55 protein-coding genes (2 of these 55 running past the window's edge) are annotated in these 56970 nt (G+C 71.6%); 36 read left to right on the top strand and 19 right to left on the bottom strand.

What is annotated here, in order from left to right:
* Positions 1-1123, top strand: the end of a protein-coding gene (gene pheT, locus BLT44_RS12695; RefSeq protein ID WP_074690258.1) for a phenylalanine--tRNA ligase subunit beta. The gene continues 1511 nt to the left of window position 1, outside the view; only the last 1123 of its 2634 coding nucleotides appear in the window; its start codon lies off the left edge, out of view; it ends in the stop codon at positions 1121-1123.
* A 70-nt stretch (positions 1124-1193) separates the two neighbouring features.
* Complete coding sequence (locus BLT44_RS12690) at positions 1194-1604, top strand: VOC family protein (RefSeq protein WP_010156672.1); 411 nt, start codon at positions 1194-1196, stop codon at positions 1602-1604.
* Here BLT44_RS12690 and BLT44_RS12685 read toward each other — a convergent pair.
* Positions 1577-2020 (bottom strand): VOC family protein, encoded by a 444-nt coding sequence (locus BLT44_RS12685; protein WP_010156673.1) that lies wholly within the window; start codon positions 2018-2020, stop codon positions 1577-1579. The two genes, BLT44_RS12690 and BLT44_RS12685, sit on opposite strands and share 28 nt — an antisense overlap.
* Positions 2021-2217: 197 nt before the next feature.
* Here BLT44_RS12685 and BLT44_RS12680 point away from each other — a divergent pair, with 197 nt between their 5' ends.
* The 8 genes from BLT44_RS12680 to BLT44_RS12645 all read left to right on the top strand — a co-directional run bounded on the left by BLT44_RS12680 (position 2218) and on the right by BLT44_RS12645 (position 11025).
* A complete protein-coding gene (locus BLT44_RS12680; RefSeq protein WP_010156674.1) occupies positions 2218-3123 on the top strand; it encodes a VOC family protein in 906 nt (301 codons plus the stop codon).
* Positions 3124-3281: 158 nt separating this feature from the next.
* Positions 3282-3905, top strand: a complete 624-nt coding sequence (locus tag BLT44_RS12675) for a P-loop NTPase family protein (RefSeq protein WP_176783289.1) — start codon at positions 3282-3284, stop codon at positions 3903-3905.
* Positions 3902-5797 carry a YhgE/Pip domain-containing protein gene (locus tag BLT44_RS12670; protein WP_010156677.1) on the top strand — a complete coding sequence of 632 codons (1896 nt, stop codon included), beginning with the start codon at positions 3902-3904 and terminating at the stop codon, positions 5795-5797. Before BLT44_RS12675 ends, BLT44_RS12670 begins: the two co-directional genes overlap by 4 nt.
* A gap of 73 nt (positions 5798-5870) precedes the next feature.
* Positions 5871-6551: a GntR family transcriptional regulator gene (locus BLT44_RS12665; protein WP_010156679.1), complete on the top strand. Its 681-nt coding sequence runs from the start codon at positions 5871-5873 to the stop codon at positions 6549-6551.
* The gene (locus BLT44_RS12660; RefSeq protein WP_010156680.1) at positions 6548-8086 is read left to right on the top strand and encodes an MmgE/PrpD family protein; all 1539 of its coding nucleotides are present in this window, start codon (positions 6548-6550) and stop codon (positions 8084-8086) included. The genes BLT44_RS12665 and BLT44_RS12660 overlap by 4 nt, the downstream gene beginning before the upstream one ends.
* On the top strand, positions 8086-8985 hold the full coding sequence (gene prpB, locus BLT44_RS12655; protein WP_010156681.1) for a methylisocitrate lyase: 900 nt from the start codon (positions 8086-8088) through the stop codon (positions 8983-8985). The genes BLT44_RS12660 and prpB overlap by 1 nt, the downstream gene beginning before the upstream one ends.
* Before the next feature lie 127 nt (positions 8986-9112).
* Positions 9113-10252 carry a bifunctional 2-methylcitrate synthase/citrate synthase gene (locus BLT44_RS12650; protein WP_010156682.1) on the top strand — a complete coding sequence of 380 codons (1140 nt, stop codon included), beginning with the start codon at positions 9113-9115 and terminating at the stop codon, positions 10250-10252.
* Positions 10249-11025 carry an enoyl-CoA hydratase gene (locus tag BLT44_RS12645; protein ID WP_010156683.1) on the top strand — a complete coding sequence of 259 codons (777 nt, stop codon included), beginning with the start codon at positions 10249-10251 and terminating at the stop codon, positions 11023-11025. The genes BLT44_RS12650 and BLT44_RS12645 overlap by 4 nt, the downstream gene beginning before the upstream one ends.
* 51 nt (positions 11026-11076) lie before the next feature.
* Here BLT44_RS12645 and BLT44_RS12640 read toward each other — a convergent pair whose 3' ends face one another.
* Both BLT44_RS12640 and BLT44_RS12635 read right to left on the bottom strand, forming a co-directional pair.
* Positions 11077-11415, bottom strand: a complete 339-nt coding sequence (locus BLT44_RS12640) for a putative quinol monooxygenase (protein ID WP_010156684.1) — start codon at positions 11413-11415, stop codon at positions 11077-11079.
* Positions 11416-11442: 27 nt separating this feature from the next.
* On the bottom strand, positions 11443-12321 hold the full coding sequence (locus BLT44_RS12635) for a PhzF family phenazine biosynthesis protein (RefSeq protein ID WP_074690256.1): 879 nt from the start codon (positions 12319-12321) through the stop codon (positions 11443-11445).
* A 156-nt stretch (positions 12322-12477) separates the two neighbouring features.
* On the opposite strand from BLT44_RS12635, the gene argC reads away from it, so the two are divergent.
* From argC to BLT44_RS12565, 14 genes are all read left to right on the top strand, one after another.
* The gene (gene argC, locus BLT44_RS12630) at positions 12478-13539 is read left to right on the top strand and encodes an N-acetyl-gamma-glutamyl-phosphate reductase (protein ID WP_029608265.1); all 1062 of its coding nucleotides are present in this window, start codon (positions 12478-12480) and stop codon (positions 13537-13539) included.
* The gene (argJ, locus tag BLT44_RS12625) at positions 13536-14693 is read left to right on the top strand and encodes a bifunctional glutamate N-acetyltransferase/amino-acid acetyltransferase ArgJ (protein WP_010156687.1); all 1158 of its coding nucleotides are present in this window, start codon (positions 13536-13538) and stop codon (positions 14691-14693) included. The genes argC and argJ overlap by 4 nt, the downstream gene beginning before the upstream one ends.
* Before the next feature lie 7 nt (positions 14694-14700).
* Entirely contained in the window at positions 14701-15603 is a 903-nt protein-coding gene (argB, locus tag BLT44_RS12620) for an acetylglutamate kinase (RefSeq protein ID WP_010156688.1), read from the top strand.
* A 77-nt stretch (positions 15604-15680) separates the two neighbouring features.
* A complete protein-coding gene (locus tag BLT44_RS12615) occupies positions 15681-16253 on the top strand; it encodes an A24 family peptidase (protein WP_010156689.1) in 573 nt (190 codons plus the stop codon).
* Positions 16254-16402: 149 nt separating this feature from the next.
* On the top strand, positions 16403-17737 hold the full coding sequence (locus BLT44_RS12610) for an ABC transporter substrate-binding protein (protein WP_010156690.1): 1335 nt from the start codon (positions 16403-16405) through the stop codon (positions 17735-17737).
* 6 nt (positions 17738-17743) lie between these two features.
* On the top strand, positions 17744-19093 hold the full coding sequence (locus BLT44_RS12605) for a carbohydrate ABC transporter permease (RefSeq protein ID WP_010156691.1): 1350 nt from the start codon (positions 17744-17746) through the stop codon (positions 19091-19093).
* Complete coding sequence (locus BLT44_RS12600) at positions 19090-20028, top strand: carbohydrate ABC transporter permease (protein ID WP_010156692.1); 939 nt, start codon at positions 19090-19092, stop codon at positions 20026-20028. Before BLT44_RS12605 ends, BLT44_RS12600 begins: the two co-directional genes overlap by 4 nt.
* Before the next feature lie 20 nt (positions 20029-20048).
* Positions 20049-20753, top strand: a complete 705-nt coding sequence (locus BLT44_RS12595) for an HAD family hydrolase (protein ID WP_074690254.1) — start codon at positions 20049-20051, stop codon at positions 20751-20753.
* Positions 20750-23308 carry a glycoside hydrolase family 65 protein gene (locus BLT44_RS12590; protein WP_010156696.1) on the top strand — a complete coding sequence of 853 codons (2559 nt, stop codon included), beginning with the start codon at positions 20750-20752 and terminating at the stop codon, positions 23306-23308. The genes BLT44_RS12595 and BLT44_RS12590 overlap by 4 nt, the downstream gene beginning before the upstream one ends.
* A gap of 114 nt (positions 23309-23422) precedes the next feature.
* Entirely contained in the window at positions 23423-23743 is a 321-nt protein-coding gene (fdxA, locus tag BLT44_RS12585) for a ferredoxin (RefSeq protein ID WP_010156697.1), read from the top strand.
* Positions 23744-23750: 7 nt separating this feature from the next.
* A complete protein-coding gene (gene dapC, locus BLT44_RS12580; protein ID WP_010156698.1) occupies positions 23751-24866 on the top strand; it encodes a succinyldiaminopimelate transaminase in 1116 nt (371 codons plus the stop codon).
* Positions 24867-25027: 161 nt separating this feature from the next.
* Complete coding sequence (locus BLT44_RS12575; RefSeq protein ID WP_010156699.1) at positions 25028-26320, top strand: citrate synthase; 1293 nt, start codon at positions 25028-25030, stop codon at positions 26318-26320.
* A gap of 42 nt (positions 26321-26362) precedes the next feature.
* On the top strand, positions 26363-27133 hold the full coding sequence (locus BLT44_RS12570; protein WP_029608267.1) for an ABC transporter ATP-binding protein: 771 nt from the start codon (positions 26363-26365) through the stop codon (positions 27131-27133).
* Positions 27115-28749: a hypothetical protein gene (locus BLT44_RS12565; RefSeq protein WP_083351994.1), complete on the top strand. Its 1635-nt coding sequence runs from the start codon at positions 27115-27117 to the stop codon at positions 28747-28749. The genes BLT44_RS12570 and BLT44_RS12565 overlap by 19 nt, the downstream gene beginning before the upstream one ends.
* Positions 28750-28789: 40 nt before the next feature.
* Here the strand turns inward: BLT44_RS12565 and BLT44_RS12560 are convergent, their stop codons facing one another.
* Both BLT44_RS12560 and dapD read right to left on the bottom strand, forming a co-directional pair.
* A complete protein-coding gene (locus BLT44_RS12560; protein WP_050803116.1) occupies positions 28790-30025 on the bottom strand; it encodes an MFS transporter in 1236 nt (411 codons plus the stop codon).
* 215 nt (positions 30026-30240) lie between these two features.
* The gene (dapD, locus tag BLT44_RS12555) at positions 30241-31197 is read right to left on the bottom strand and encodes a 2,3,4,5-tetrahydropyridine-2,6-dicarboxylate N-succinyltransferase (protein ID WP_010156704.1); all 957 of its coding nucleotides are present in this window, start codon (positions 31195-31197) and stop codon (positions 30241-30243) included.
* A 68-nt stretch (positions 31198-31265) separates the two neighbouring features.
* Here dapD and dapE point away from each other — a divergent pair, with 68 nt between their 5' ends.
* Positions 31266-32408: a succinyl-diaminopimelate desuccinylase gene (gene dapE, locus BLT44_RS12550; RefSeq protein WP_414531133.1), complete on the top strand. Its 1143-nt coding sequence runs from the start codon at positions 31266-31268 to the stop codon at positions 32406-32408.
* Between the two features lie 108 nt (positions 32409-32516).
* Entirely contained in the window at positions 32517-32687 is a 171-nt protein-coding gene (locus BLT44_RS12545; RefSeq protein WP_010156706.1) for a DUF3117 domain-containing protein, read from the top strand.
* A gap of 50 nt (positions 32688-32737) precedes the next feature.
* Here the strand turns inward: BLT44_RS12545 and BLT44_RS12540 are convergent, their stop codons facing one another.
* The gene (locus BLT44_RS12540; protein WP_010156707.1) at positions 32738-33403 is read right to left on the bottom strand and encodes an O-methyltransferase; all 666 of its coding nucleotides are present in this window, start codon (positions 33401-33403) and stop codon (positions 32738-32740) included.
* A gap of 185 nt (positions 33404-33588) precedes the next feature.
* On the opposite strand from BLT44_RS12540, the gene BLT44_RS12535 reads away from it, so the two are divergent.
* Both BLT44_RS12535 and BLT44_RS12530 read left to right on the top strand, forming a co-directional pair.
* Positions 33589-33963, top strand: a complete 375-nt coding sequence (locus BLT44_RS12535; RefSeq protein WP_010156708.1) for a twin-arginine translocase TatA/TatE family subunit — start codon at positions 33589-33591, stop codon at positions 33961-33963.
* Positions 33964-33979: 16 nt separating this feature from the next.
* The gene (locus BLT44_RS12530) at positions 33980-35815 is read left to right on the top strand and encodes a putative bifunctional diguanylate cyclase/phosphodiesterase (RefSeq protein ID WP_010156709.1); all 1836 of its coding nucleotides are present in this window, start codon (positions 33980-33982) and stop codon (positions 35813-35815) included.
* Here the strand turns inward: BLT44_RS12530 and BLT44_RS12525 are convergent.
* Genes BLT44_RS12525 through BLT44_RS12515 form a run of 3 tightly spaced genes read right to left on the bottom strand, consistent with a single transcriptional unit; the run spans position 35796 to position 38834 of the window.
* Positions 35796-36965 carry an Mrp/NBP35 family ATP-binding protein gene (locus BLT44_RS12525; protein WP_029608269.1) on the bottom strand — a complete coding sequence of 390 codons (1170 nt, stop codon included), beginning with the start codon at positions 36963-36965 and terminating at the stop codon, positions 35796-35798. The two genes, BLT44_RS12530 and BLT44_RS12525, sit on opposite strands and share 20 nt — an antisense overlap.
* Entirely contained in the window at positions 36958-37548 is a 591-nt protein-coding gene (locus BLT44_RS12520; RefSeq protein ID WP_010156711.1) for a DUF1003 domain-containing protein, read from the bottom strand. Before BLT44_RS12520 ends, BLT44_RS12525 begins: the two co-directional genes overlap by 8 nt.
* On the bottom strand, positions 37545-38834 hold the full coding sequence (locus BLT44_RS12515; RefSeq protein WP_010156712.1) for a magnesium transporter MgtE N-terminal domain-containing protein: 1290 nt from the start codon (positions 38832-38834) through the stop codon (positions 37545-37547). The genes BLT44_RS12520 and BLT44_RS12515 overlap by 4 nt, the downstream gene beginning before the upstream one ends.
* A gap of 43 nt (positions 38835-38877) precedes the next feature.
* Between BLT44_RS12515 and BLT44_RS12510 the strand changes: the two genes are divergently transcribed.
* Complete coding sequence (locus BLT44_RS12510) at positions 38878-40128, top strand: YncE family protein (RefSeq protein ID WP_010156714.1); 1251 nt, start codon at positions 38878-38880, stop codon at positions 40126-40128.
* A gap of 62 nt (positions 40129-40190) precedes the next feature.
* On the top strand, positions 40191-40709 hold the full coding sequence (locus tag BLT44_RS12505; protein ID WP_231291540.1) for a YflT domain-containing protein: 519 nt from the start codon (positions 40191-40193) through the stop codon (positions 40707-40709).
* Positions 40710-40821: 112 nt separating this feature from the next.
* On the opposite strand, the gene BLT44_RS12500 is transcribed toward BLT44_RS12505, so the two are convergent.
* Entirely contained in the window at positions 40822-41181 is a 360-nt protein-coding gene (locus tag BLT44_RS12500; protein ID WP_010156716.1) for a hypothetical protein, read from the bottom strand.
* A gap of 179 nt (positions 41182-41360) precedes the next feature.
* Complete coding sequence (hrpA, locus tag BLT44_RS12495) at positions 41361-45314, bottom strand: ATP-dependent RNA helicase HrpA (protein WP_010156717.1); 3954 nt, start codon at positions 45312-45314, stop codon at positions 41361-41363.
* A 101-nt stretch (positions 45315-45415) separates the two neighbouring features.
* Here hrpA and BLT44_RS12490 point away from each other — a divergent pair, with 101 nt between their 5' ends.
* From BLT44_RS12490 to argG, 3 genes are read left to right on the top strand one after another with little or no spacing between them, the layout of a single operon-like run.
* On the top strand, positions 45416-46255 hold the full coding sequence (locus BLT44_RS12490) for an aldo/keto reductase (protein WP_010156718.1): 840 nt from the start codon (positions 45416-45418) through the stop codon (positions 46253-46255).
* 10 nt (positions 46256-46265) lie between these two features.
* A complete protein-coding gene (locus tag BLT44_RS12485) occupies positions 46266-47264 on the top strand; it encodes a malate dehydrogenase (RefSeq protein WP_010156719.1) in 999 nt (332 codons plus the stop codon).
* Between the two features lie 39 nt (positions 47265-47303).
* Positions 47304-48725 carry an argininosuccinate synthase gene (argG, locus tag BLT44_RS12480; RefSeq protein WP_010156720.1) on the top strand — a complete coding sequence of 474 codons (1422 nt, stop codon included), beginning with the start codon at positions 47304-47306 and terminating at the stop codon, positions 48723-48725.
* Positions 48726-49079: 354 nt separating this feature from the next.
* On the opposite strand, the gene BLT44_RS12475 is transcribed toward argG, so the two are convergent.
* Entirely contained in the window at positions 49080-49328 is a 249-nt protein-coding gene (locus BLT44_RS12475; protein WP_010156721.1) for a WhiB family transcriptional regulator, read from the bottom strand.
* 190 nt (positions 49329-49518) lie between these two features.
* Between BLT44_RS12475 and BLT44_RS12470 the strand changes: the two genes are divergently transcribed.
* Complete coding sequence (locus BLT44_RS12470; RefSeq protein ID WP_050803117.1) at positions 49519-49941, top strand: hypothetical protein; 423 nt, start codon at positions 49519-49521, stop codon at positions 49939-49941.
* Positions 49942-50046: 105 nt separating this feature from the next.
* Here BLT44_RS12470 and bcp read toward each other — a convergent pair whose 3' ends face one another.
* The 3 genes from bcp to aroA form a co-directional block, all read right to left on the bottom strand.
* A complete protein-coding gene (bcp, locus tag BLT44_RS12465) occupies positions 50047-50520 on the bottom strand; it encodes a thioredoxin-dependent thiol peroxidase (RefSeq protein ID WP_010156723.1) in 474 nt (157 codons plus the stop codon).
* 107 nt (positions 50521-50627) lie between these two features.
* Positions 50628-51686 (bottom strand): ribosome small subunit-dependent GTPase A, encoded by a 1059-nt coding sequence (gene rsgA, locus BLT44_RS12460; RefSeq protein ID WP_029608270.1) that lies wholly within the window; start codon positions 51684-51686, stop codon positions 50628-50630.
* Between the two features lie 4 nt (positions 51687-51690).
* Complete coding sequence (aroA, locus tag BLT44_RS12455; RefSeq protein ID WP_010156725.1) at positions 51691-53163, bottom strand: 3-phosphoshikimate 1-carboxyvinyltransferase; 1473 nt, start codon at positions 53161-53163, stop codon at positions 51691-51693.
* 44 nt (positions 53164-53207) lie between these two features.
* On the opposite strand from aroA, the gene BLT44_RS12450 reads away from it, so the two are divergent.
* Positions 53208-53822, top strand: coding sequence for a sigma-70 family RNA polymerase sigma factor (locus tag BLT44_RS12450; RefSeq protein WP_010156726.1), 615 nt, complete (start codon positions 53208-53210; stop codon positions 53820-53822).
* Positions 53819-54076, top strand: a complete 258-nt coding sequence (locus BLT44_RS12445; protein WP_010156727.1) for a zf-HC2 domain-containing protein — start codon at positions 53819-53821, stop codon at positions 54074-54076. Before BLT44_RS12450 ends, BLT44_RS12445 begins: the two co-directional genes overlap by 4 nt.
* Positions 54077-54112: 36 nt before the next feature.
* On the opposite strand, the gene BLT44_RS12440 is transcribed toward BLT44_RS12445, so the two are convergent.
* The 4 genes from BLT44_RS12440 to BLT44_RS12425 all read right to left on the bottom strand — a co-directional run.
* Positions 54113-55054, bottom strand: a complete 942-nt coding sequence (locus BLT44_RS12440; RefSeq protein WP_010156728.1) for an alpha/beta fold hydrolase — start codon at positions 55052-55054, stop codon at positions 54113-54115.
* Positions 55051-55446 carry a hypothetical protein gene (locus tag BLT44_RS12435; RefSeq protein ID WP_050803118.1) on the bottom strand — a complete coding sequence of 132 codons (396 nt, stop codon included), beginning with the start codon at positions 55444-55446 and terminating at the stop codon, positions 55051-55053. The genes BLT44_RS12440 and BLT44_RS12435 overlap by 4 nt, the downstream gene beginning before the upstream one ends.
* The gene (locus BLT44_RS12430) at positions 55443-56300 is read right to left on the bottom strand and encodes an arginase family protein (RefSeq protein WP_029608272.1); all 858 of its coding nucleotides are present in this window, start codon (positions 56298-56300) and stop codon (positions 55443-55445) included. Before BLT44_RS12430 ends, BLT44_RS12435 begins: the two co-directional genes overlap by 4 nt.
* Positions 56301-56462: 162 nt before the next feature.
* Positions 56463-56970: the 3' portion of a DUF3097 family protein gene (locus tag BLT44_RS12425; RefSeq protein ID WP_010156731.1), read on the bottom strand. The gene runs 329 nt beyond the window's last position; 508 of the gene's 837 nt are visible here — the last part of the coding sequence; the start codon falls outside the window, past its right edge — the gene reads right to left on this strand; the stop codon is at positions 56463-56465.

Genomic DNA, 56970 nt, shown 5'->3' with positions numbered 1-56970 from the left:
CGGCCTGACGCGCAGCCAGCGGCTGCGTCGCCGCGTCGCCGACGTGGTGACCGCTGCCGGACTCGACGAGGTGCAGAGCTACCCGTTCGTGTCGCGGGCGCAGCTGGATGCCTTCGGCGCGGGCGCCGAGCAGTCGGGGCCCGACGCGGCGGAGGCCGACGCCGCCGCAGCTGCGGCTGGTGCGGTGCGCGGGGCGGCGCCCGTCGAGGCCGTCGCCCTCGCGAACGCCCTCGACGCGCAATCGCCGTTCCTGCGCCGGTCGCTGCTGCCGGGGCTGGTGGTCGCGGCGCAGCGCAACGTGTCGCGCGGTCTCACCGACCTCGCGCTCCTGGAGCTCGGCCTCGTGTTCGAGCCCCGCGCCGACGGTGTGCGGATCGGCACCGAGACGGTGCCCCCGCTCGCCGAGCGGCCCGACGACGCGGTGCTCGCGCAGCTCAACGCGTCGATCCCGCGCCAGCCGCGCCGCATCGCCGGGCTGCTGCTCGGAGACGCCGTGGCGAAGCAGGTCGGCGAGCCGGCTCGCGCCGCCGACTGGGCGGATGCGCTGGACGCCGCGCGCACCGTCGCCGGCGCCGTCTCGGCCGAGCTGGTCGTCTCGCAGGGCTCCCACCGCGCCTTCCACCCGGGCCGCACCGCCGAACTCGCGATCCGCGTCGGCGGAGCGGGCGCGGACGCCGACGGTGACGAGGGCGGACTCGTGGTGGTGGGGGTGGCCGGCGAGCTGCTCCCCGAGCTGGTCGCCGAGCACCACCTGCCGGGCCGAGCGGCCGCGTTCGAGCTCGACCTGGATCGTCTGATCGAGCTCGCCCCGCGGCAGCCGGAGACCGCGCAGCTCTCCACCTACCCCGCCGCGACGCAGGACCTCACCCTCGTCGTCGCCGACGACGTGCCCGCGGGCGACCTGCTCGCCGTGGTCGTGGCCGGCGCGGGCGAGCTGCTCGAGGCCGCGAGGATCGTTGACGACTACCGCGGGGCGGGCATCGAGCCGGGCACGAAGGCGCTCACGTTCGCGTTGCGATTCCGCGCCGTCGATCGCACGCTGACCGCCGAGGAGGCGAGCGCCGCGAAGCTCGACGGGGTCTCGGCGGCGGCACTCGCCTTCGCAGCCCGACTGCGCGACTGAACCTGCGGAACGGCGCGCCGACGGAACAGCGCTCCGACGGAACACCGAACCGACGAAAGGGAGCCCGCCGATGACCGGAATCACGCCCTATCTCCTCTTCCCCGGAACCGCGGGAGAGGCGCTGGAGTTCTACAGATCCGTGTTCGGGGGCGCGATTGAGCTGCACACGTTCGGCGAATTCGGTCGCGCCGACGGGCCCGCGGACGCGATCGCCCACGGCACGCTCGTGGGGCCGGTCGCTATCTACGGGGCTGACGCGGGTGCCGACGAGGACGCGCTGCACATGGGCGGCATGTTCTTCTCGCTGCTCGGGGCGGCCGCGCCGGCGACGCTGCACCGCTGGTTCGACGCCCTCGCGGTCGCGGGCCGCGTGCTGCAGCCGCTCGAGCGCCGCGAGTGGGAGGCGAGCGACGGGCAGGTCGTCGATCGGTACGGGGTGCGCTGGCTCATCGGCTACGAGGGCGAATCCGCGCCCGCCTGAGGCGCGAGGCTGAACATCCACGGCACCCCGAACCGGTCGGCCAGCATGCCGAACGTGTCGCCCCAGGGGGCGGTCTCGAACGGCTCCCGGATCTGCGCGCCCTGCGAGAGCCCCTCCCACAGCGCGCGGATGCGGTCGGCGTCGTCACCCGAGACGCACACCGAGTGCCCGGAGGCGGCCGCATCCGGCGCATCGGCCATCGACGACGGATAGTCCGCGGCCATGATGGTGAGCCTGTCGGGGGTATCGATCTGCCCGTGCATGATCTTCTCCGCCTCGGCGGGGTCGCCCATCATCCCGGGAATCGAGTCGTACTGCATGAGGCGGATCTCGCCGCCGAGCACGGAGTGGTAGAACTCGAGCGCGTCGCTCGCCGTGCCGTGGAAGTTGAGGTAGGGGTTCAGGCTGATCGACATGAGGTCTCCTCGGAGCTCGCGGGGCCCCGGCAGACCCCTCTGCTCACATTGTGCCCCCGATCGGCGAGATTGTCACCGATCCGGGTCTTGCCGCCGCCGAGCCCGCGGCGGATACTGAGAGCGGGCCGCGCGGGTGGCCGCATCCGGCATTCGCGCCCCCGGCATCGACGCCTCGCCCGCCTGTGAAAGGAACGGCCATGACCCACCAGTACATCGTGCCCAACATCTGGTGCCGGGGAAACGCGGAGGAGGTCGGCCGCTTCTACGCGAGCGTGCTCCCCGACACCACGGCGACGGTCGAGTCCCGGTACCCCGAGACCGGCCTCCTCGACTTCCAGCAGCCGCTGGCCGGGGCGCCGCTGACGGTCGCCGTCAGCGTGTCGGGCTACCGGATCACGCTGATCAACGCGGGCGAGGAGTTCGCACCGAATCCGTCGATCTCGATGTTCCTCATGTTCACGGGCGCGCGGTTCGGCGGAGGCGACGCGGCGCGCGAGGCCCTCGACCGGGTGTGGGAGGGGCTGCAGGACGGGGGCACGGTGCTGATGCCGCTCGACGCGTACCCCTTCAGCCCGCGCTACGGCTGGGTGCAGGATCGCTACGGCATGACCTGGCAGCTCAGCGTGAACGACGGCGGAGACCCGGACGCCCCGTTCGTGATGCCGTCGCTCATGTTCGGCGGAGCCGCGCAGAACCGCGCGGCCGCGGCGCGCGACCGATACATCGAGGTGTTCGACGACGCCTCGCTCGTCGGATCCTTCCCCTACGGCGAGCCGACCGGGCCGGCGACGGCCGATGCACTCATGTACAGCGACTTCCGCATCCGCGACCAGATGTTCGCCGTGATGGATTCGGGCGTGGAGCAGGATTTCACGTTCAGCTCGGGGGTGTCGCTCGAGGTGCACTGCGCGGACCAGGCGGAGATCGACCGGTTGTGGGCCGCGCTCTCGGCCGTGCCGGAGGCGGAGCAGTGCGGCTGGCTGGTCGACGAGTTCGGGGTGAGCTGGCAGATCGTGCCCGCCGACATGGGGAGGCTCATGGAGCGCCCGCACGCCTTCGAGCACCTGCTCGGCATGCACAAAATCGTCATCGACGACCTCTGACGTCGAACGCCCGTTCACCTGCCCGCGCACTCAGGGAGCGGAGGACTACACTCGCAGGGTTGGAGAACGAGTAGGGCGGGGATGGACTCATGCGGGTGCGGGCGACGGCGGTCAGCAAAGGACCGGGCGGGCGGGCGCTCCCGCCGATCGACGTGTCGATGCACTCGGGAACCGCGGTGTTCGTCGAGGCGGAGACCGCGCAGCGGCCCACCGTTCTCGGGCTCATCGTGTCGGGCCGCATGAAGCCCGACTCCGGCGAGGTCGCGATCGACGATGCCCCCGATGCGCGGGCGCTGCGCCGCCGCGTCGCGCTCGTCGACGCCCCCGACGTGAGCGAGCCGCACGGCGACGTGCTGCTCGCCGACGTCGTCGCGGAGGAGCTGATGTTCGCGGGACGGTTCGGCGGGCCCGTGGCCGTGCGCCAGGAGCTCGAGCGCCTGGGGCTGCGGGAGTTCGCGCGGATGCCGATCGGCAATCTCGCGCCCGAGGCCCGGGTGCGCGCGCTCTGCGAGCTCGCGCTGCAGCGGCCCGGCGTCGAGGGACTGGTGCTGGTCTCGCCGGACCGGCACGGCGGCGCGCCCGAGGGCTGGTGGCGGATCGCCTGCGAACTCGCGGACGACGGGGCCGCCGTGCTCGTCATCGCGGGCCAGGCGGCGCGAGCGGCGATCGCCGCCCACCCGGAGGGGTGGGGGACCGGTGAGGTCATGCCGCTGCGCGAGTGGCCCGGTGAACAGTCGCCGGGAGTCGCCGGCGCGAACGATGCGGAGGAGGAGCGCGCATGAAGATCCCGCAGATGATCCGCGCCGAGTTCGCCCGTCTCTGGGCGACCAAGATGGCACGACTCGCGTTCGTCGCGCTCATGTGCGTGCCGCTGCTCTACGGCGGCCTGTACCTGTGGGCGAACCAGGATCCGTACGCCCGGCTCGACCAGGTGCCCGTCGCACTCGTGGTCGCCGACACCGGCGTGGACGAGGGAGACGACGTGCGGGTGATCGGCGACGAGGTCGCCGAGAATCTGATCGAGGACGGCAGCTTCGACTGGCACCGGGTGAGTGCGGCGGATGCCGAGCGCGGCATCGCGAACGGCGTCTACGACTTCACGGTGACGCTGCCCGAGGACTTCTCCGAAGCCCTGCAGTCGTCGCAGACCGACGACCCGCACCGCGCAGACGTGGTGCTCACGACGAACGATGCGAACAGCTACCTCGCGACCACGATCGGCGAGCAGGCGGTGCAGCGCATCCAGAAGCAGGTCGTGCAATCGGTGAACCGCGAGGCCGCGAAGTCGCTGCTCGACGGCATATCGCAGGTGCGCGGCTCCCTCGTCGAGGCGACCGACGGCGCGAGTGCACTGACCGACGGCTCCGCGACGGCGCGCGACGGTGCGGGGAAGCTGCACGCCGGGTCCCAGCAGGCCGCCGAGGGCTCGGGGCGGCTGGCCTCCGGGCTCGGCGAGCTGCGCGACGCGACCGCCGGGCTGCCGCAGAGCACCGAGACGCTGGCCGACGGGGCGTCGCAGGTCGCCGCGGGCAACGCGACGGTGGCGCAGTACGGCAGGGAGGCCGCGGGCGCGAGCCAGCGCGCCCTCGACGCGCTCGCGCAGGACCGCGCGGCGATCCTGGAGGATCTCGCGAGCGCGCACGTGGACCAGGCCGTGATCGACCGGGTGAGCGCGGCGATGGACCGCGCGGGGGGCGACCTCTCGGCCGTGAACGGGCAGGTGCAGGACGCCAGTGCGCAGCTCGACACGCTCGCGAGCGGCTCCCAGCAGGTGGCCGACGGGTCGCGGCGACTCGCGGACGCGACGCCGCAGCTCGCGAACGGCATCGCGACGGCGGCGGACGGCGCCCGCGCACTCGACGACGGACTGGCGCAGCTCGTCGACGGATCGGGCAGCCTGCAGAGCGGCCTCGGCGACCTCACCACCGGGGCGGGGCAGCTGCGCGACGGCCTCGCCGACGGCGTCGCGCAGCTCCCCGACAGCTCCGACGAGCTGCGCGCGGCGCAGGCCGACAACATCGCGAGCCCCGTCGACGTGCAGACGAGCCGCGTCACCTCCGCGGGCAGCTACGGCGCCGGGCTGGCGCCGTTCTTCATGAGCCTCGCCGCGTGGATCGGCATCTACGCGCTCTTCCTCATCTTGAAGCCCGTCTCGCGCCGCGCCGTGACCGCGCTGCACACGCCGTTGCGCGTGACGCTCGCCGGCTGGGCGACTCCGGCGCTGCTCGGGGCGACGCAGATGCTGGGGCTCTTCGCCATCGTCGCATTCGCGCTCAGATTCGACTTCGCGCATCCCGTCGCCGCATACGGCACGATCGCGCTCGCGTCGGCGACGTTCGCCGCCATCATCCTCGCCCTGAACGTCTGGCTGGGCAGTGTGGGGCAGTTCCTCGGCCTCGTGCTCATGGTGGTGCAGCTCGTCACCGCCGGAGGCACGTTCCCCTGGCAGACGCTGCCGCCGTCGCTCGCGACGCTGCACCACTACCTGCCGATGTCGTTCGCGGTCGACGGCCTGCGCCAGCTCATGTACGGCGGCGACCTCGCCGATGCCGCGAGCGAGGCGCTCAAGCTCGCGCTCGTGCTCGTCATCGCCGTGCTGGTCGCGGCGCTCGGCGTCGCGAAGACGATGCGGTCGCGCACCCTGAAGGATCTGCAGCCGAGCCTGATCGGGTAGCCGTTCGTATACGCAGTGAGCGGTTTTCGCGGCTCCCCTTGCGCTTTCGGAGGTCAGTGGATACGTTAGCCCCATGGCGACGGCGACAGCGGCGAAGAGCGAGCGCACGGGCGAACGCGTCTACCGGGCGCTGCTCGAGCAGATTCAGACGGGTGCGCTCGCGCCCGGCACCGCCATCGGCGAGGTGGAGCAGTCGCTGCGCTGGGGCGTCAGCCGCACGCCGATGCGGGAAGCGATCGGGCGCCTCGTCGCAGACGGGCTGATCACGCAGCAATCCGCCCGCGTGCTCGTCGTCTCCGGCTTCGACGTCGCAGACGTGCGCGCGCTGTTCGAGACGCGCCGAGCCCTCGAGGAGACGGCGGCGCGCCTCGCTGCCGAGCGCGGCGACCGGCAGACCTTCGCGGAGATCGCGTCCGCGTTCGAGACGGCGCACCCCGACCCCACCGCATCGAGCGCCGACGCGTACTACGCCCTCATCGCGCGCTTCGACGAGGCGATCGACGTCGCCGTCGCGAACCCCTACCTCGTGCAGGCCCTCCGTCCCGTCCGCACCCACCTGGCCCGCGCCCGCGCCCTCGCGCGCGACCACCACGAGCGCCTCGTCGCCTCAGTCGGCGAGCACGCCCTGATCGCCCGAGCCATCGCCGACGGCGACCCCGAGCTCGCCGCGCACGCCACCCACGTCCATCTGCATCGCGCGCTCGCGTCGATCCTCGCCGCCATCGCCGACACCGAAGAGAGAGCCTCCGCATGACCGTCACCCACCACGTCCGAGTGCACCGCAGCGAGGAGTCGCTGCCGCGCGAGCAGCAGCTCGCCTGGAAGATCGCCGAGGTCGCGGCGGACCCGGTCGGGGTCGACCCCGACGTGGTCGACATGATCGTCAACCGCATCATCGACAACGCGTCCGTCGCCGCGGCATCGCTCACGCGAGCGCCGATCGTCGCGGCTCGCGCGCAGGCGCTCGCGCACCCCGTGTCGCGCGGAGGCCGGGGGAGCGCGATCCTCGGGCTCCCGTCGAGAGGCGACGACGCGCTCCGATCGAGCCCCGAATGGGCGGCCTGGGCGAACGGCGTCGCCGTGCGCGAGCTCGATTACCACGACACGTTCCTGGCGGCCGAGTACTCGCACCCCGGCGACAACATCCCGCCGATCCTCGCCGTCGCCCAGCACGTCGGCGCCGACGGCCGGGCGCTGGTGCGCGGCATCGCCACGGGGTACGAGATCCAGATGGACCTCGTGCGCGCGATCTGCCTGCACCGCCACAAGATCGACCACGTCGCGCACCTCGGCCCCTCCGCGGCCGCGGGCATCGGCACCCTGCTCGGCCTCGACGCCGCGACCATCGCGCAGGCCGTCGCGCAGGCGCTGCACACGACGACGGCGACGCGTCAGAGCCGCAAGGGCGAGATCTCGACGTGGAAGGCCCACGCCCCGGCGTTCGCCGGCAAGATGGCCGTCGAGGCCGTCGACCGGGCGATGCGCGGCCAGACCGCGCCGGCGCCCATCTACGAGGGCGAGGACGGCGTGGTCGCCTGGATGCTCGACGGCCCCTCCGCCGCCTACGAGGTGCCGCTGCCCGCCGCGGGGGAGCCGAAGCGCGCCATCCTCGACAGCTACACGAAGGAGCACTCGGCCGAGTACCAGGCGCAGGCGTGGATCGACCTCGCTCGTCGCCTCCACCATGCGCACCCCGAACTCGCGGACCCCGAGCGGATCGCGCGCATCGTGCTCCACTCCAGCCACCACACCCACACCGTGATCGGCTCGGGCGCGAACGATCCTCAGAAGTACGATCCGACCGCGTCGCGGGAGACCCTCGACCACTCCATCCCGTACATCTTCGCCGTCGCCCTGCAGGACGGCGGCTGGCACCACGTCGACTCGTACACCCCCGAGCGCGCCGGCCGCGCCGACACGGTCGCGCTCTGGCAGAAGGTGACCACGGCGGAGGATGCGGAGTGGACGCGGCGGTACCACTCCGAAGACCCCGACGAGAAGGCCTTCGGCGGGCGCGTCGAGATCGAGCTCGTCGACGGCGGCACCATCGTCGAGGAGATCGCGGTCGCCGACGCCCACCCGCTCGGCGCCCGGCCCTTCGCGCGCGAGCAGTACATCGCGAAGTTCCGGCTGCTCGCCGAGCCCGTGCTCGAACCGCACGAGATCGAGCGCTTCCTCGACCTCGTGCAGCGACTCCCCGAACTCACCGCCGACGAGGTCGCCGACCTCAACCTCACGGCCCGCCCCGGCGTCATCGCACTCGACGCCGCACCGAAGGGACTCTTCTGATGCTGTACGCCCAGACCCCTGCCCACGAGAAGCGACGCCGGTTCCGGGAGCGGCTCGCGACCGGCGAGCTGCTGCGGTTCCCGGGAGCCTTCAACCCGCTCTCGGCGCGACTCATCGAGCGGAAAGGCTTCGACGGCGCGTACATCTCGGGCGCGGTGCTCGCAGCCGACCTCGGGCTGCCCGACATCGGCCTGACCACGCTCACCGAGGTCGCCGGTCGCGCGCAGCAGATCGCGCGCATGACCGAGCTGCCCGCGATCGTCGACGCCGACACCGGATTCGGCGAGCCGATGAACGTCGCGCGCACCATCCAGACGCTCGAAGACGCCGGCCTCGCCGGTGCGCACATCGAGGATCAGGTGAACCCCAAGCGCTGCGGGCACCTCGACGGCAAATCGGTCGTCGACGAGGGGAGCGCGGTGCAGCGCATCCGCGCAGCTGCGGACGCGCGGCGCGATCCGAACTTCCTCATCATGGCGCGCACCGACATCCGCGCGGTCGACGGTCTCGACGCGGCCATCGACCGCGCCCGGGCGCTCATGGACGCGGGCGCCGACGCCGTCTTCCCGGAGGCGATGCGCACGCTCGAGGAGTTCGCCGCGATGCGGTCCGCTCTCGACGTACCGATCCTCGCGAACATGACCGAGTTCGGCAAGAGCGAACTCTTTTCCGTGCAGCAGCTCGCCGACGTCGGCGTGAACATCGTCATCTGGCCGGTCTCCATGCTGCGGATCGCGATGGGCGCGACCGGCCGCGCCCTCGACGAGCTGCATCAGGCCGGGCACCTCCGCGGCAAGCTCGACGAGATGCAGCACCGGGCCGACCTGTACGACCTCGTCGACTACGAGGGGTACACCCGCTTCGACGCGAGCGTGTTCGACTTCACCGTCGAGCGGTAGACCCGCCGCCGTGCGTGCATCGCGGCCGCACCGCATCGCCGCACCGCATCGCCGCACCGCATCACCCCACCTCACCACCGCATCACCGCACATCATCACCGCAGGTCATCGCAAAGGAGCGCACCACGTGAACCAGGAGATCAAGAAGGGGCTCGCGGGCGTCGTCGTCGACACGACGGCGATCTCGAAGGTCAACCCCGAGACCAACAGCCTCCTGTACCGGGGCTACCCCGTGCAGGAGCTCGCCGAATCGCAGCCGTTCGAGGCGGTCGCGCATCTGCTCTGGCGCGGCGAGCTGCCGAGCGCCGCCGAGCTGGCGCAGCTGCGGCGCACGGAGCGCGAGCACCGACCGCTCGCCGCGTCCGTCCGCGCCGCGATCGACCTGCTGCCGCTCGACGCGCACCCGATGGACGAGGTGCGCACGGCGGTGAGCGCGCTCGGAGCGATCGACCTCGCGGGGTCGGGATCCGTGCTCGACGCCTCGGGGGATGCGGAGGAGAATCTCGCGCGATCCATCCGGCTGTTCGCCGCGCTTCCGGCGATCGTCGCCTACGGGCAGCGCCGGCGGCGGGGCGCGCCGATCGTGGAGCCCCGCGACGACCTCGACTACGCCGCGAACTTCCTCTGGATGACGTTCGGCGAGGAGCCCCACGGGATCGTCGCGGAGGCGTTCAACCGCTCGATGATTCTGTACGCCGAGCACTCCTTCAACGCCTCGACCTTCACCGCCCGCGTGATCACCTCGACCCTCTCCGACCTGTATTCGGCGGTGGTGGGCGCCATCGGAGCCCTCAAGGGGCCGCTCCACGGCGGCGCGAACGAGGCGGTGATGCACGTCTTCGACGAGATCGGCTCCGCCGACCGCGTCGAGGAGTGGCTCGACGCCGCCCTCGCCGAGAAGCGCAAGGTGATGGGATTCGGCCATCGCGTCTATAAGAACGGCGACTCGCGCGTGCCCACCATGCGGGCCGCGCTCGAATCGCTGATCGCGCACTACGACCGCCCCGAGCTCGGGCGACTCTCGGAGACCCTCGAGCGCGCCTTCACGGAGCGCACCGGCATCTACCCCAACCTCGACTACCCGTCGGGCCCCGCCTATCACCTCATGGGCTTCGATACGCCGATCTTCACGCCGCTCTTCGTGGCCGCCCGCGTCACGGGGTGGACCGCCCACATCATGGAGCAGGCGGCGGCGAACACACTGATCCGGCCGCTCTCGGCGTACGACGGCCCCGACGAGCGACACGTGACAGACTGGACGGCATGAGCGACTACACGACGATCATCGCCGAGACGCAGGGACGCGTCGCCACGATCACCCTCAACCGGCCCGACGCGCTGAACGCACTGAACGGCGCGCTCGTGCGCGAGCTCATCGACGCGGTGCAGCGCTTCGACGACGACCCCGGCATCGGAGCGATCGTGCTCACCGGGTCGGCGAAGGCGTTCGCCGCGGGGGCCGACATCAAGGAGATGGCGGAACTCGGCTACGCCGACATGTACCTCGACGGCCCGTTCCCCGGCTGGGGCGGATTCGAGCGCACCCGCACCCCGCTCATCGCGGCGGTCGGCGGTTTCGCCCTCGGCGGCGGCTGCGAGCTCGCCATGATGTGCGATCTCATCATCGCCGCCGACACCGCGAAGTTCGGTCAGCCGGAGATCACGCTCGGGATCCTGCCCGGCTTCGGAGGCTCGCAGCGCCTGCCGCGCGCCATCGGCAAGGCCAAGGCCGCCGATCTCGTGCTCACCGGGCGCATGATGGACGCCGACGAGGCCGAGCGCTCGGGGCTCGTCTCCCGCGTGGTGCCCGCCGCCGATCTGCTCGCCGAGGCCGCGAAGGTCGCGGAGACGATCGCGTCGAAGTCGCTGCCCGCGGTGTACGCCGCGAAGGACGCGCTGCAGGCCGCGCAGGAGATGCCGCTCGCCGAGGGGCTTCGGTTCGAGCGCCAGGCGTTCGCCGCCGCGTTCGCCACCGACGACCAGAAGGAGGGGATGCGCGCGTTCGCCGAGAAGCGCGCTCCCGAATTCCGCCACCGCTAGGTCGGGCGCCGCGCGTTCGCGGTCGGCGCCGCGCCGGCGCAGCCCGCGCCCTCACTCGTGAGCGGCGTCTCCCGCGATCTTGAGCTCGCCCATCTCCTCCCACCCGTCGCCGTCGACCCGACGCGACACGATCTTCGGGGTGGCCACGAGATGCGGCCGCATCGACTCGAGGCCCGCGGCGAAGTGCGCCGAGGTGACGTGGGGTTCGGCTCCCGCGTCGGTGAAGGCCTCGACCAGTACGAACTCGTTCGGATCCTCGAGGCTCCGCGACCACTCGAAGCAGAGGTTACCCGCCTCTGCGCGGGTCGCCTCGGTGAACTCGCGCACGATCTCGGGCCACTGGGCGACGCTCTCGGGCTTGACGGGGAACTTGACGACGATGAAGTACATGCGTTCGAGCCTATCGGCAGGCCCGGGTCAGGCCCGTACTGCGCCCCCGAGCCACACGCCGCGCGGCTCGCGCCAGCGGATGCGGATCTCGGAGGGGCGCCCCATGGCGCGCCCCTGCTGCACGCGGATCGGCGCGGCGGTCGCGGCGTCCGCGGCGGCGCCGAGGCCGTCGGCGGGGCCGTCGACCAGTCCGTCGGCGAGCAACCCGTAGGCGAGCGCTGCGGCGGCGACGCCGGTCGCGGCGTCCTCGGGGTAGCCGGAGGAGCGGGGGAACTGCCGGGCCTCGAACAGGCGCGCGCCCCGGTCGCGCACGACCCAGGGGTAGAGTCCGGTCGACTCGGCGAGGGCGCAGACCGCCGCGACGCGTGGCGGATCCGGCGCCAGCGCATCGAGCACGTCGGGCGATGCGAGGGGGATCAGCGTCTTGGTGCGGCTGGTCGATGCGTTGCGGATCGGAAGGCCCGCGAGATCCTCGGCCGTGAGGCCCAGTGCCGCGACGACCTCCGCGGCCAGGGAGGAGTCGAGGCACTCGAGGGCGCCCGCCGGCTGGGCGATCTCGACCTCGCCGTCGCCGCTGACGCGCGCCCGGACGACTCCGCTCGCCGTGCCGATGCGGAGGTCGCGAGATCGGAGCAATCCGAGCCGGTGCATCAGCCAGACGGTGCCGACGGTCACGTGTCCGCACATGGACACCTCTTGGCTGGGCATCCATAAGCGGAGACGGAAGTCCACGTCGTCGTCGTCGTCGGACGGAACGACGAAGCCGCTCTCGTGACCGTGCTGCTGCGCCACCCGCTGCATCTCGGCGGCGGTCATATCGCTCGCGTCGAGCACGATCGGCGCCGGGTTGCCGCCGCCTGGTCCGTCGGTGAACACGTGCACCGTATGCACTGGGGGTCGTGTCATGGCCGGGCGTCTCTCGGTTTCTGCTCGCTCACAGTCGATCCTAGCCCCGCAGTCTCCCCAGATCGGTGTCGTCACCGCGGCCCTGGCGAGCGGGCGCGCCCCCGGGTGGTTGAATAGTGGTACGCGCGCGGGCCGCCCGCGGGGAAGAGGGAGATGATGACTTACAGCGTCGCTGTTGCGGGAGCCAGCGGATACGCGGGGGGCGAGCTGCTCCGCCTCCTCAGCCAGCATCCGCAGTTCGAGATCCGCACCGTCACGGGCCACTCCACGGCGGGTCAACCGCTCGTGCAGTCGCAGCCGCACCTCCGCGCGCTCGCGCATCTCACGCTGCAGGCCACGACTCCCGAGGTGCTCGACGGGCACGACATCGTGTTCTTCGCCCTGCCCCACGGCGCATCGGGGGCCCTCACGGAGCAGCTCGCGAATGTGCGGCTCGCGGTCGACTGCGGTGCCGACCATCGTTTGACGAGCGCAGCGGACTGGGCGTCCTTCTACGGCGGCGAGCACCACGAGGCGTGGACCTACGGGGTGCCCGAACTCATCGCGGTGCGGGAGGACGGCACGAGCGGCCGTCAGCGCGAGGCGCTCGTCGGGGCGACGCGGATCGCGGCTCCGGGCTGCAACGCCTCCACTGTCGCGCTGTCGCTCGCTCCCGGCGTCGCCGCCGGAGTGATCGAGGCGCGAGACATCGTCTCGGTGCTCGCCGTCGGGCCGTCGGGCGCGGGCAAGGCCGCCAAGACGCATCTGCTCGGCGCTGAGCTGATGGGCACCGCCAATCCGTACGCGGTCGGCGGCTCGCATCGCCACATCCCAGAGATCAGGCAGGCGCTCCGCGGCGCCGGCGCGCGCGATGAGCCGACCATCAGTTTCACCCCGGTGCTCGTGCCGATGAGTCGCGGCATCCTGGCCACGACCACCGCACGCATCGCGGAGGGCGTGAGCGCCGCAGAAGTGCGCGAGGCCTGGGAGCGCGCGTACGCCGACGAGCCCTTCGTGCAGCTGCTCCCCGACGGCGTTCTGCCGCGCACCGCCGACACGCTCGGAGCCAACACCTGCCTGATGAGCATCGCGATCGACGAGAGCGCCGGTCGCGCCGTGATCGTCGCCGCGCTCGACAACCTCGCCAAGGGCACCGCAGGGGCGGCCATCCAGTCCGCCAACATCGCCCTAGGCCTGCCCGAGACCACCGGCCTTCCCGTGAATGGAGTCGCACCGTGACCGTAACCGCACCGAAGGGCTTCCGCTCCGCGAGCATCCCCGTCGGCCTGAAGAGCACCGGCAAACCCGACCTCGCGCTCGTCGTGAACGACGGGCCCGAGCGCGCGAGCGCCGCGGTGTTCACCTCGAACCGGGCGCAGGCGAACCCCATCCTCTGGAGTCGCTCCGCGATCGCCGGCGGGGCCGCGCACGCGATCGTGCTGAACTCGGGCGGAGCGAATTGCTTCACGGGAGACTTCGGGTACGCGACCACGCGGCTCACCGCGGAGGCGGTCGCCCGCGAGATCGGTTCTGACGACGCCGCACGCATCCTCGTCTGCTCGACCGGGCTCATCGGCACGGGCGACCAGACGTTCCGCGACAAGATCGTCGGAGGCGTTCCCGCGCTCGTCGCCGCGCTCGCCGCCGACGACCGCACGGCGGCGAGCGCGATCCTCACCACGGACTCCGTGGAGAAGACCGTGGTGCACCACGGCGACGGGTGGACGATCGGCGCGATCGCGAAGGGCGCGGGCATGCTCGCGCCCGGCCTGGCGACGATGCTCGTCGTGATCACCACCGACGCGCGGCTCGACGACGCAGCGCTCGACCGCTCGCTGCGCGCCGCGACCTCCGCGAGCTTCGACCGACTCGACTCCGACGGCTGCATGTCGACGAACGACCAGGTGACCCTGCTCGCGAGCGGCGCGTCGGGGGTCGCCCCCGAAGAAGCCGACTTCGCGGCGGCGCTTGCAGCGGTCTGCGACAGCCTCGCCGCTCAGCTGCAGGCGGACGCCGAGGGATCGAGCCACGACATCGACATCGAGGTGCGCGGCGCGGCATCGGTCGCCGACGCCCTCGAGGTCGGCCGATCGGTGGCGCGCAACAATCTCTTCAAGGCCGCCATCTTCGGCAACGACCCGAATTGGGGCCGGGTGCTCGCCGCCATCGGCACCACGGAGGCGGCGTTCGACCCGTACTCGGTCGACGTGGCGTTCAACGGGGTGCGCCTGTGCCACGCGGGTGCGCCGGACCGGCCGGTCGAGGAGTGCGACCTCACGCCGCGCCGCACGCACGTCGAGATCGACCTCTTCGCGGGGAATGAGACGGCGACCATCCGCACCAACGACCTCACGCACGAGTACGTGCACGAGAACAGCGCGTACTCGAGCTAGGAGCCCGATGTCCACCACTGAGAAGCCGCTCGACCACGAGCACGCGGCCGCGCGTGCCGAAGTGCTCATCGATTCGCTGCCCTGGCTGAAGAAGTTCCGCGGCGCGATCATGGTGATCAAGTTCGGAGGGAACGCCATGATCGACGATCAGCTGATGGAGGCGTTCGCCGAAGACATCGTCTATCTGCGCCACACCGGCATCCGCCCGGTCGTGGTGCACGGCGGCGGACCGCAGATCAACGCGATGCTCGCCCGTCTCGGCATCGAGAGCGAGTTCCGCGGCGGCTACCGCGTCACGACCCCCGAGACGATGGACGTCGTGCGCATGGTGCTCACCGGCAAGGTGAACCCCGAGCTCGTCGACCAGATCAATGCGCACGGACCGCTCGCCGCGGGAACGACGGGGGAGGACGCCGGGCTCTTCGTCGGCCGACGCCGCCCGCCGATCGAAGTCGACGGCGAACTGATCGACCTGGGGCTCGTGGGAGACGTGATCGACGTGCGCACCGAGCCCGTGCTCGCGCTGCTCGACGCCGGCCTCATCCCGGTGGTGTCGTCGATCGCGCCCGACGTCGACCGGCCCGGCGACTCGCTCAACGTGAACGCCGACGCTGCGGCGAGCGCGCTCGCCGGCGCCCTCGGGGCCGAGAAGCTCGTCATCCTCACCGATGTCGCGGGGCTCTACGCCGACTGGCCCGACCGGGACTCGCTGGTCTCGTCGATCACGGCGTCCGAGCTCGAAGAACTGCTGCCGAGCCTCGAATCGGGCATGATCCCCAAGATGCACGCCTGCCTCGACGCCGTGCGCGCGGGGGTCTCGAAAGCGGCGATCATCGACGGCCGCGAGCCCCATTCGGTGCTGCTGGAAATATTCACCGAGCGCGGCATCGGAACGGAAGTCACGCCCTAGGGCGCACCGGGCGGGCACCGCAAACCGGCAGCGGAAACCGGCAGCGGGAACGAGCAGCGGGAACAGGCGGTGAGACGATGCACGGGCCGCCGCTCGCCGCCGCCCTCGCGAGTGCCGCGTTCGCGCTGTTCGCGGTGTGGACCCCGGTGCTCTCCGCCGTCGACATCCGCGAGCGACGCCTTCCGAACCTCCTGCTGCTGCTCTCCACGAGCACGACCCTGCCGGTGCTGCTCGCCAGCGCGGCTGCGAGTGCGCTCGCCCCGGCCTCCGCGGGCGGAGCGGCGGCAGCGGCATCGACGGCGGGGGCGCCCGGCGAACGATCCGCGATCCGGCTGATCCTCGACACGCTGGGCCCCGGTGCCGCCGCCGGCGTGCTGCTGGCCGCTCTCTGGTGGTGGGCACCCGCCGGCATCGGCGGCGGCGACGTGAAGCTCGCGCCCCTCATCGGCGCGGTGACCGGGTTCGCGGCGGGGTGGGTTGGCGCGGCGCTCGCGCTGACCGCGGCGTTCGGGTTCGCAGCACTGTCGGGCGCCCTGCTGCGGCTCCGCCGATCGCGGGCGCGCAGAGCCGACGACCGTGGCGTGCCGTTCGCGCCGTGCCTCTTCGCGGGGGCCTGGGCGGTCGTGTGGCCCGCCGTCGCATGCGTCTAGTCCCTGCGACCGCGGCGGCGCAAGGCCTTTCGACCGGCGGGGCGAATCGATAGGTTCAGACTGGAGGCTCCGACGCGCCAGGCGCAGCGGCGCGCTCCTCGGAACGGGAGGTGCCCGCTCCGGCTTCGGATCGGTTGGATGGAGTATTCATGCACACCACACGATTCGCGCGGTCTCGGATCACCCGCGCGACGACCGGACTCGCCGCAGCAGCACTGCTGCTGACGGCGTGCGCAGGCGGCGGCTCAGGCGACGGCGGCGACGGAAGCAGCGAAGCTCCGGCCGGCGACGAGTTCGCCGGCGAATCGCTCACGGTGGCGGCCGCATGGTCGGGTGCCGAGCAGGAGAACTTCGAGGCCGTGCTCGACGAGTTCGAGCGGCGCACCGGCGCGTCGGTCTCGTACACGAGCTTCGGCGACAACGGGCCCACCTACATCAGCGGTCAGCTCGAGGGCGGTTCGCCGCCCAACGTCGCAGTGCTGGGCCAGCCCGCACTCATGGAGTCGCTCGCGACCAACGGCGATATCATGCCGGTCGCCGAAGACGTGCAGCAGACGGTGAGCGACAACTACTCCGAGGACTGGGTCGACCTCGGTACGGTCGACGGCGAGCTCTACGGCGTGTGGTTCAAGGCGGCGAATAAGTCGACCGTCTGGTACAACGCCGACATCTACGACGAGGCGGGAGCCGAGGCTCCGGAGGACTGGGACGGCTTCATGGAGCAGCTCGAGCTCGTCTCCGATTCGGGCTACGCCGGCATCTCGGTGGGCGCCGACGTGGGCTGGCCGCTGACGGACTGGTTCGAGAACGTCTACCTCCGCACCGCGGGAGCCGAGAAGTACGATCAGCTCACGAACCATGAGATCCCCTGGACCGATGACTCCGTGAAGGAGGCACTCACAGTGCTCGGCGAGCTCTGGGGCAGCGACCTCTTGCAGCCGGGCGGCGACCAGCGGGACTTCCCGACCAGCGTGACCGAGGTCTTCGGCGCCGACCCGCAGGCGGGCACCGTCTTCGAGGGCGACTTCGTGGCGGGCAACATCACCGCCGACGGCACCTCGACCGTCGGCGAGAACGCGCTGTTCTACGATTTCCCCGCCATCAACGATTCGGCTCCGGCGGTCGTCGGCGGCGGCGACGTCGCCGTGCAGTTCGACGACGACCCCGCGACCACCGCGCTGATGGCGTACCTCGCCTCCCCGGATGCGGCCGAGGTCTGGGTGCCGAACGGCGGCCTCACCTCGCCGAACACCGGTGTGGACACCTCGCTGTACCCCGACGACATCTCCCGTCAGATCGCCGAGGCGCTCACCGGGGCCGAGACGTTCCGCTTCGATCTCTCCGACCTGGCGCCGAGCGCATTCGGCGGAACCCCGGGGCAGGGCTTCTGGCAGGAGATGATCTCCTTCTACCAGAACCCCGATGACGTCGACGGGGCGGCGCAGCGACTCGAAGACGCGGCAGCCGCCGCCTACGACGGGTAGCGCGCGGTGACCCGCACGCAGACGGTCCCGATCGCGCTCCGCAGCGGCAGCGTGCGCCATCGGGGCCGTCTGCGCCAGTGGCTGCTCGTGGGGTCGTTCCTCGGCCCCGCGCTCCTGGCGCTCGGCGCTCTCGTGGTGTACCCCATCGTGTACACCGTGATCCGCTCGTTCTTCGACCGCTCCGGCTCCGACTTCGTGGGCTGGGAGAACTACGTGACGATGTTCACGAACGACACGACCTTCACAGCCATCCGCAACAATCTGGTGTGGGTCGTCGTGGCGCCGGTCACGGTGACCATCATCGGGCTGCTGCTCGCGGTGCTCGTCGACAAGATCGGCTGGAAGACCGCCTTCCGGCTCATCGTGTTCATGCCGATGGCGATCTCGATGCTCGCCGCCGGCGTGATCTTCCGCGGCATGTTCCAGGAGAGCCCGCAGCTCGGCGTCGTCAACGCGGCGATCACGAGCGTGCAGAGCATCTTCTCCGACCAGGCGAGCTATCCGGGCGCGAAACCGCGCGAGGGCGTGGGCATCGAGGCCGATCAGGGCATCATCGCGTCGACGGACGAGGTCGCGGCGGGTGGCACGCAGAACTTCCCGCTGATCGGCGTCAAGCGCAGCGCGCTGCCGGAGGGCGCGACCGAGGCGAAGCCGGCCGCCGCAGCGGGCGACACGGAGATCTCGGGCACCGTCTTCCTCGACGTCATCCGCGGCGGCGGAGGCACCGATGGCGAGCTCGAGGCGGGCAAGACGGGGCTCGAGGGGGTGCGCGTCGACGCGGTCGGCGTCGACGGCTCGATCCGCGGCTTCGCGACGACGGGCGCGGGCGGCACCTACACCATCGAGGGGCTCGAGGCGGGCGAGTCGTATCGCATCGCGCTGCCCGCCTCGAACTTCGGCGACGGTGCGGCAGGCGTCTCCTGGCTGAGCGCGTCGTGGATCAACGTCGTCGTCATCCTCGCCTACGTCTGGATATGGGCGGGCTTTGCGATGGTGATGATCGCCTCGGGACTCTCGGCGATGGACCGCTCCCTCCAGGAGGCGGCCCGAACCGACGGAGCGAACGAGTGGCAGATCTTCTCGAAGATCACCGCGCCGCTGCTCGCGCCCGTGCTGCTCGTGGTGTTCGTGACCCTGATCATCAACGTGCTGAAGATCTTCGACCTCGTGTACGTGATCCCGCCGGGCGCCTCGAAACCGGCGGCGAACGTGATCGCCGTGGAGATGTGGACGGTCTCGTTCGGCGGCGGCAACAACCAGGGGCTCGGATCCGCTCTCGCGATCCTGCTGCTGATTCTCGTGCTGCCCTCGATGATCGTGAATGTACGCCGATTCAGAGCGGAGCGCGGACGATGACCACGCAGGTGCAGACGAAGACCACCCCGACCGGGCCGGGAGCGACCGGGGGGACGAAGCCTCCCGGTCCGGTTCGGGGTCGCAAGCAGAGTGCGGGGGCGCGGATCGCGCGAGTGGCGAGCAGCGGCATCGTGCACGCGGTGCTGGTGATCGTCGCGATCTTCTGGCTCGTGCCCACCATCGGGCTGCTGCTCACGTCGTTCCGCACCGCGGGCGACAACGCGTCGAGCGGGTGGTGGACGGTGCTGACGAAGCCCGCCGAGCTCACCCTCGAGAACTATGCGAATCTGCTGACGAACCCGACGATCACGGGATCGTTCTGGAACACGATCATCATCACGGTGCCGACGACGCTGCTCGTCGTCATCATCGGCGCGCTCGCCGCGTACGCGTTCGCGTGGATGCGGTTCCCGGGCCGCGACTGGCTGTTCATCGCCGTGATCGTGCTGCTGGCGGTGCCCCTGCAGGTCGCGCTGATCCCGCTGGCGCGCCTGTTCGGCACGATGGGCATCTTCGGCAGCGTCGTGGGGGTGATCCTCTTCCACACGGCCTTCGGCCTTCCGTTCGCCATCTTCCTGCTGCGCAACTTCTTCTCGCAGGTGCCGGAGGAGCTGCTGGAGGCGGCGAGGATCGACGGCGCGCGCGACTGGCTGATCTTCTTCAAGATCATGCTGCCGCTCGGCCTGCCCGCGATCGCGTCGCTCGCGATCTTCCAGTTCCTGTGGACCTGGAACGACATGCTCGTGGCGCTGATCTTCACGAACACCGACTCGCAGCCGCTCACGGTGGCGATCCAGTCGCAGCTCAGGCAATTCGGAGCGAATATCGACGTGCTCTCGGCGGGAGCCTTCCTGTCGATGATCGTTCCGCTGATAGTGTTTTTCGCGTTCCAGAGGTATTTCGTGCAGGCGCTTCTGGCCGGTTCGCAAAAGTAGCAACGGGAAGGAACTACCGGGTGATCGATCGGTACGACGCGTATCTCTTCGACCTCGACGGGGTGATCACACCGACCGTCGAACTCCACAAACGGGCCTGGCAGGAGACGTTCGACGCCTTCTTCGCGTCGCGGGGGGAAGCGCCGTACGAGGGTCGCGAGTACTTCGCGTTCCTCGACGGCCGCCCCCGCTTCGCGGGCGTCGCGGCTCTGCTCACGGGTCGCGGCGTCGCCCTGCCCGAGGGGGAGGACCTCGATGAGGGCTTCACCTCGGTGCGCGGCGTCGGCAATCGCAAGAACGCCGCGTTCGTCGAGGTGCTCGACCGCGACGGGATCGCGGCGTACCCGGGTTCGGTGCGCCTGCTGGATCACCTGGCGGAGCGCGCCGCGCCGCTCGCGGTGGTGTCGAGCTCGCGCAACGCCGAGCCGGTGCTGCGGGCGGCCGGGCTGACCGACCGCTTCCGCGCTGTCGTGGACGGCGTCGTCGCGGCCCGCGAGGGGCTCCCGGGCAAACCCGCGCCCGACACCTTCCTGCGCGGAGCGGAACTGCTGGGCGCCGACCCGGCGCGCACCGTGGTCTTCGAGGATGCGGCGTCGGGAGTCGCCGCGGGCCGCGCGGGCGGCTTCGGCCTCGTCGTGGGCGTCGACCGCGGCGCCGGGCGCGAGGCGCTGCTCGCCGCTGGAGCGGATACCGTCGTCTCCGACCTCGAGGAGCTGCTGCCATGAGCCCTGAATCCTTCGACGGCCCCGTGAAGGAGCTGCGGCGCGACTTCGGCGACGACCCGTGGCGGATCGTGGTCGGCGGCATCGACGCGAAGCGCGCGGGCGAGGACGAGACCGTGTTCTCACTGGGCAACGGCTACCTCGGCATGCGTGGCAACCACGAGGAGGGGCTGCCCCTCGGCAGCCACGGCACCTTCCTGAACGGCCTGCACGAGACGTGGCGGATCAGGCACGCGGAGAACGCGTACGGGTTCGCGGAGCACGGGCAGACCATTGTCAACGTGCCCGATGCGAAGACGATCCGCATCTACGTCGACGACGAGCGCCTCAACCTCGAGTCCTCCGACATCCTCGACGTGCACCGGATCCTCGATCTGAAGGAGGGCACGCTGACGCGGTCGCTCCTGTGGCTGACGCCCACGGGCAAGCGGGTGCGCGTGGAGACCCGCCGCATGGTGTCGTTCGCGGCGCGCCACCTCGCCACGATCGAGATGCGGATCACCGTGCTCGACGCGGACGCCGACCTGACGGTCAGCAGCCTCATCGTGAACCGGCAGGATCTGGGCCGCGTGCACACTGAGACCCCCACGCGGGGCGCGGGCGACTCGGGCACGGTCGATCCGAGGCGCGCGGAGCAGTTCACCGAGCGCATCCTCGATCCCGGGCAGACGCTGCACGACGGCGGCCGCTCCGTGCTGACGTATCGGGTGCACGATTCGCAGATGACCCTCGGGGTCGGGGTCGACCACCACTTCGACGGCGGCGACGGCGAGGAGCGCGCGCGGAGCGAGTGGCGGCATCGCATCGACAAGTCCCAGGATCGGGTGCGACACGTCTACCAGGGCACCGCGCGCGAGGGCCGCACGGTGCATCTCGTGAAGACCGTCGCCTACCACTACTCGTCGACCGCGGTGCTCTCGGAGATGATCGACCGGTGCATCCACTCGCTGAACAGCGCGGACGCGGAGCCGCGCGAGGCGCGGTGGGAGAAGCAGCGCGAGTACCTCGAGGCCTTTTGGGAGCGGAGCGATGTGCGCGTCGACGCCGACCCGGGGGTGCAGCAGGCGATCCGCTGGAACCTGTTCCAGGTCGCGCAAGCGTCGGCGCGGGCCGACGGCCGCGGCATCGCGGCCAAGGGTCTCACGGGATCCGGCTACGGCGGCCACTACTTCTGGGACACGGAGATCTACGTGCTGCCCTTCCTGACGTACACGTCGCCGCTCTGGGCGCGCAACGCGCTGCGGGCGCGGGAGCGGATGCTGCCGCAGGCCCGCATGCGCGCGGCGATGCTGAACGAGGACGGCGCGCTGTTCCCCTGGCGCACGATCAACGGCGAGGAGGCGAGCGCCTACTACGCGGCCGGCACCGCGGGGTACCACATCAATGCCGACATCACGTACGCGATCGCCCGGTACGTGGCGGCGACGGGCGACCTGGAGTACGTGCTCTCCGGCGCGTCCGACGTCGTGGTCGAGACGGCCCGGCTCTGGGCGAGTCTCGGTTTCTGGCGGCGCGACGCCGAGGGCGTGGAGCGCTTCCACATCCACGGCGTGACCGGCCCCGACGAGTACACCACCGTGGTGAACGACAACCTCTTCACGAACGTGATGGCGCGGTTCAACCTGCGCTTCGCGGTCGAGGTGGCGCGGCGCATCCAGGCGGAGGCGCCGTCGCACTACAGCGTGCTGGTCGACCGTCTCGGCCTCACCGCCGATGAGATCGAGGCGTGGGAGCGCGCGGCCGAGGGCATGACCGTGCCGTACTCGCCGGAGCTCGGCATCCATCCGCAGGATGCGCACTTCCTCGACCGCGAGGTCTGGGATCTCGCGGCGACGCCCCCCGAGCAGAAGCCGCTGCTGCTCCACTTCCACCCGCTGGTGATCTACCGCTTCCAGGTGCTCAAGCAGGCGGACGTGGTGCTCGCACTGCTGCTCGCGAGCAACGAGTTCGCGCAGGATGAGAAGCGGCGCGACTTCGACTACTACGACGCCCTCACCACAGGCGATTCGACGCTCTCGGCCGTCGTGCAGTCGATCATCGCCGCCGAGGTGGGGTACCGCGACCTCGCGTACCAGTACTTCGATCACGCGCTGCGAGTCGACCTCGACGACCTGCACGGGAACGCGGCCGACGGCGTCCACATCGCCTCCACCGGCGGGGTGTGGATGATGCTGGTGCAGGGCTTCGCCGGGATGCGCGACGTCGGCCGCCAGCTCACCTTCGACCCGAGGCTGCCGGAGCACTGGGGATGCCTGGAGTTCCGACTCGAGTGGCGGGGCCGGCGGTTCGAGGTGCGGCTCGAGCGCGACCGGATGAGCTTCGAGCTCATCGAGGGGGAGGGGCCCGTGGTCGTGCGGGTCCGCGACCGGGATGTGCGGATCGTCGCGGGCGAGACCGCCGAGGTGCCCCTCGCGGATCAGGGGCCCGACCTCGGGTCGTTCACGGGGCTCTCCGCCGGCATGCTGCCCCGCGAGGGCGACACCGGCGTCGTGCCCGAGCTGGGCGTCGAGGTGCCCGTCGTCACCACGTCGATTCCGACGCGCCCGTTCGAGGGGTGACCCCGGTGACCCCGGCGGCCTGAGGGCCGCGCGCCGACCGGCTCCCCGGTGGGGCGCGAGTAGAATGGGGGGAGCCGGAGGCCTCCGGCCCCTCCCGAGCGAAAGGCGGTTCCCGTGACGTACGTGATCGCTCTTCCGTGCGTCGACGTGAAAGATCGCGCGTGCGTGGACGAGTGCCCTGTCGACTGCATCTACGAGGGGGAGCGCTCCCTCTACATCCACCCGGACGAGTGCGTCGACTGCGGAGCCTGCGAACCGGTCTGCCCGGTTGAGGCGATCTACTACGAGGACGATCTGCCGGAGGAGTGGGCCGACTACTACAAGGCGAACGTCGAGTTCTTCGACGAGATCGGTTCGCCGGGCGGTGCCGCGAAGACCGGCGAATACGCCTTCGACCACCCGATCATCGCCGCGCTGCCGCCGCAGGCCGGGTAGCGCGCGCATGCGCCAGGCACTTCCCGAGTACCCCTGGGACGCGATGGAGCCGTACGCGGCTCGGGCGTCGCGTCATCCCGAGGGGGTGCTGAACCTCTCGGTCGGGTCGCCGGTCGATCCCAGTCCGAGCGCGGTGCGCGAGGCGCTGGCCGCGGCGACCGACGCGCACGCGTACCCCGCGACCGCCGGTGCCCCGGCGCTGCGCGAGGCGATCGCGGAGTGGTACGGGCGCCGCCGCGGCGTGAGCGTCGCGGCCGATGCGGTGCTCCCCACCGTGGGCTCCAAGGAGCTCGTGGCGCTGCTGCCCTTCCTCCTCGGCATCGGGGCGGAGGAGGCCGTGGTGCATCCGACGATCGCGTATCCGAGCTACACGATGGGGGCGGCGCTCGTCGGCGCCGACGCGGTCGCGGCGGACGACCCGGCGACGTGGCCCGAGCACACGAGGCTCGTGTGGGTGAACTCGCCGTCGAACCCCGACGGCCGGGTGCTCGACGCGGAGGCGCTGCGCGCCGCGGTCGAACGCGCCCGGGAGCTGGGGGCCGTGATCGCGGGAGACGAGTGCTACGCAGAGTTCGGGTGGGAGGCGCCGTGGGACGAGCAGCGCATTCCGTCGATCCTCGACCCCCGGGTGGTGGGCGACGACCATCGGGGCGTGCTGAGCGTCTACTCCCTCAGCAAGCAGTCGAATCTGGCCGGCTACCGCGCGGCGTTCCTGGCGGGCGACCCCGCACTGGTCTCACGGCTCCTGACCGTGCGGAAGCACGCGGGGCTGATGCTGCCCGCGCCGGTGCAGGCGGCGATGCAGGTCGCCCTCGCCGATGAGCAGCACGTCGACGAGCAGCGGGCCCGGTACCGCGCGCGGCGCGATGTGCTGCGGCCCGCCCTCGAAGGGGCCGGCTTCACGATCGAGGGCAGCGAGGCCGGGCTCTACCTCTGGGCGACCCGCGACGCGGACGCGTGGGAGTCCGTGGCGCAGTTCGCGGATCTCGGCATCATCGTCGGTCCCGGCCACTTCTACGGGGATCGATCCCCGCGCCACGTGCGCCTCGCGCTCACCGCGCCCGATGCGGATATCGCGGCGGCGGCGGCGCGCATCGCCGCTGCGGCGGGCGCTCCCGACTGACGGTTCTCGAATCGACATTTCGCTTCACATCGAGATATTCTGAGCCGAGCGCGGCATGCTCGTGCCGCGGACCCCGGTTCCCTTCCGAGCCGATAGGGTGTTAGGAATGGCCGTGTCATATCCGACGCAGCGCCAGCATTGAGACCTCACGAGGAGACGACGTGACCGAATCGACGCAGGGCCCGGCCACCGCCAAGTTGACCTTCCCCGGTGGATCAGCCGAATTCCCGATCGTCGATGCGGTCGACGGGCACCCCGCCATCGACGTCAGCACCTTCACGAAGCAGAGCGGCCACACCGCGCTCGACTACGGATTCGTGAACACCGCTTCGACGAAGTCGAAGATCACCTACATCGACGGCGACGAGGGCATCCTCAGGTACCGCGGGTACCCGATCGAGGAGCTCGCCCGGCACTCCACCTTCCTCGAGGTCGCCTACCTGCTCATCTACGGCGAGCTGCCTACCGCCGATCAGCTGGGCGCGTTCGATGAGGAGATCCGCCGCCACACGCTGCTGCACGAGGACATGCGGTACTACTTCGAGGGAGTGCCGCACACGGCGCACCCCATGGCGGTGCTCTCGGGCGGCCTGCAGACGATGTCGACCTATTACGAGTCGTCGCTCGACACCGCGGTGCCCGAGTTCGTCGAGGTGAACACGATCCGGCTGCTCGCGAAGCTGCCCGTGCTCGCCGCGTACGCGCACAAGAAGAGCATCGGCCAGGCCTTCCTCTACCCCGACAACAACCTCAACTTCGTCGAGAACTTCCTGCGTCTCAACTTCGGCAACAAGGCCGAGAAGTACGAGATGAACCCCGTGCTGGTCGACGCGCTCGACAAGCTCCTCATTCTGCACGCCGACCACGAGCAGAACGCGTCGACCTCGACGGTGCGCCTCGTGGGCTCGACCGGCGCCAATATGTTCTCCTCGGTCTCCGCGGGCATCAACGCCCTCTCGGGGCCGCTCCACGGCGGGGCGAACGAGGCGGTGCTCGACATGCTCGCCCGCATCCGCGACTCGGGGCAGAGCGTCGAGACCTTCGTGGAGAAGGTCAAGAACAAGGAGGACGGGGTGAAGCTCATGGGCTTCGGCCACCGCGTCTACAAGAACTACGACCCGCGTGCGCGCATCGTGAAGGAGAGCGCCGCCCGCGTGCTCGAGGAGCTCGGCGTGAACGACCCCTTGCTCGGTCTCGCACAGGAGCTCGAGCAGATCGCGCTCGAGGACGACTACTTCAAGGAGCGCAAGCTCTACCCGAACGTCGACTTCTACACGGGCGTGATCTACAAGGCGATGGGGTTCCCGACCCGCATGTTCACGGTGCTGTTCGCCATCGGGCGCCTGCCCGGCTGGATCGCCCAGTGGCGCGAGGCCCGCGAGGACGCGCAGACGAAGATCGGGCGCCCGCAGCAGCTCTACGTCGGGTCGGGGGAGCGCCACCTGGAGCGGTGAGCCGACCGCCGGCGCGCTGGCCCCGTTCGATAGGCTTGCGGCATGGACTCGACTACGCCTGTGCCCGCCCTCGAGATCCGCGGCCTCGCCAAGCGCTTCGGTGAGAAGATCGCCGTGAACGGGATCTCGCTCGACATTCCCACCGGCTCCTGCTTCGGACTCGTCGGTCCGAACGGAGCCGGGAAGACGACGACGCTGTCGATGGCGACCGGGCTGCTGCGGCCCGACGCGGGGCACGTGCGCATCGCCGGGGTCGATGTGTGGGAGCACCCCGCCGAGGCGAAGCAGCTGGTGGGCGTGCTCGCCGACGGCGTGAAGCTGTTCGACCGTCTCACCGGCGAGCAGCTCATCACCTACACCGGCCTGCTGGGCGGGCTGGATCGCGAGACGGTCGCGCAGCGCGCCGCCGATCTCCTGTCGATGCTCGACCTGAACTCCGCGGCGCAGACCCTGGTCGTCGACTACTCGGCCGGCATGACGAAGAAGATCGCGCTCGCGTGCGCGCTGGTGCACGCCCCTCGGCTGCTGGTGCTCGACGAGCCCTTCGAGTCGGTCGACCCCGTCTCCGCCGCCAACATCCGCGACATCCTGCAGAGCTTCGTGCGCGGCGGGGGCACGGTGATCGTGTCGAGCCATTCCATGGATCTGGTCGAGCGGATGTGCGACCACGTCGCCGTCATCGCGGGCGGTCGCGTGCTGGCCGCCGGCAGCGTCGCCGAGGTGCGCGGCACCTCCACCCTGGAGGAGCGCTTCGTGGAACTCGTGGGCGGGCGCGCGCATGTGGAGGGGCCGTCATGGCTGAGCCGCTCCTGACGCCGGGCGCACTCGCGGCTCCGTCGCCGCGCGCGGGTGCGCTCCCGCGCATCCGCGCGCTCGTGCAGCTGCGGTTCGTCGTGATGTGGAACACGCTGCGGCGGCACCCCTGGCAGCTGGTCGGCGCCATCATCGGCGCCCTGTACGGGCTCGGCGTGCTCGGGCTCGTCTCGGCAGGGCTCGTGGCGCTCGCGCTCGGGAGCGCCGAGCTCGCGAGAACCGTGCTGATCCTCGCCGGGTCCGCCCTGATCGTCGGTTGGGCGATCGCCCCGATCCTCTCGACGGGAATGGATCGCACGCTCGATCCCGCACGACTCGCGATGATGCCGATGCGAGAATCCGTGCAGCTCGCCGGCATCTCGATCGCGAGCCTCCTCGGCATTCCGGGCATTGTGACGCTCCTCCTCTCGGCGGGCACCGCGATCGCCTGGTTCCGCTCGCCGGGGGCGATGATCGCCGCCATCGTGCTCGCACCCGTCGCCGCGGCGACCTGCGTGCTGGCGTGCCAGCTCACCGTGACGGCGCTGTCGCGCGCCGCCGGCCACCGGCGGTTCCGCGAGATCATCGGGGGCCTGGTACTGCTCGTGCTCGTGCTCGTCGGCCCGCTCGTCTCCGTCGCGGGCGCGGGCGTCGCATCGATCGCCGATCGCCTGCCCGCCCTCGCGAACGGGCTGTCGTGGTCGCCGCTCGGCGCCGTGTGGGCGGTGCCCGCGGAGATCGCCGCGGGATCCGGACTCAGCGCCGCGGCGAAGCTGCTCGTCGCGCTGGCGACCCCCGTCGTGCTGCTCCTCGCCTGGGCGGCCCTGTACCGGGCGAACCAGGGCGCCGTGGCCGCCGGATCGCGCACCAGCGCGCGGGCGGGGCTCGGCTGGCTCGGCCGCTTCCCGGCGTCGCCGCGCGGGGCGGTCGCCGCGCGCGCCCTGATCTACTGGCTGCGCGACCCCCGGTACCTGCAGAGCCTCATCGTGGTGCTCGTCATGCCCGTCGTCTTCGGGTTCGTCTCCGCCTCGACGAGCGCGCCCATCATGCTTCCCGGCTCCACGGTGATCGTGGCCGCGCTGCTCGCGCTCAGCACGTTCACCGATATCTCCTACGACGGCACCGCCTTCAGCGTGCACGTGCTGCGCGGCGTCCGGGGCATCGACGATCGTCTCGGTCGCATCTGGGCGAACGCGATCATCGCCGTGCCGCTGATCGCGATCGTCGCGGTCGTGACGACGGCGCTGGTCGGCCGCTTCGATCAGCTGCCCACGCTCGCCGGCCTCACCGCCGTGATCACCCTCGCGGGGTTCGGCGTGGCGAGCGTCTGCTCCGCGATCTTCGTGATGCCCGTTCCCCAGGCGGGGGAGAACCCCTTCGCGTCGAAGCCCGGTGCGGGCATGCTCAGCCTCATCGGCATGGCCGGATCGTACGGCGCGCTGACCGTGATCGCACTCCCCACGATCGCCTGCACCATCGCGGCCGGAGTGACCGGTCGGCCGTTCTGGGCCTGGTTGACCCTGGCGGTCGGCGTGGTGACCGGCCTCGTCGCGTGCTGGGGCGGTGTGCGCTGGGGGGCGGCGATCTTCGACCGCAAGGCTCCCGACCTGTTCGCCCGGGTGAGCGCGCAGGGGTAGCGGGCGCCTCCGCACGCACGGCGCCCGCTCCCGGCGCGGCTCAGCCGCCGACCTCGACCGGGCGGGGCTCGCTCGTCTCGGCGATGGGCCGCGGCTTGGGAATCATCGCGGCCGCCAGGAGGCCGACGACGGCGACGCCCGCGAACAGGTAGAAGCCTCCCGGGTACGCGAGGCCCGCGGTGACGAGCGCACCGGTGATCCACGGCCCCGCGATCGCGCCCAACCGCCCGACGCCCGCGGTGAAGCCCATGCCGGTGGCGACGAGCGAACGGGGGTAGGTGTACCCGACGAAGGCGTAGACGAGCACCTGGGCGCAGAACACGAAGACCCCGGTGACCAGGATGACGAGGTTGAGGGCGAGCACGCTGGACATCGGCACGCTGAGCAGCCCGAGCAGCACCGCCGAGGCGCCGAACCAGACGAGCGTCGTGCCCTTGACTCCGCGCGCGTCGCCGATCCGTCCGCCGACGAGCAGACCGAGCACCGCGCCCGCGTTGAGCACGAAGAGCATGATGAGCGAGCTGGAGACCGGGTATCCGGCGAGCTCCATGATCTTGGGCATCCAGGTGTTCAGGCCGTAGACGAGCAGCAGCCCCATGAACGCCGCGATCCAGAGCCCGATGGTGGCGCGGCTGCGGCCCTCGGTGAAGAGGTCGCGCACGCCGGAGCGGTGCTCCGCCACCGTCGATGGCCGGTCGACCGCGGTCGGGCGCGTCTCGGGCAGGCGGAACCACATGATCGGCAGTGTGGCGAGCCCGAGCACGCCGCCCAGGTAGAAGAGCCACGCCCAGTGCTCGTGCGCCCAGTACGCGGCCAGCGAGGCGATCACCGCGCCGACGTGGTACCCGGTCATGGTGAAGGTCGACGCGCCGGCTTTGCGGCCGGCCGGGGCCGACTCCTGCATCATCGTGAGCGCGATGGGCATGCAGCCTCCGAGCCCGATGCCCGCGATGAGCCGCACGACGCCCATGAGTGCGACGCTCGGCATGAGGGGGAACAGCAGCGTGAAGGCCGAGAAGACCAGCAGGCAGAGCATGAGGGCCATGCGCCGTCCGATGCGTTCGGAGATCGGCCCGATGAGCACGGCGCCGAGCCCGACGCCCACGAGAGAGATCGTCGAGACGAACGTCATGTCGGCGACCGTGGCGCCGAGGTGACCGTGCGCCGCACCGGTGATGATGGGGATCGTCGCGCCGAGGGCGACGATGTCGAAGCCGTCGAACATGACGGTGAGCCAGCAGAGACCGATGATCCATCGGCGTGAAGAGGTTCTCAAGGGTGCACTCCGTTGTGAGGTGGGGGAACGAGCGCCGCCCGCGGCCCCGGAGGGTGCGCGACGACACCGGAACAGTGTGCGGGTGCTGACGCGCCCTCGGAGTGCATTTCGCCCGAATTAGGTGTCTCGGGAGCGGAAAATCGGTAGTGGCCGGGTGGAAATGAAGTAGCCGCGCCCCTCCATTGCTGAAGGAGCGCGGCCGGAAGTGCGCAGGATCAGGCGTGCAGCGCCGCGTTGAGCTCGATGCCCGCGCCCTCGCGCGGGAGCACCTCGACCGCGCCCGTGCGCGAATTGCGGCGGAACAGCAGCTTCGCGATCCCCGAGAGCTCGACGGCCTTCACCTCGACCTCCGCATCGGGCGACTCCGCGGTGCCGTGCGGCAGCACCACCTTCGTGCCGGCGGTGACGTAGAGCCCGGCCTCGACCACGCAGTCGTCGCCGATCGAGATGCCGATGCCCGAGTTCGCGCCCAGCAGGGCGCGCTCGCCGACCGAGATGCGCTCGGTGCCGCCGCCGGAGAGCGTCCCCATGATCGACGCGCCGCCGCCGATGTCGGAGCCGTCGCCGATCACGACGCCCTGCGAGATGCGGCCCTCGACCATGGAGGCGCCCAGGGTGCCGGCGTTGAAGTTGACGAATCCCTCGTGCATCACGGTCGTGCCGGGAGCGAGGTGCGCCCCGAGGCGCACGCGCGAGGCGTCGGCGATGCGCACCCCCTGCGGCACGACGTAGTCGGTGAGGCGCGGGAACTTGTCGACGCCGACTGCGGTGATGCCCGCGCGCTTGAGCTGCGGCAGGCGGGCGGCGTACGCCTCGGGCAGCATGGGGCCCGCCGTCGTCCACGCGATGTTGGGGAGCCGGCCGAAGATGCCGTCGAGGTTGATCGTGTTGGGCCGCACGAGGCAGTGGGAGAGCAGGTGGAGCCTGAGGTACGCGTCCTCCGTCGACGCGGGCGCGGCGTCGAGGTCGATCTCGACGTCGACGAAGCGCAGTTCGACCCCGCGCAGGTCGTCGGAGCCCGTGAGCCCGGCGAGCTCGGCGGGCGCGATCCAGGGCTCGCGGTCATCTGGTCGGGCGCCGAGCGCGGGTGAGGGGTACCAGGCGTCGAGGACGGTGCCGTCGGTCGCGATCGTGGCGATGCCGGCGGCCCATGCGGAGCGAGAAGCAGTCATGGGCATCATCGTATCGCCGACGGGGCCGCGCACGCCGCCCGTGTCGGCGAGGCAATAGGCTGGATCGGGTGAGCAGTGATTCGAACCCGACGCCCCCGCCAGCCTCCCGCCCCGCGCGCGCAGCCGTGCTCGACCCGTCGCGCGGCCCGGTGGAGCTGACGCGGCAGCTCTGCGACATCCCGTCGGTCTCGGGCGACGAGCGCGCGATCGCCGACGCCGTCGAGGCGGCGCTCATCGTGCACGCTCCCCACCTGAGCGTGGTGCGCGACGGCGACACGCTGGTCGCCCGCACCGACCTGGGGCGGGCGCGCCGGGTTGCGATCGCCGGGCATCTCGACACGGTGCCGATCAACGACAACCTGCCGGTGCGCGACCTGCGCGACGAGACGACGGGGGAGCCCGTGATCTGGGGCCGCGGCACCGTCGACATGAAGGCGGGAGTGGCGGTGCAGCTCGCGCTCGCGATCGAGCTCGCCGAACCGTCGGTCGACCTGACGTGGATCTGGTACGACCACGAGGAGGTGTCGTCGGAGCTGAGCGGACTCGGGCGGGCGATGCGGCACCACCCGCACCTGTTCGCGGCCGACTTCGCGATCCTCGGCGAGCCGTCGAACGGCACCATCGAGGGAGGGTGCAACGGCACCCTGCGGGCGCGGGTGAGCGTGAGCGGCAAGCGGGCGCACTCGGCGCGCAGCTGGATGGGCGTGAACGCGATCCACCGCGCGGGTGCGCTGCTCGAGCGCCTCTCCGCCTACGAGCCCGAGCGCATCACGGTCGACGGGCTCGAGTACCGCGAGGGGCTGAACGCGGTGCGCATCGAGGGCGGGGTCGCCGGCAACGTGATCCCGGATCGCTGCTCGTTCGAGGTCAACTACCGCTTCGCGCCGAGCCGCAGCGGCGAGGAGGCCGCCGCCTTCGTGCGCGGGTTCTTCGACGACGCCGACGAGGTCGAGATCGTCGACCTCGCCCCCGGTGCGCGCCCCGGACTCGACGCCCCGCTGGCGAAGCGCTTCATCGACGCCGTCGGAGAGGAGCCGCGGGCCAAATTCGGCTGGACGGACGTCTCGCGGTTCTCCGCGCTCGGCATCCCCGCCGTGAACTTCGGGCCGGGGGATCCGCTGCTCGCCCACGCAGATGACGAGCGGGTGCCCGTCGCGCAGATCGAATCGTGCGCCGCCGCCCTGCGCGACTGGCTCACCCACGAGCTCTGATCGTCGCCCGCGGGAGCCGGCGCTCGTGATCGAGGGGCGAGAAATTAGCCCAGCCTGGGTGGAACCCGATAAAATGGAATCCGTGCATCAAACCTGCAAGGAGGCGTCATGGCTGCAATGAAACCGAGGACCGGAGACGGACCCATGGAAGCGGTGCGCGAGAGCCGCTTGATCGTGGTTCGTGTGCCGCTCGAGGGCGGCGGGCGTCTGGTCGTTTCGGTGAACGATCACGAAGCGGCCGAGCTCCGCGACGTGCTCGCCGGAGTGCTCGACGGCTGAACCCGGCACGGCCCGCCTCGACGGCGGGCGCCGGGAACGACCCCCTGCGGCTAGCGCCGCGGGGGGTTCTCTGCGTCGGGCGTCTGGCCGTCGAGACGCACCAGGGTGAGCAGCCCGTCGCCCGCGGGGGAGAGGATCGGTGCGATCGCGGGCGACTCGGCGACGAGCGCCAGGAGATCGCGCATCGCCTGCACGTCCTCGCCGCGAGAGGCGGGGTCGGGAACCCGCCCGTGCGCGAACGCGCCGGGCACCACGACGCACCCGCCCGGGCGCACGATGCCGAGCGCGTTCTCGAAGTGCTCGAGCAGCTGGGCCGGCTCGGCGTCGAGCAGCACGAGATCGTACGCGCCGAGGTTCATGCGCGGCATGACATGACGGGCGTCGCCCTCGATGAGGCGGAGGCGGGCTGCGGCGACGCCGGCGTCCGCGAAGACGGCGCGGGCCTCCCGCAGGTGCTCCGGCTCGATCTCGATCGACGTGAGCGTGGCCGCCGGAGCGTGGCGCAGCAGCGAGAGGCCGCTCACGCCGACGCCGGTGCCGACCTCGCAGATGGCCTGAGCGCGCGCGAGCACCGTCAGGCCCGAGAGCTGCGCCCCGACCGATCGACTCACCGGCTCGATGCCGAGCTCGAGCGACAGACGGCGGGCGCGCACGAGTGCCTCCGTCTCGCCGGGGTACTGCTCGGCGTACTGCCAATTGCGTTCGAGCTTGCTCACGTTCTCCTCCGGGGGTGTTCCGCTCAGCGGCGCCGGGGAAGCCGGGCGCCGGGGCGATCCTCGAAGACCAGCGTAGAGCCGACGGCCCCGAGCCCTCTCCGCACACGCGGACATGCTGCGAAAGCGGTACCGCGCATCCGCCCGTTTCGCCTCGCGGGCAGCGGTCGGGCGGTACGATAGCGGTCATGGGCCTGACGATCGACAAGATCCTGGTGATCCTCGTGATCGCCATGTTCGTGCTGGGTCCGCAGCGCCTGCCGATCTACGCCCAGAAGCTCGGCGAGCTCGTGCGCAACGTCAAGCGCATGGCCGACGGAGCGAAGACCCGGCTGCGCGACGAGATGGGCCCCGAGTTCGACGACGTCGACTGGCGTCAGCTCGACCCCCGCCAGTACGACCCGCGGCGCATCATCCGCGACGCGCTGCTGGAGGACGAGCGGGAGGCCCGCGCCGCCACCCGGCGCGCCAGCATGGCGGAGGCCGAGGCGCGCCGCGGGATCAGCCCGGATTCCGAGGGCGGCGCGGACCGCACGCTGCACTACGACGAGGAAGCGACGTGATGGACGGGATCATCGGGTGACCGCCGACGGGATCGGCCGCAAGGGGGCGGCCTCGGAGATCTCGCACGCACAGCGCATGATGCACGAGCGGCTCTCGCGGCCGGGCCACGCCTACGACACGATCCTGCTCGCCCTCAACGAGCACTCGATCGTCGCGGTGACCGACGCCGGTGGGCGCATCACCTACGTCAACGACCGATTCTGCGACGTGTCGCAGTTTCCGCGCGAGGAGCTGATCGGCCGCACCCACCGGGTCGTGAACTCCGGCCACCACCCGCCCGCCTTCTTCGACGATCTCTGGGGCACGATCACCACGGGCCGCGTGTGGCAGAGCGAGATCTGCAACCGGGCTCGCGACGGCTCGGAGTACTGGCTCGACACCACCATCATCCCCCTGATCGGGCCCGACGGCGCCCCGACGAACTACGTCGCCCTGCGCACGGAGGAGACGCAGCGGCACGCGGCGGAGGCCGCGGTGCGCCGCCTCGCCTACATCGACCCGGTCACGGGGCTCGACAACCGCGGCGCACTGCTGCGGTCGATCGAGGAGATCACCGCGGACGTCGATGCGCCGCCCGGCTTCTCGGTGTTCTGCACGCTGAGCGTCGACCAGCTCTCCATCGTGAACGACGCCTTCGGATTCGACGCGGGGGATCGCCTGCTGCTCGACGCGGGGCGGCGCCTGCGGATCCTGCTCGACGAGAGCGTGCGCGTGGGGCGGATCGGCTCGAACACCTTCGGAGTGCTGGCGACGGGCCTCGGAGCCGATCTCGATGCGGCCGAGCGGTTGGTCGAGCGCACCGTGGACGAGGTGCTCGAGGCGCTCATCGAAGCGCAGGAGCTCGAATCGGGGGTCGCCGTCGGAGCGGGGGTGAGCCTGGGCCACGTGCTCTGGGTACCGCGACAGCCCGCCGAGCCCGCGGCCGACCTCTCGCGCGCGGAGGAGGAGTCGAGCCGCTTCATCGTGTCGAGCGACGCGAACGACATCGTGAAGTGCGCCGAAATCGCGCGCAAGCGCGCCAAGCAGTCGCGCGGGCAGCGGCGTGCGCAGCGCTTCGAGCAGCGCATGCTCGACGAGGTGCACGATCGCATGCTGCTCGTCTCGGAGCTGCGCGGGGGCATCGCGCGAGGCGAGCTCCGGCTCTACGCGCAGCCCATCGTCGACGCCGAGCGGCGCGTGATCGGCAAGGAGGCGCTGCTGCGCTGGCACCACGGCTCGCGCGGGGTCGTCGGGCCCGACGAGTTCATCCCGGTCGCCGAGCAGACCGGCCTGATCGTGCAGATCGGCGACTGGGTGCTCGACGAGGCCTGCCGAGTGCTCGCGGACTGGGCGCACGACGAGGCGGCCCGCGAGCTGACGCTCTCGGTGAACCTTAGCGAGCGCCAGCTGCAGGTCAGCGACTTCGCGGAGCGCGTGCACGAGACGATCTCCCGCCACGGCGTCGCCCCGGGGCGGCTGCACCTCGAACTCACCGAGAGCGTGCTCCACAGCGATCTCACGCGCACGGTCGAACTGCTCGAGCGGCTCCGCGACGACGGCGTGCACGCCTCGCTCGACGACTTCGGCACCGGCTACTCCTCGCTCAGCTACCTGCGCCGGCTCCCGGTGCAGCAGCTCAAGATCGATCGCTCCTTCGTGTCGTCCATCGTGGGCGAACCGCAGGGGGCCGCAGTGGCCGAGACCATCGTGCGGCTCGCCCGCATCTTCGGCCTGCAGGTGGTCGGCGAGGGAGTCGAGACGGAGGAGCAGTTCGCGCACCTGCGCGCGCTCGGCGTCGACGCCTTCCAGGGATACCTCTTCGGTCGGCCCGAGCCGATCGAGCGGCGGGCGATCAGCCCTCTCGCACCCTGATGCCGAGCGGTCGGCCGGCGAGCCCGCGGCCGCCGCGCGTCAGCGCCGCGGCGATGCGGATCACCTCGGCCGCGGAGGGGTCGGCGGGATCGGCGAGCACGGTCGGCACCCCGGCGTCTCCGCCTGCGCGGAAGGCCGGGCTCAGCGGCACACTCCCCAGCAGCGGCACCGCTCCGTGCTCGGCGTCGCTCAACCGCTCCGCGACGAGCTCCCCGCCGCCCGAGCCGAACAGGTCGAGCACGCTCCCGTCGGGCTGCGTCAGGCCCGCCATGTTCTCCACGACCCCGATGACGCGCTGGCCGGTCTGACGCGCCACGAGGGCGCTCCGCACGGCGACGTCTGCGGCGGCCTCCTGCGGAGTCGTGACGACGAGCACCTCGGCCTGCGGCAGGAGCTGTCCGATGCTGATGGCGATGTCGCCGGTGCCCGGCGGCAGATCGAGCAGCAGCACATCGAGGTCGCCGAACCACACGTCGCGCAGGAACTGCTCGATCGTGCGGTGCAGCATCGGCCCCCGCCACGACACGGCGGTGCTCCTCGGGTCGGCGTCGCCGAGGAACATGCCGATCGAGACGACCTTCACGCCGTGCGCCACGGGCGGCAGGATCATGTCGTCGACGCGCGTGGGCTGCACCGTTCGCCCGTCGCGGCTCAGCCCGAGCAGCCCCGGGATGGAGAACCCGAAGACGTCGGCGTCGATCAGGCCGACGGAGAGCCCCTGCTCGGCGAGGGCGACGGCGAGCCCCGTCGTCAGCGACGACTTGCCCACGCCGCCCTTGCCGCTCGTCACGGCGATGACGCGGGTCAGGGAATCGGGGCCGAACTGCTGGGGGCGGGCACCGCGGTCGCCGCGCACCCGTTCGATGAAGCTCTGCCGTTCCGCGGGGGTCATCACTCCGACGTCGACGGCCACCCCGGTAACGCCGGGAGCCGAAGCCGCTGCGGCGCGCACATCGGCCTCGATGCGCCGCGCCGCGGGGCACCCCGCGATGGTGAGGAGGATCGAGACCTCGGCCCGCCCCGCCGCATCGACGGCGACGCCCCGCACCATGCCGAGCTCGGTGATCGGGCGCAGGATCTCGGGGTCGGAGACGCCGTCGAGGGCGCGCCACACGGCGCCCTCCGCGCCGGAGTCGGAACGTTCAGTCATGCCGCCGGCCCGGCGCGCCGTCTCGGGCGGAGGAATCGCGCGGCGTCTGCGCCCGCGCGGACGGCTCGTGGCCCCCGTCGCCCGCCGCCTCGTCGTCGGCGAGCTCCGCGAGCAGAGCGCGGAGCTCGGCGCGCACGAAGTCGCGGTCGGGGAGCTCCTTCATCGCGAGGCGCAGCGCCACGACCTCGCGGGCGAGGAACTCCGTGTCCGCGAGATTGCGCTCGGCGCGCTGGCGATCCTGCTCGATCTGCACCCGGTCGCGGTCGTCCTGCCGGTTCTGGGCGAGCAGCAGCAGGGGAGCGGCGTAGGAGGCCTGCAGCGAGAGGATCAGCGTGAGCGCCGTGAAGCCGAGCGCCGCCGAATCGAACCGGAACGGCTCGGGGCCGTAGGTGTTCCAGATCAGCCACGCGACGCAGACGATCGTGAGGGCGAAGAGGAACCACGGCGTTCCCATGCCGCGCGCGATGCTCTCCGTCCACCGGCCGAAGCGCTCGCTCTTGCCCGCGCCATCGCCGCGCGCCGAGCCGCGACCGGTCGCCGCGCGCGGGGCGTCGAGGCCGTTGCCCCGCCTGAACGGGCTCATCCGGCGGCCCCCGCACCGGCGCGGCCCTCGGCCGACGGAGCGTCGTCGTCAGCGTGACGCCAATCATCGGGGAGCAGGTGATCGAGCACGTCGTCGACGGTCACCACCCCGACCAGGCGCTGCTGGTCGTCGACCACGGGGAGAGCCACGAGATTGTAGCTCGCCAGGCGGCGCGACACCTCGGCGGCGCTCGCGTGCACGGTGACCGGTTCGATCTCGGCGTCGAGCAGCGATGCCATGCGCTCGTGCGGGGGGAACCGCAGCATGCGCTGGAAGTGCGCGAGGCCGATGTACTCGCCCGTGGGCGTCTCGTACGGCGGGTGGGTCACGTACACGGCCGACGCCATCGCCGGCGAGATCTCGGCGCGGCGGATCATCGCCAGCCCCTCGGCGACGCTCGACTCGGCCGCGAGCACGATCGGTGCGGGGCTCATCAGCCCGCCCGCGGTGTCGGCGTCGTACTCGAGGAGGCGGCGCACGTCCTCCGCCTCCTCCGGCTCCATCAGATCGAGCAGCTCGGCGCCCTGGGCCGCGGGCAGCGCCGAGATGAGGTCGGCAGCGTCGTCGGCCTCCATGCGGTCGAGCACATCGGCAGTGCGGCCGGAGGGCAGCAGCGCGAGCAGGGCGAGCTGATCCTGCTCGCTCATCTCCTCGAGCGCGTCGGCGACCCGCTCGTCGGGCAGCTCCTCGACGACCTCGATCATGCGCGGCTGCGGAAGCTCGAGCAGGGCCTCGGCCAGGTCGGTCGGCTTCAGATCGACGAGGGTCTGGATCAGCAGCTCCGCGCTGCGGGTGCCCTCCGATGCACTCGGCAGCCGCAGATCGCCCCAGCTCACGATGCGCGCGTCGCCGCGGCTGAACGGCGCCGCCGGCTTCGGCATCCGCACGAAGACCTCGGTCACGAGCCATTCGCCTGTGCGGCTGCGCTCGATCGCCGCGTCCTCGATCCGCGCGCTCGTCGAGGGCCCCGCGGCCGACTGCGCCAACTGCACGTCGCGCCCGATCAGCTCCGCGATCATGCGCGTCTCGCCGCCGCGCTGCTCGAAGCGGCGCACGTTGATGAGCCCCGTCGTGATCACCTGGCCGGAGCCGATCGATGTGACCCGCCCGATGGGCACGAAGACCCGGCGCTTACCGGGGATCTCCACGATGAGCCCGACCACGCGCGGCGCGCTCGCCGCACGGAACACGACCAGCACATCGCGCACCTTGCCGATGCGGTCGCCGGCCGGATCGAACACGCCGCGCCCGGCGAGCCGACCGACGAAGACCCTCGAAGTACTCACCCCACTACGGTACCGCTCAGCGACCGGCCGCGATACTTGAGGCATGCACCCCGAGCGTCGCACCCCGGTCTCGCGCAGAGCCGTCGTCGGGCTCGCCGCGTGGAGCGGGCTCGCCGCCGCCGGAGCACTGCTCTCCGGCTGCGCGCCGGAGCCGGGGTCGAACGCCGGCCGGGGCTCGACCGCGCCGAAATCGGCGCCAAAGCCCGACACCGAGCCGTCGCCGTCCGCCGAGCCGCCCGAGGCGCCCGAGCCCGCCATGCTGCTGCTCGCATCGCTCGCGCAGTCCGACGCCGTCGCGATCATCGACCCTGCCGCACCCGATGCGGAGGCCGTGCGGCGCGTGACGGTCGGCGCCGCCCCGTGGGGCGTCGGCGTCGGAGCCGGCATCGGAGCCGGAGCCGGAGCAGGAGTCGACGCGGGGGGCCGCATCGGCTACGCGGCCACCGCCGAGGGGCTCGCCGTGATCGACCTCGCCGAGGCGACCAGGCGGGCGCTCGTGCCCTATCAGCACCCCGCGAACCGGTTCGAGTGGGGCGAGTACCGGCCCGGCGGTCTGGGACTCGCCGTGGCGCCCGACGGAAGCCGGGTCTACGTGGCCACGACGTCGGGCGACGGGGCGTACGCGCTCGAAGTGTACGACACCGCCGCGGGGCGGTTCGTCGGCTCGGCCCCCGTCGGCGCGCGACCCTTCGACGTCGTCGTCGCACCGGACGGCTCGTGGGCGGCGACCATCGACCACGACTCCTTCACGGTGACCGTCGTCGACGCGGCCACGCTCGCGCCGACGACCCGCACGGTCGCCCCGTTCGGCACCGAGGGCGGGCTCGCATCGTGGGAGAAGCCGCACTACGCCGCGGTCGACGCCGACGGCCGCATCCTGCTCCCGTACCAGGGCCGCGTTGTCGTCGCCCTCGACGCGCGCACCGGCGCCACGTCGACCATCGCCAGCACGGCGAACTCGCACGCGCACGGCACCGCGCTCGCCGGCGACCTCCTGCTGACGGTCGGCACCGGCGCCTTCGGCAACGCCGACGGGGCGCCGAACCTCTCGCTGCTCGACGTCTCCGGTGCTCCGAGCGCGGCGGCGGAGCGCGTCGTGCCGATGGATGCGCCGCACGAGACCGTCGCGGTGTGGCGGGACGCCGAGGGAGCGGACTTCGCCGCCCTCGCGGGCGGCAACACCCGGGGCGAGGGGTGGGAGGGCATCACCCTCGTCGCGCTCGACTCGCTCGAGACGCGCAGGCTGGCCGTAGCAGGCTACCCGCAGGCGATCGTCGCGTACGCTCGGAGCTGAATCGCGGCCGGTTCGCCGGCCCGATCCAGCGCCTTCCGCGCCGGAGGTGGGAGAATCGAACCATGAGCACTCCTGGTGGACCCATGCGGTCATCGCGCCTCCCGCTGGTTCCCGAGCTTCCGAAGGGCGACATCGTCTCGACCTACGATCGGTACGAGGATGCGAAGCACGCGGTCGACGTGCTCGCGCGCGCCAGCTTCCCGGTGCGGCAGATCAGCATCGTCGGCAACGACGTGCGCAGCGTCGAACGCGTCACGGGACGCCTCACCTACGGCCGCGTGGCGCTCATGGGCGCCCTCTCGGGCGCGTACCTCGGCCTCTTCCTCGGCCTGCTGCTCTTCATCTTCCAGCCCGACAACCGCGCCATCCTCGGCGTGTTCGCGGCGGCCATCGCCATCGGTGCCGGCTTCGGCATGCTCTTCGGCGTGCTGTCGTACGCGATGAACCGCAACCGGCGTGACTTCTCGTCGGTCATGCAGATGATCGCGACCCGGTACGACCTGATCACCGAGCCCGAGCTCGTGCACGAGGCGCGTCGGGTGCTCACGGAGTCGGTGCAGCAGGAGCCGCGGGGGCAGTAGCCGCGGGCGAGGATCGCGCACCCGCGCGCGCTCCCCGCCTCCCGCGCGCGCACTCCGTCTCCCGCGCGCGCTCCGTCTCCTGCGTGCCCCCCGTCTCTCGCGCCCTGACGCGCTACCGCTCGAGCGAGTTCAGCGCGCGGATCCCCGCGTTCTCGAGTGCTCCGAGGGGCGTGCCGTCGGCGAGCTCCGTCTCCACGCGCACCGTCGACATGCGCATGCGGGTCGACTCGGGGGTGCTCTGAGCGAGCGGCGCGCTCGCGAACTCCGCGAGGTTGTCGATGGAGTGCTCGGAGAGCCAGTCGCGCGTCTCCGTCTCCGACAGCGAGGCGTCGTACACGACCTTCGCGATGCCCTCCTCCACCGTCACCGACGAGAAGGCCCGCGCCGCGAGCGCGCCCTCCTCGGCACGGGTCGCGTGGTACTCGCGGATCGCGTCCTCGATCTCCTGATCCGATGCGGGCGTCTCGTTCACGGGGCACTCTCCAATGCTCGATCGGTTCGCGGCGGCGGGCGCCGCCCGGCCCGGGCCGTCGCCGACCCGTCGTCGTCAGTCTACGAGCGGGCCGCCGCGCGGTCGCGGGGTTGACGCGGCCCGAGCCCTGCCGCAAGGCCCATCTGCAGACGCGCGGAAGCGACGCGCATCCCGGGCGCCTACCCGTCGCGCAGCGCCTTCTGCACGCGCTGCAGCGACACCGGCTCCGCCGTGCGCAACTGCTGCGCGAACAGGCTGACGCGCAGCTCCTCGATCAGCCACCGCGCGCGCTCGAGCCGCGCCGGCGCGTCGGGGGGAAGCGGGATCGCGCCGCCCGCTTCGGCGTACAGCGCGGCAGCGCGGTCGACCTCGTTCTGCCAGGCGCGATCGCGCCCGGCGTTCTCGACGAGTCCGCGCATGCGCAGCTGCACCGCCTCCAGGTACACGGGCACGCGCTCCAACCGGGCGAGCCCGGTGCGCGATACGAACCCGTCGAACACGAGTCCGTCGATCTGCCGCGCCGCGTCAGACACCTGGCCGAGCACCTGCATCGACTTCGCGCCGTCGATCGCCTTCCGGGCCAGCCGCGCACCGTCGAGCACGCGGGCGGTGAGCGAGATCGCGCCGTAGATCTCGTCGATCAGCGATCGGGCGTAGTCGTCGGCGAGGGCCTCGAAATCGGCCGCGCGCCAGATGAGGCCGTCGGGGGCGTGGCGGCGGATCACCCGGTCGGCCACCGCGAGCGACACGTCGGCGATCGCCTGGTCCAGGGTGCGGTACGGGCCCGCACCGAGCAGCAGCTTCTCCTGATTCGAGAGGTGGTCGCGCACGTACGACGCCGGCGACGGCGAGCTCAGCACGACGAGGCGCCGGAGGCCGCGGCGGGAGAGCCGCTCCTGCTCCGCCTGATCGGCGACGAGCACGAGATCGACCGCGGTGCGCCGGTCGACGATCGCGGGGTACGCGCGCACCACGCCCGCCCCCGCCGATCCGCGTCCCTTCGCGTACGCCGAATCGACGTGCCGGGGCAGGTCGCCGAACGTCCACGAGGTCGCCCCGGTGCGTTCGAGGTCGCTCTTCGGCAGCGCGGCGGCCGCAACCTTCGCCACGCCCTGCGTCGCGCGATCGCGGTGCGCGGTCTGCAGCTCGGCGAGATTCTTGCCCGACCCGACCGTGCGCCCCCGCCCGTCCACGACCCGGAAGGTGGGGGTGAGGTGCGCGGGGAGCCGGTCGGGATCGAAGTCGGTGGACGAGACCGGCACGCTCGTGCGCCGCCTGATCTCATCGGCGAGCAGCCGCGTCAGCGACGGCGGCGCCTCACCGGCGGTGACGGGGGCGTCGAGCTGCGGCCCCACCGCGGCGAGCAGCGTGCGCGCCCAGTCGGCGGCCGGCACGACGTGCTTGCGGATCGCCTTCGGCAGCGTCTTGATGAGCGCCGTCACGAGCTCCTGGCGGAGGCCCGGCACCAGCTTCTCGAAGTCGGAGCCCTCGAGCCGGGGCAGGAGCGGCAGGGGAACGTTCACCGTCACGCCGTCGTCGTCGGCCGTCGGGTCGAACCGGTACTTCAGCCGCAGCGTCTGGTCGCCGTGCGACCACTGCCTCGGGAACTCCTGCTCGTCGACCGTCTCGGCTTCGTCCTCCACGAGGTCCTCGCGCCGCAGATGCAGGAACTGCGGCTCCGCGGCGCGCTTCTCCTTCCACCACCCCTCGAAGCTGCGCGTCGAGACGACGTCGGCGGGGATGCGCGCGTCGTAGAACTCGAAGATCGCCTCGTCGTCGCCGACGATGTCGCGGCGGCGCGTCCGCTCCTCGAGCTGCTCCAGCTCCCGCCGCAGCTGCCGGTTCGCGCGGTCGAACGCCTGCGGGGAATCCCACTCCCCGTCGACGAGCGCGTGCCTGATGAAGAGCTCCCGGGCGTGCTCCTGGTCGTAGCGCGCGAGCTGCACCCGGCGGCGGTCGACGATGGGCACCCCGAAGAGCGTGACCCGCTCGTACGCGACGGCGGCGCCCTGGTGCTTCTCCCATCGAGGCTCCGAGATCTGGCGCTTCGCGAGCGGCCCCGCGAGTTCCTCGGCCCAGGCCGGGTCGACGACCGCGTTCGAGCGCGCGAAGAGCCGCGAGGTCTCGACGAGCTCGACGCTCATCACCACCTCGGGCGGCTTCTTCGCGAGCACCGAGCCGGGGTAGAGCACGAATCGCGTGCCCCGGGAGCCGAGGTACTCCTGCGCGGGCTTGCGGCGCACCGCACCCGCCGCTGCGCGCCCCCGCGTCGGCGCCGCGCGATCCTGCCGGTCGTCGCGCACTCCGAGCTGCGACAGGAGCCCCGCGAGCACGGACCGGTGGATGGCCTCGCCCGCGCCGCCTGCAGCGCTCTGCGCGGCGGAGTCGCGCGGGGCCTTCGCGATCCTCGCGAGTTGACGGTACAGGTCCATCCACTCGCGCACCCGCAAGAAGTTCAGGTACTCGGCCTTGCAGAGCCGGCGGAAGGCGCTCGACGAGAGCTCGCGCTGCTGCTCCTGCAGGTAGTTCCACAGATTGAGCAGCGTCGCGAGATCGCCCTGCGGATCCGCGAAGCGCGCGTGCAGCTCGTCGGCGCGGCCGCGCTCCGCCTGCGGGCGCTCCCGCACGTCCTGCACGGTCAGCCCGGCGACGATCGCGAGCACCGCCGGCACGACGTCGTGCGCGCGGGCCTCCACCACCATGCGCGCGAAGCGGGGCTCGATGGGCAGGCGGGAGAGCTCTCGGCCGATCCTCGTGATCCGATGGCTCCCGCCGCGCCCGCCGCCCCGCCGGCCGGTCTTCCCGCCCGCACCCTTCGCCGGCGCCGCCTCCACCGCGCCGAGCTCGGCGAGCAGCCCCAGCCCGTCGGCGATGCCGCGCTGGTCGGGCGGGGTGAGGAACGGGAACCGCGAGATGTCGCCGAGACCGAGCGCGAGCATCTGCAGAATCACGGAGGCGAGCCCCGTGCGGCGGATCTCCGGTTCGGTGAACTCGGGGCGCGACGCGAAGTCCTCCTCCGAGTACAGGCGGATCGCGATGCCCGGGCTCGTGCGCCCCGAGCGCCCCGAGCGCTGATTCGCGCTCGCCTGCGACACCGCCTCGATGGGGAGGCGCTGCACCTTGCTGCGGGCGCTGTAGCGGGAGATGCGCGCCGTGCCCGCATCGATCACATAGCGGATGCCGGGCACCGTCAGCGAGGTCTCGGCCACGTTCGTCGCGAGCACGATGCGCCGCGCACCGCCCGATCCCCGCTCGAAGACGCGATGCTGCTCCGCGCTGCTCAGGCGACCGTACAGGGGCAGGATCTCGGTGCGCGCCGAACGCGCCGACGCCCGGAGCCTGCCGTGCAGCGCATCGGCCGCATCCCTGATCTCGGCCTCGCCCGAGAGGAACACGAGCATATCGCCCGGCGCCTCCTTCGCGAGCTCGTCGACCGCGTCGCCGATCCCGTCGAACAGATCGCGCTCGATCGTCGTCGCCTTCGCGGCGCCCGTCTTCGGGTCCGTCCGCTCGACGCGCTCGACCAGCGGGCGGTAGCGCAGCTCGACCGGGAACGTGCGCCCCGACACCTCGATCACCGGCGCCGGCCGCTGCGTCGTCGCGTCGGCGAAGTGCTTCGCGAACGACTCGGGATCGATGGTCGCCGACGTGATGATGACCTTCAGGTCGGGCCGCCGGGGGAGCAGGGTCTTCAGATAGCCGAGGAGGAAGTCGATGTTGAGGCTGCGCTCGTGCGCCTCGTCGATGATGATGGTGTCGTACGCCGACAGGTCGCGATCCCGGTGGATCGCGTTCAGCAGGATGCCGTCGGTCATCAGGCGCACCCGGGTCTCCGCCGACACCTGGTCGGTGAACCGCACCTGGTAGCCGACCAGGCCGCCGAGCTCGGAGCCCAGCTCCTCCGCGACGCGCTCCGCGATCGTGCGCGCCGCGATGCGCCGCGGCTGAGTGTGCGCGATGCGCTCCCGGCCGAGCGACAGGGCGATCTTCGGCAGCTGCGTCGTCTTGCCCGAACCGGTCTCGCCGGCCACGATGACGACCTGGTGCGACCGGATCGCCTCCGCGATCTCATCGCGCATCCGCGATACGGGGAGCTCCTCGGGAAACGTGATCTGGAGCGGGGGGAGCGTCATGATGCACCTATTATCCCGCGTCGCGGCGCCCGCGCGTAGACTGGCGACGACCGCGCCGATCGCAGGGTCGGCGGCCGCTCCGCACGACGACTCGAAAGGGCATGATGTCTGCACTCCCGATCCCGAACCTCCCCCTCAACAACGGCACCGCGATCCCGCAACTCGGATCGGGCGTCTTCCTCGTGGAGCCCGGCGAAGCGGAGGGCGTCGTCGCCACCGCGCTCGAAGTCGGCTACCGCCACATCGACACGGCGAGCGTGTACGGCAACGAGGCCGAGGTCGGCCGGGCCCTCGCGAGCAGCGGCATCGCGCGCGACGAGCTGTTCGTCACCACCAAGCTCTGGAACTCGGACCAGACGGGCGCAGCCGACGCGTTCGCCGAGAGCCTCGACCGCCTCGCCCTCGACCGGGTCGACCTGTACCTCATCCACTGGCCGCAGCCGATGTTCGGCGAGGCGCTCGGCGCCTGGAAGTCGCTCATCGAGATCGCCGAATCGGGCCGCGCATCGGCCATCGGCGTCTCGAACTTCGAGATCGCCGACCTGCAGCAGCTCATCGACGAGACGGGCGTGGTGCCCGCGGTCAACCAGATCGAGCTGCACCCGCTGCACCAGCGTCGCGAACTCGTCGAGTTCTGCACGCAGCACGGCATCGCCATCGAGGCCTGGGGCCCGCTCGCGCAGGGCAAGTCCGACCTCTTCGAGCGGCCCGAACTGCTCGAGATCGCGCAGAAGCACGGCAAGAGCCCCGCGCAGGTGGTGCTCCGCTGGCACGTGCAGCAGGATCGCATCGTCTTCCCGAAGACGGTGCGCCGCGAGCGCATGATCGAGAACGCCGAGCTGTTCGACTTCACGCTCGACGCCGACGAGCTGGCCGCGATCGACGCCTACGAGGCGGGCACGAACTTCGGCCCCGATCCGCGCACCTTCGACGCGCGATAAGGAGAGTGGCATGACCCACGCACCCGTCACCATCACCCTCACCGGCGCCGGGGGCCAGATCGGCTACGCGGCCCTGTTCCGGATCGCGGCCGGCGACCTCTTCGGCCCCGACCAGCCCGTCAGCCTGAGACTCCTCGAGATCCCGCAGGGCATGCGCGCCGCTGAGGGGGCCGCCCTCGAACTCGCCGACTGCGCGTTCCCGACCCTCGCCGATGTCGACATCACCGACGACGCGAACGTCGCCTTCGCCGGGGCGAACGTCGCGCTGCTCATCGGCTCGCGCCCGCGCACCGCAGGCATGGAGCGCGGCGACCTGCTCGCCGCGAACGGGGCCATCTTCGGGCCGCAGGGGAGCGCCATCAACGCCCACGCCGACGACGACGTGCGCGTCGTCGTCGTGGGCAACCCCGCGAACACCAATGCGCTCATCGCCCAGCAGCACGCGCCCGACGTGCCGGCCGAGCGCTTCACCGCGCTCACCCGCCTCGACCACAACCGCGCCGTCGGGCTGCTCGCCGCCGAGGCCGGCGCGCCGGTGGCCGACATCGCCGGCGTGACCATCTGGGGCAACCACTCCGCCACCCAGTACCCCGACCTCAGCCACGCCACCGTGCGGGGCGACGCCGCGCTCGCCGCCGTCGACCCGGCGTGGGCGCGCGGCGCGTACATCGAGCGCGTCGCCCAGCGCGGCGCCGAGATCATCGAGGTGCGCGGCGGATCCTCCGTCGCGTCGGCGGCGAACGCCGCGATCGAGCACACCCGCGACTGGGTGCTCGGCACCGGGCCGCGCGCGGCGGGCCGCTGGACGAGCGCCGCGATCGTCTCCCGCGGCGAGTACGGCGTGCCCGAGGGTCTCATCTCGTCGTTCCCCGTCACCTCCTCCGACGGGGCCTGGAGCATCGTCGACGGACTCGAGATCGACGAGTTCTCGCGCGAGCGGATCGACGCCTCGGTCGCGGAGCTCTCCGCGGAGCGCGACGCCGTGCGCGAGCTCGGACTGATGCCCTAGCGCAATCGCGAGCCCGCGGGGAGCCCTAGGATAGAGAGCATGTCCAAGGTTCTATCTTCCCTCCCCGTGGGCGAGCGCGTCGGCATCGCCTTCTCCGGAGGTCTCGACACCTCCTGTGCAGTCGCGTGGATGCGCGAGAAGGGCGCAGTGCCCTGCACCTACACCGCAGATATCGGCCAGTACGACGAGCCCGACATCGACGGCGTCGCCGACCGCGCCAAGGAGTACGGCGCCGAGATCGCGCGCCACGTCGACGCGAAGCGCCCGCTCGTCGAAGAAGGGTTCGTCGCGCTGCAGACCGGAGCGTTCAACGTGCGCTCGGGCGGCAAGACCTACTTCAACACGACGCCCCTCGGCCGCGCCGTCACCGGTACGCTGCTCGTGCGCGCGATGAAGGAGGACGGCGTCGACATCTGGGGCGACGGCTCCACCTACAAGGGCAACGACATCGAGCGCTTCTACCGGTACGGCCTCATGGCCAACCCGGCGCTGCGCATCTACAAGCCCTGGCTCGACCACCAGTTCGTCGAAGAGCTCGGCGGGCGGCACGAGATGAGCGAGTGGCTCGTCGCCCACGGCTACCCCTACCGCGACGCCACCGAGAAGGCGTACTCGACCGACGCCAACATCTGGGGCGCGACGCACGAGGCCAAGAAGCTCGAGTTCCTCGACGCCGGGCTCGACATCGTGGAACCGATCATGGGCGTCGCCGCGTGGCGCGACGACGTGGAGGTCGCCACCGAGGAGGTGTCGGTGCGATTCGAGGCGGGTCGCCCGGTGGCGATCAACGGCGTCGAGTACGACGACCCGGTGGCGCTCGTGCTGGAGGCCAACGCGATCGGCGGCCGGCACGGCCTCGGCGTCTCCGACCAGATCGAGAACCGCATCATCGAGGCGAAATCGCGCGGCATCTACGAGGCGCCGGGCATGGCGCTGCTGCACATCACCTACGAGCGGCTCGTCAACGCGATCCACAACGAGAACACGCTCGCGAGCTACCACACCGACGGGCGCAAGCTCGGGCGCCTCATGTACGAGGGCCGGTGGCTCGACCCCGAGTCGCTCATGCTGCGCGAATCGCTGCAGCGCTGGGTCGGTTCCGCCGTCACGGGCGAGGTCACGCTGCGTCTGCGCCGCGGCGACGACTACACGATCCTCAACACCGAGGGCGACAACCTGAGCTACCACCCCGAGAAGCTCTCGATGGAGCGCACGGTCGGGGCCGCCTTCGGGCCGGTCGACCGCATCGGTCAGCTCACCATGCGCAACCTCGACATCGCCGACTCCCGTCAGCGCCTCGAGCAGTACGCGCAGCTCGGCATCGTCGGCGGGTCGATCGCGGAGCTCGTCGGCCAGCTCGAGCAGGGCGGCGCCGCCGAGATCGCCAACGCGGTGGGCGGCATCGACGAGGACGCCGACGTGCTCGGCCTCTCGGCTGCATTCGACGCCGGCACCGACTGACGCGCCGGTGCGCCGCTTCGGCGGTGTGACACGACGGGCCCATCCATGCGGATGGGCCCGTCGTCGTTTCGGTGGGTGGTGCGGTCGCGTTCAGACAGGGGATCCGGCGGAACGCGGACGGATCAGGGGTGAGCCTCCTGTGCGAACGCGGATCCCCTGCGCGAAGGACGGCCCGCGGGGCCGGGGGCGAGCGGCGAGAGGCGAGAGGTGAGAGGCGAGAGGCGAGAGGTGAGGGCGGGGGCGAGGGTGAGGGCGAGAGGCGAGCGGCGGGGTGAGGCGGGCCGCGGGGCTCCGAAATGCGGAACGGCCCGCCCCTCCGAAGAGGAACGGGCCGTCGGTGCGCTCAACGAACGCTCAGGAGGCGCGGCGCGCGCGAGCCGCGCGACGCTTGAGCGCGCGGCGCTCATCCTCGCTCAGGCCGCCCCAGACGCCCGAATCCTGGCCGGTGTCCATCGCGTACTGCAAGCACATCTCGGTGACCGTGCACCGTGCGCAGACCGACTTCGCACGCTCGATCTGCTCGACGGCCGGTCCGGTGTTGCCGACCGGGAAGAAAAGCTCCGGGTCTACGGTGAGGCATGCTGCCTGTTCACGCCAATCCATGTGTCCTCCTCTGTAACGCACGCGCGCGAACAACCCGGAGACCGGATAGCCTAGAATTCGCGCCGTAACTACCTAATACGTGGCTGAGAATGCTCACGTCGGCGTGCGCGAAACTCGACGGGTTATATAGTTCCACGGATACAGATGCAAATCAATAGGTAACCTGCAATTGATTGGAAAGCGAGCCGCAATGCCCCCGACACCTCCCGATCACCCTCGTTCACGTGCGGGATGGGCGGTGCTCCGCGTGCTGCTGGTGCTCGAGAGCCTGCTGCTGGTCGGCGTGCTGATCTTCTCGGTCTCCGCCGCACTCGGTTCGGTGGGGCCGGTTGCGCAGAACGTGAGCATCGTCGCGATGGCACTGCTCGCGCTGGTGTGGGTGGCCGTCACGGCCGTCGCCGCGCTGCGCGGCAGGCCCAGCTGGGTGCGCGGATCCGCCCTCACGATCCACGTGCTGCTCTTCGCCGCGGGCACCGGCTGCCTGCAGCTCGGCATCGGCTCCTGGCAGTTCGGCTTCTCCCTCGTCGCGGGCGCGCTGGTGGGCTTCGCCGCCGCAGTGCTCGCGCGGCCTGACGAGCGGCCCGTGTACGACGAGGAGGGTCGCGCGGTCTAGGCTCGCGCGGCGGCGAGACGGCCGCGACGGCCGCGACGGCCGCGACGGCGAGACGTCTCGGCTCCCGCGACGTCCCCGCCGTCCGCTCCCGCGACGCGCGGAGGGTCAGACCTCGAGCAGCTTGCGGAGGCGTGCGACGTGCCCGGTGGCCTTCACGTTGGTGAGTGCGTGCGCGATCCGGCCCGACTCGTCGATGACGAAGGTCGATCGGATCACGCCCTCGACGATGCGCCCGTAGTTGTTCTTCTCGCCGAATGCGCCGTAGGCGCGGTGCACGGCGGCGTCGGGGTCGCTGAGGAGCGGGAACTCGAGGGCGTCGCGATCGGCGAATCTGCGGAGCTTCTCGACCGAGTCGCGCGAGACGCCGAGCACGTGGTAGCCGGCGGCCTCGAGTGGCAGCGTGGAGTCGCGGAAGTCGCAGGCCTCTTTCGTGCAGCCGGGCGTCATGGCCTCGGGGTAGAAGAAGAGGATCACACGCTTGCCGCGGTACTGCGCGAGCGCGCGCGTGTTGCCGTCCTGGTCGAGGAGGGTGAATTCGGGGGCTTCGTGGCCGGGTTCGAGCACTGCGCGATCAGTCATACGGTCAGCCTAGCGCCGCGCGGAGGCCGGAGCTGAAGCGCGACCCGAAGCCGAGCCCGACCGAGCTCCGCCCAGCCCGCCCCAGCCCGCTCGAGCCCGCACCGCGGCTACGCGAGCAGGCGTCGAAGCGATTCGACGCGGGCGGCGCCGGCAGCGTCGAGGCGGCCGTCGGCGATCGCCGCGTCGAGCTCGCAGTCGGGGGCGTCGTGCTGGTGGGTGCAGCCGCGCGGGCAGCTCTCGATGATCCGGGCGAGATCGGTGAACCCGCTCAGGATGCCCTCCGGGGTGACGTGGCCCAACCCGAAGGAGCGCACGCCGGGGGTGTCGATCACCCAGCCGGAGGGCCCGTTCTCGGCCCCCGGCGTCGCGGCCCGCAGGGCGACGGACGACGACGAGGTGTGGCGGCCGCGGCCGGTGACCTCGTTGACGTGGCCGATCGCGCGCTCCGCCTCGGGCACGAGCGCGTTGATGAGGGTCGACTTGCCCACGCCGGAGTGCCCGACGAAGACGGTGGTGCGGCCGGCCAGCGCTGCGCGGATCTCGGCGAGCGGCCACGCGTCGGGTGCGGAGCGGAACACGGGCACCTCGAGCGCGGCGAAGTGCGACAGGAACGGCTCCGGGTCGGCGAGGTCGACCTTCGTGATGCAGATGAGCGGCGTGATGCCGGCGTCGTAGGCGGCGACGAGGTAGCGGTCGACGAGGCGGACGCGGGGTTCGGGGTTGGCCGCGGCGACGACGATGAGCATCTGGTCGGCGTTCGCGACCATCACGCGTTCGACGCGGTCGCTGTCGTCGGCGCTGCGCCGCAGCAGGGTGCGGCGGTCGGCCACGGCGACGATGCGCGCAAGCGATCCGGCGTCTCCGCTCGTGTCGCCGACGAGCTGCACGCGGTCGCCGATGACGATGGGGGTGCGGCGCAGCTCGCGGGCCCGCGAGGCGAGCACGGTGCGCTCCCGTGGATCGGCGGGGTCGTCGGCGGCGGCGACGAGCGCCGTGTAGCGGCCGCGGTCGACGGCGGTGACCATGCCCGTCACCGCATCGGCGTGCTCGGGGCGCCGCTTGGTGCGCGGCCTATTGGCCTTCGGGTTCGGGCGCTGCCGCACCTCGTGGTCGGCGTATGCGGCGTACGGGTCGTCGACGTCGTCGTCGGGGGTCAGCCAGCTCACGTGCTCACAGCCCCGTGAGGAAGCCGCGGGCGGCGCGGCCGAGCGCAGATTCGTCGTCCGGGGCGTCGTCCGCAGCGCCGGCGGCGGCATGGCCGAGGCCGACGGTGTGCTCCCAGAGCTCGGTGAAGCGGGGGAGGGTCTTCGAAGTCGACGCCACGTCCTCGACCTGGATGCCGGGGATGCGCAGCCCGATCAGGGCGCCGGTGGTCGCCATGCGGTGGTCGGCGTAGCTGTGCCAGACGCCGCCGTGCAGCCGCGCGGGGTGCACGGCGATGCCGTCGTCGAGTTCGATCGCGTCGCCTCCCAGCGCGTTGATCTCGGCGACGAGGGCGGCGATGCGGTCGGTCTCGTGGTGGCGGATGTGCCCGATGCCGGTGATGCGGCTCGGCCGGCCGTCGGCCCCGTCGGACCCGTGAGCGGCGAGCGCGGCGAGGCCGACGAGCGTCGGCGCGAGCTCGCCCGCCTCGGGCACGTGCAGGTCGAGGCCCGAGAGGTCGCCGCTCGCGGTGACGGTGAGGTCGCCGGTGGGGTCGAGGCGGATCGCTGCCCCGTACTCGGGCAGCAGCGTGCGCAGCAGGTCGCCCACCTGCGTGGTCGCGGCCGGCCAGTTCGGCACCGTCACCCGGCCGCCGACGACCATCGCGGCGGCGAGGAACGGGGCTGCGTTGGAGAGGTCGGGCTCGATCGCGACGTCGGCGGCGCGGATCGGGCCGGGCTCGACCCGCCACTCGCCGACCGCCGGCGCATCCACCTGCACGCCGCGGGCCCGCAGGCAGGCGATGGTCATCTCGATGTGCGGCAGGCTGGGCAGCCGTTCGCCGGTGTGCACCACGTGCACGCCGTGCTCGAATCGAGCCCCGGCCAGCAGGAGGGCGGAGACGAACTGGCTCGAGAGCGAGGCGTCGAGTTCGACGCGGCCGCCGCGCAGCGCGCCCGTGCCGTGCACGGTGAAGGGCAGTGCGCCGCGCCCCTCGTCCGCGATGTCGGCGCCGAGGGCGCGCAGCGCGTCGAGTACGGGGCGCATGGGGCGCTTGCGCGCGTAGGGGTCGCCGTCGAATGCGACGGGCCCGAGTGCGAGCGCGGCGATCGGCGGCACGAACCGCATCACCGTGCCGGCGAGCCCGCACTCGACGGTGGTCGACCCGGTGAGCTCGTCGGCGGGCGTGATGCGGAGGTCGGGGTCTGCGAGCTCACCGCGGGGCAGCTCCTCGATGGAGGCGCCGAGGGCCCGCAGCGCCTCGGTCATGAGCGCGGCGTCGCGCGAGCGCAGCGGAGCGCGGAGCACACCGGGCCCGTCGGCCAGCGCGGCGAGCACGAGTTCGCGGCCGGTCAGCGACTTCGATCCGGGCAGCTGCACGGTCGCGTCGATGGGCTGCTCGGGGCGGGGAGCCGGCCACAGCGCTTCGGCCGCCTCGACGCCCTCGCCGGTGCCGGTCTCGTCGCCGTCTTTGCCCTGGTTCATCTTCGCGATCAGCATCGGAGTCGATTCTACCCGCAGCTGTCGCCAGTAGGATCGAGAGCGTGAGTGATACCGCAGCACAGGCGAAGCTGGAACAGCGCTTCACGTCGGAGGCGCTTCCGATGCTCGATCAGCTGTACGGCGCAGCGATGAAGATGACTCGGAACCCGCAGGATGCGCAGGATCTGGTGCAGGAGACGTTTTTGAAGGCGTTCTCGGCCTTCGCCTCGTTCCAGGAGGGCACGAATCTGAAGGCGTGGCTCTACCGGATCATGACGAACAGCTACATCAACACGTACCGCAAGCGGCAGCGGGAACCCCATATGGGCGCCGTCGACGAGCTCGAGGACTGGCAGCTCGGCGGTGCGGAGTCGACCACGGCGATGTCCTCCCGTTCGGCGGAGGCGGAGGCGATCGACCGCACGCCGGATTCGGTGGTGACGACCGCGCTCAACGCGCTGCCCGAGGACTTCCGCATCGCGGTGTACCTGGCTGACGTCGAGGGGTTCAGCTACCAGGAGATCGCCGACATCGCGGAGGTGCCCATCGGCACGGTGATGAGCCGCTTGCACCGGGGCCGCGCCCGTTTGCGGAAGGCGCTCGGGGAATACGCGAACGAGCAGGGCGTTGGACTGAATGCGGGAGCGAAGCAGACGAAGAAGGGAGCAGCGCGATGAACGAGTGCGAGCAGGCTAAGGCGAATGTGTACGAGCTGCTCCGGGGCGAGCTCTGCGCCGAGGAGTCGGCGCCGATCCGGGCGCACATCGCGGAGTGCCCGTCGTGTCAGGACGAGCGGAACGCGTGCGAGAAGCTCACGAACGTGGTGAAGCGGGCGTGCGAGGAGGAGCGGGACAGCAACTGCCCGCCCGAGGCGCTGCGCGACGCGATTCTTCGCAGCCTCCGTGCCGAGGGGCCGGGCGCCGTCGTCTGACCCGGCGGCGGGTGCCGTCTCCGAAGGGCGGCGGGATCACCGAGCGGGGGAGCGGTCGTCCGCGAGCAGGCGGTCGATGGCGTCGGCGAGCGCTGCGGGCGCAGCTTCGTGCAGATTGTGGGGGCCGGCGATCGTGACGACCGGACTCCCGGGCAGTCGCTCGCGCCACTCCGCGACGAGTTCGGCGTCGAGCATGCCGGCGTCGGCGGCGATCAGGGAGCTCGGCACGCCCGCCCGACTCGACTCGGCGAGGGCGCGCCAGATGGCGGCGTACGGGTGCGGCTCGTCGCCGCCGGGCGGGGCGTCGAGGTGGGCGAAGTGATGCGCCCATTCGAGGCGGCCGTCGGCGCGCACCCTCGTGTTCAGCGCGATCCCGCGCGCGATCGCGGCTTGATCGCGGCCGATGCCGAAGCGCCGAGCCCGATCCACGATCTCGTCGATGCTGCCGAAGTGGCGCTGCCCGCGGATGAACTCGTGCACCGCCCCGGCGTCGCGCCGCGGCGAGACCCCGGGCGTGATGTCGATGAGGATCACGCGACGCACGAGGTGCGGTCGCGCCGCTGCGACGAGCGCCGCGGTCAGCCCGCCGAGGGAGTGCCCCACGAGGGCGACGGGATCGGTCGCCCGCGCATCGAGCACCTCGGCGACGTCGGCGGCGAGGGCGGCGGGCCGGTAGTCTGCGTCGCTCCTCCAGTCGCTGCGGCCGTGGCCCGGCAGATCGAGGGCGAGCGCCGGCCGGCCGAGGGCGAGGAGCGTCGGATCGAAGCTGTGCGCGTTGAGCCCGGCGCCGTGGAGCGCGACGAGCTGCGGCGGCTGCTCGCCGTCGAAGGCGAGGCCGCGCACGGTGCGGCGATCCGCCAGCACATCAGACGTGCGCGCGACCGGCGGCAGTGGGCCGCCGCGCCCCACGCGCTCCGCGTCGCTCCGGAGGAAGCGGAACTCGTCGTCGGTCTGCGGGCCCGAGCCGGCGGCGCTCACCGCGCCCGCTTCGGGTCGGCGGCGGCGTCGGCACCGGTCACGTATCCGCCGTCGCGCAGGCCCGCCTCGATCTCGAACCGGTTGCGCAGCGGTTCGCGGCCGGCGAGGGCGTACAACACGGGAAGCGCCATGCCGTAGTGCCGCCACTGCTCGCGGTGCACCCGCTCGTGCCTCAGCACCCGTTCCGAGACGTTGCGATTCGTCAGGTAGCACGAGCCGACGCAGCTGCCGCCCCGCCCGAACGTCCACTTCGGCATACCGCGGAACACCCACAGCCCCTCGTGCCGCTCGATGCGACCCCGGCTCCAGATGGCGCCCCACACGAAGCCGACGACGGTGGCGTACACGTACCCCGCCTGCGCGAACGGCCAGCGCCGCCCCCGCGGGCTCACGACCGCCCGCCCGAGGTCAGCGCCGCGAGCGTGCGGAGCACGGTCGGGAGGTCTTCTGCGGCGCGATTCCGATCGGCCGGGGCGAACTCGCAGATCGCGGCCCCCGCGAGCGGCACCGCGGCGACGGCAGCGCGAATGGCGCCGGTCAGCTGCGCGACCGAGAGCCCGAACGGCACGGGGGCGTGCACCGAGCCGAAGTCGGCGGGGTCGAGCACGTCGAGATCGATGTGGATGTAGAGGCCGTCGGCCCCCGAGATGCGGTCGAGGATCGCGGAGCGCAGCGCATCGGAGTCGGCGTCGGCCGCGCCGGCGCGCACCACGGCGATGCCGCGGCGCTGCAGTTCGTCGTCCTCCTCCGGGTCGACCTCCCGCACGCCGACGAGGGTGAGGCGATCCGCGGCGATGGCCGGTCTCGCCATGAGGTCGTCGCTCCCGTCGCCCAGGGCGTGGCGCAGCGTCATGCCCGATGCGCTCCCCGACGGCGAGGTGCTGGGGTGCTGCATGTCGGCGTGGGCGTCGAACCACAGCACCGCGAGCCGCTCGACCGAGCGGGCGGCAGCTTCGAGCCCCGCGAGGGAGGTCGCGCAGTCGCCGCCCACGATGATCGGCGTGCGGCCGTCGGCGAGGGCCGGCTCGAGGGCGGTGCGGGCCGACTCCCGGGCGCGGATCAGGCTGCTCAGCCGGGCGACGGGCGTGCCCATCGCGTCGCCGGCTTCGAGGGGCACCGGCACCTCCCGGAGCGCGGACGCCGGGAGGTCCTCCCGCAGCAGCTCAGCGCCCTCGGCGAGCTGCATCGCGCGCGCCGAGGGCGATCCCTGCCACTGGGGCATCAGAAAGAACATCGGGCTTGCCACTTCGGCCTCCTCGCAGATCCACTGCAGTTCAGAATACGCCCGCCTGTTCGAGCGGGAGGCTCGGTTCCGCGGAGCGAGAACAGACGGGGAGAGGAGAGGAGGGCTGGGGCAGGGCCGCCGTGCTCACGCGGCCGTGCTCACGCCGTGCTTACGCGGCCGTGCTCACTCGACCGTGACGAAGTCGATGAGGTGCTCGACGCGGCCGACGAGCTCGGGCTCGAGGTCTCGGAAGTCGCGCACCCGCGATCGGATCCGCGACCAGGCGTCGGCGATGTCTGCCTGCTCGTCGCCCGGCCAGCCGAGCGCCCGGCAGATGCCCCGCTTCCACTCGATGCTCCGGGGAATGGTCGGCCACTCCTGCAGGCCGACCCGCGCCGGCTTCACCGCCTGCCAGATGTCGACGAACGGGTGACCGACGATGAGCACGTGCGCGCCGTGCGGGCCGCGCGCGATCGCCTCCGCGATCCGGGACTCCTTGCTGCGCGGCACGAGATGGTCGAGCAGCACTCCGGCGCGGCGGTCGGGCGCCGGCCCGAACTCCGCGAGCACCTGCTCGAGGTTGTCGGCGCCCTGCAGCATCTCGACCACGACCCCCTCGACGCGCAGATCGTCTCCCCAGACCTGCTCGACGAGTTCTGCGTCGTGCTTGCCCTCGACGAAGATGCGACTC

It is taken from the genome of Leucobacter chromiiresistens, assembly GCF_900102345.1.
GTDB classification, from domain to species: domain Bacteria; phylum Actinomycetota; class Actinomycetes; order Actinomycetales; family Microbacteriaceae; genus Leucobacter; species Leucobacter chromiiresistens.
The sequence above is the reverse complement of the archived record's forward strand: the minus strand, read 5'-3'. Positions and strand labels throughout refer to the sequence as shown.

Bases quoted from the DNA above. Each gene is read 5' to 3' on its own strand.
- BLT44_RS12690 (WP_010156672.1), top strand. From the start codon at position 1,194: ATGACCGGAATCACGCCCTATCTCCTCTTCCCCGGAACCGCGGGAGAG.
- BLT44_RS12685 (WP_010156673.1), bottom strand. From the start codon at position 2,020: ATGTCGATCAGCCTGAACCCCTACCTCAACTTCCACGGCACGGCGAGC.
- BLT44_RS12680 (WP_010156674.1), top strand. From the start codon at position 2,218: ATGACCCACCAGTACATCGTGCCCAACATCTGGTGCCGGGGAAACGCG.
- BLT44_RS12675 (WP_176783289.1), top strand. From the start codon at position 3,282: ATGCACTCGGGAACCGCGGTGTTCGTCGAGGCGGAGACCGCGCAGCGG.
- BLT44_RS12670 (WP_010156677.1), top strand. From the start codon at position 3,902: ATGAAGATCCCGCAGATGATCCGCGCCGAGTTCGCCCGTCTCTGGGCG.
- BLT44_RS12665 (WP_010156679.1), top strand. From the start codon at position 5,871: ATGGCGACGGCGACAGCGGCGAAGAGCGAGCGCACGGGCGAACGCGTC.
- BLT44_RS12660 (WP_010156680.1), top strand. From the start codon at position 6,548: ATGACCGTCACCCACCACGTCCGAGTGCACCGCAGCGAGGAGTCGCTG.
- prpB (WP_010156681.1), top strand. From the start codon at position 8,086: ATGCTGTACGCCCAGACCCCTGCCCACGAGAAGCGACGCCGGTTCCGG.
- BLT44_RS12645 (WP_010156683.1), top strand. From the start codon at position 10,249: ATGAGCGACTACACGACGATCATCGCCGAGACGCAGGGACGCGTCGCC.
- BLT44_RS12640 (WP_010156684.1), bottom strand. From the start codon at position 11,415: ATGTACTTCATCGTCGTCAAGTTCCCCGTCAAGCCCGAGAGCGTCGCC.
- BLT44_RS12635 (WP_074690256.1), bottom strand. From the start codon at position 12,321: ATGACACGACCCCCAGTGCATACGGTGCACGTGTTCACCGACGGACCA.
- argC (WP_029608265.1), top strand. From the start codon at position 12,478: ATGACTTACAGCGTCGCTGTTGCGGGAGCCAGCGGATACGCGGGGGGC.
- argB (WP_010156688.1), top strand. From the start codon at position 14,701: ATGTCCACCACTGAGAAGCCGCTCGACCACGAGCACGCGGCCGCGCGT.
- BLT44_RS12615 (WP_010156689.1), top strand. From the start codon at position 15,681: ATGCACGGGCCGCCGCTCGCCGCCGCCCTCGCGAGTGCCGCGTTCGCG.
- BLT44_RS12610 (WP_010156690.1), top strand. From the start codon at position 16,403: ATGCACACCACACGATTCGCGCGGTCTCGGATCACCCGCGCGACGACC.
- BLT44_RS12600 (WP_010156692.1), top strand. From the start codon at position 19,090: ATGACCACGCAGGTGCAGACGAAGACCACCCCGACCGGGCCGGGAGCG.
- BLT44_RS12590 (WP_010156696.1), top strand. From the start codon at position 20,750: ATGAGCCCTGAATCCTTCGACGGCCCCGTGAAGGAGCTGCGGCGCGAC.
- dapC (WP_010156698.1), top strand. From the start codon at position 23,751: ATGCGCCAGGCACTTCCCGAGTACCCCTGGGACGCGATGGAGCCGTAC.
- BLT44_RS12570 (WP_029608267.1), top strand. From the start codon at position 26,363: ATGGACTCGACTACGCCTGTGCCCGCCCTCGAGATCCGCGGCCTCGCC.
- BLT44_RS12565 (WP_083351994.1), top strand. From the start codon at position 27,115: ATGGCTGAGCCGCTCCTGACGCCGGGCGCACTCGCGGCTCCGTCGCCG.
- dapD (WP_010156704.1), bottom strand. From the start codon at position 31,197: ATGACTGCTTCTCGCTCCGCATGGGCCGCCGGCATCGCCACGATCGCG.
- BLT44_RS12545 (WP_010156706.1), top strand. From the start codon at position 32,517: ATGGCTGCAATGAAACCGAGGACCGGAGACGGACCCATGGAAGCGGTG.
- BLT44_RS12535 (WP_010156708.1), top strand. From the start codon at position 33,589: ATGGGCCTGACGATCGACAAGATCCTGGTGATCCTCGTGATCGCCATG.
- BLT44_RS12525 (WP_029608269.1), bottom strand. From the start codon at position 36,965: ATGACTGAACGTTCCGACTCCGGCGCGGAGGGCGCCGTGTGGCGCGCC.
- BLT44_RS12520 (WP_010156711.1), bottom strand. From the start codon at position 37,548: ATGAGCCCGTTCAGGCGGGGCAACGGCCTCGACGCCCCGCGCGCGGCG.
- BLT44_RS12510 (WP_010156714.1), top strand. From the start codon at position 38,878: ATGCACCCCGAGCGTCGCACCCCGGTCTCGCGCAGAGCCGTCGTCGGG.
- BLT44_RS12505 (WP_231291540.1), top strand. From the start codon at position 40,191: ATGAGCACTCCTGGTGGACCCATGCGGTCATCGCGCCTCCCGCTGGTT.
- hrpA (WP_010156717.1), bottom strand. From the start codon at position 45,314: ATGACGCTCCCCCCGCTCCAGATCACGTTTCCCGAGGAGCTCCCCGTA.
- BLT44_RS12490 (WP_010156718.1), top strand. From the start codon at position 45,416: ATGATGTCTGCACTCCCGATCCCGAACCTCCCCCTCAACAACGGCACC.
- BLT44_RS12485 (WP_010156719.1), top strand. From the start codon at position 46,266: ATGACCCACGCACCCGTCACCATCACCCTCACCGGCGCCGGGGGCCAG.
- argG (WP_010156720.1), top strand. From the start codon at position 47,304: ATGTCCAAGGTTCTATCTTCCCTCCCCGTGGGCGAGCGCGTCGGCATC.
- BLT44_RS12475 (WP_010156721.1), bottom strand. From the start codon at position 49,328: ATGGATTGGCGTGAACAGGCAGCATGCCTCACCGTAGACCCGGAGCTT.
- BLT44_RS12470 (WP_050803117.1), top strand. From the start codon at position 49,519: ATGCCCCCGACACCTCCCGATCACCCTCGTTCACGTGCGGGATGGGCG.
- bcp (WP_010156723.1), bottom strand. From the start codon at position 50,520: ATGACTGATCGCGCAGTGCTCGAACCCGGCCACGAAGCCCCCGAATTC.
- aroA (WP_010156725.1), bottom strand. From the start codon at position 53,163: ATGCTGATCGCGAAGATGAACCAGGGCAAAGACGGCGACGAGACCGGC.
- BLT44_RS12445 (WP_010156727.1), top strand. From the start codon at position 53,819: ATGAACGAGTGCGAGCAGGCTAAGGCGAATGTGTACGAGCTGCTCCGG.